Genomic DNA, 57,650 nt, shown 5'->3' with positions numbered 1-57,650 from the left:
ATTGGGTAACACATATTATGAGGCAACGACGCCATTTCAAAAAAACCTTCGGTAACAATATTTATGAGCCAATGCGCCGCCTGCCAGCGGACCAGACCCAACCTTGACATTCACCGAAATCATGTTAGATTGAAGCCGGGCCGGCAGTCGCGCAAACCAACTCGCCGTGTGCGCGTGCATGCCGTGCCCATCAACTCCGGCGCAGGAATCCGTTGATTGGCGCTGCGGCTCACCCCCCAGCAGCAACCCACTACCCAGGTCCGCCGTGGGCGGCCACATTCGCAGAGACCGTGCGCTGATTGCGTTGTCTGAATTCTTGAAAGGAGGAGCACCATGTCTGTCGCACGCGTAACCGAGATCACCTCCTCATCCCCCAAGGGATTCGAGGACGCCATTCAGATGGGCATCGATCGCGCCAACAAGACCCTGAAGAACCTGACCGGCGCGTGGGTGAAGGAACAGAAAGTGGTGATCAGCAACGGCAAGATCACCGACTACCGGGTGACCATGAAAGTCACGTTCATCCTGCAGGACTGAGGTTCGCTGGCTCGTGCTGACGGTTCCCGCAAAGCCGGGCGCTTCTGGCTGCACTGGCGCACGGTTCCGCTGCGGGCGGCAGAGTCTCCAGCCGCATTTCATACGCACGCAGAGCGCGGCAATCGGCAGTGTTTTCCAACGGATGGCCGGAGCCCGTGGGGCCGCCATCCGTTGACATTTTGGGTCGAGCCCGGCCGCGGGTCATTGACATTTTCTTGATCAGGGAGTTTCTACCATGTCCAAACTCGCGTTTCTTGACGAGGAACTGCAGGCTCTGCGTGAACAGGGCCAGTTCATCACTATTCGTACCATCGAAAGCGCGATGGGCGCCTGGATTCAGGTGGATGGCAAACGGGTGCTGAATCTGTGCGCCAACAATTATCTCGGCTTCGCCAATCATCCCAAGCTGAAAGAGGCGGCGATCAAGGCCATCGAAACCTACGGTGTCGGGCCCGCGGCGGTGCGCACCATTGCCGGCACGCAAAAGCTGCATCTCGAGCTGGAGGAAAAATTGGCGGCCTTCAAAGGCGTCGAAGCCGCGATTTCATTCCAATCCGGTTTCATCTCCAATCAGGCGGTGATCCCGACGCTCACCGGCGCCGGCGACGTGATTTTCTCCGACGAGCTGAATCATGCCAGCATCATCGACGGCACGCGCTTGTCCAAGGCCAAAGTCGTGCGCTACCGCCACAATGACGCCGCGGATCTCGAAGCCAAAATCAAAAACGAAACCGCGGTGCGCCGGCGGCTGATCATCACCGACGGCGTGTTCAGCATGGACGGCGACATCGCGCCGTTGCCCGACATCGTCGCGATCGCCGAGAAATACGACGCTCTCACCATGGTCGATGACGCCCACGGCGAAGGCGTGCTCGGCAACGCCGGCCGCGGCATCGCCGATCATTTCGGTTTGCCTGGCCGCGTGGATATCGAAATCGGCACGATGTCCAAGGCTTTTGGCGTGGTGGGCGGCTATGTTGCCGGCAAGAAAAAAATCGTCGATTTCCTGCGCCAGCGTGCCCGGCCCTTCCTGTTCTCCAGCGCGGTCACACCCGCGGACGTGGCAGCCTGCATTGCCGCGGTCGATATTCTCACCGCCTCGGACGAACTAGTGGCGAAACTGTGGAACAACACCAAGTACTTCAAGGGCAAGATGGCCGCTCTCGGTTTCAATCTCGGCGACAGTGTGACGCCCATCACCCCGGTGATGATCGGTGACACGGCCAAAGCGCAGGCGTTGAGCCGCCAGTTGTTTGAAGCCGGCATCTTCGCCATGGCCATCACCTTTCCCACCGTGCCCAAGGGCAGGGAGCGGCTGCGGCTGATGATGTCCGCCACGCATTCCACTGAAGATTTGAATTTCGCGGTCGGCGCCTTCGAGAAAGCCGGCCGAGAGTTGGGCCTGATCAAATAGCCCAGCACCCAACGGCAGCAACAACTCACCGCGGTGGCGGGCGATTGGCCCGGCACCATTTCCAAAAGGGAGTATTTCGCTTTGAGGCAAGATCGACTCGTGCGCGTCGGGCACAGTCCGGACCCCGACGATGCCTTCATGTTCTATGGCCTGGCCAGCGGCCGGGTAAAAATTCCCGGCGTGGTGATCGAACACGTGATGGCTGACATTCAAACCTTGAATGAGCGGGCATTGCAGGCTGAGCTGGAAGTCACGGCCATTTCCGCGCATGCGCTCGCTCACGTCGGCGGGAAATATTGGATCATGCGCACCGGCGCCAGCATGGGAGAGGGTTACGGTCCGATCATCGTGTCCCAGAAGCTGTCCCGTCCGGCGGAGCTGGTGGGCAAACGCATCGGCACGCCCGGCAAGTGGACCACCGCGAATCTGCTGCTCAAGATCTTCCATCCGGAAGTGCAAAACGTCGATATGCCGTTCGACCACATCATCGCGGCCGTGCAGGCCGGCGAGGTCGATGCCGGTTTGTTGATTCACGAAGGCCAGATCAATTATCAGCAATTCGGCCTGCACAAGCTGGTTGATTATGGCGAAATCTGGCGGGCGCATTCCGGCGGGTTGCCGCTGCCGCTCGGGCTGGATGTCGTGCGCAGAGATCTCGGCGAGGAGATGGCGCGGCGCCTGTCACAGGGACTGCGCGACAGCATTGCCTATGGCTACCAACATCAGGAGGAAGCGATTCCTTACGCGCTGCAATTCGGCCGGGGCATCGATGAGAAGCTGGGGGAGAAATTCGTGAAGATGTATGTGAATGAGGTGACCATCGACATGGGTGAGCGCGGCCAGCGGGCGCTGGCGCTGCTCTACGATCTGGCCGATCAGCGAAAACTCATTCCCACCAAGCCCGAGGTGGTGTTGTATTGACACCGCCGCTTGTCCGGCGATTCAATAGTTTGCCATCGAATGAGCTGCGCAAGGGCCAGCCTCGGCTGACCCGAGGCTGGCCCTGCCGGCGTGTCATTCTCGCTAGCATCATCCCTCGTGCTGGGCGCCACGTTCGCTCGCGCCGCAGTCCCGCAGCCGGAGAGGATGCTGAGGGCCTGGCCGCGACTATTTCCGAGCGGCCATTTTCTCTTCCGGCTCGACCGCAAACGGTGGAATCAACGGCTGCAATTCCTGCAGCAGGCGATCGCGATGCGCAAAGAAAGCCGCGCGCAAAGACGGCGCAATCGGGTCGGCGGCCGCCGGTTTCATGCGCAGCGGATCGATGGCGCGGCCGTTGAGATACATGGTGTAATGCAAATGCGGCGCGGTTGCCAGGCCGGTGGCGCCGACATAGCCGATCACCTGGCTCTGCGCCACGGCGTCTCCCACCTTGAGGCCTTCAGCAAAGCCCGACAAATGGCCGTAGAGCGAGGAGAAATGGTTCTTGTGACTGATCACCACGCGATTGCCATAGCCCCCCTCCCAACCCAGCGCTGCCACCGTGCCGTTCGCGGTGGCGACCACCGGCGTGCCGGTGGCAGCGGCGAAATCCACGCCCGTATGCGCGCGCACCTTGCGCAGGATCGGATGCATACGGCCGTACGAAAAGTGCGAGGAAATGCGGCGATAGTTCAACGGCGATTTCAAGAAAGTCTTTTGAAACGAGTTCCCGTGGCGGTCGAAATAACCGCCGCGGCCGCTGCTGTCGGGATCAAATAGAAAAGCCGCGTAGCTCGAGTCACGCTGTTCATAGCTGGCCGCCAGAATCCTGCCGTAGCGCACAAACTGACGCTCACCCTGATCTCTTTCCACAAACAGCTTTTCGTAGAGAATGCGAAAACGGTCGCCGCGCTGGGTGTCGATGAAGAAATCAATGTCCCATTGAAAAATGTCGGTGTACTGCAGCAGCAACTCCGGCGATTCCTGCTGCGCCACGACGGCCTCGTAGAGCGTGGAAGTGACTTCGCCCACGAGCAAGTTCACTTCGCGATGCAGGTGCAGGGAATCGGCTTCTCCGATGAATCTGTCGGAACTGTCGCGCTGCACGCGAATGACCAGCTCCGGCGAGGGCTGGTAGGCCAGCTCGTGCAACGTGCCCAGGGAATCGAGTTTGAGTTGCAGTGACCGGCCGGCGCGCAGGCGGCGGGGATCAAAGATCGAGCGTAACGCCTCGATGGTGGGAAGAATATCCTCCGGGCGGACGTAGCTCGTGCTGAGAATCTGCGCGAGTGTTTGGCCATGCGCAATGGTGTGATCGACAACCATATACGCCGGCGTGACCGGGGCCGTGGCCGTCGAATCAAAACCCGGATGCAGCGGGGGTGTTACTGCAGGTGGTGAATCAGAACTTTTGATGAAATAAACCGAAGCCGACAGCAAGATCATCAACAGCCAGCGCGCCGCCGGCGATGACCACTGCGGAGTGCTCCTCATGTTTCCTCCCTCACAGCTTTGCGATTGCAGACCTGCCTCCTTTGTTACTGCTCAGTCCAGTTGACCAATTCATCCCAAACCCGAGGCCGCGTTCCGGCGTTTCATGGCTGCCGCACCGTGTTCCGGCAGGCGCCGCCGCCCTCCGGCACAGAGGGCGCAGTGCGCTGTTCATTAGAACAAAGAATGGCACCGAGGAATCGGCATGGCCGCGGGTTTAGGCCTCATAGACTTTCAGAATCTCATAGAGTGTGCTGCGTTGCGCCGGCAAATAGCCCGACTCGCGAATGAGTTGGATCACTTCCTCCGTCGAAGTTTTGTTGACGAAATTGGCAGCGGCGTGGACGTTTTCCTCCACCAGCGTGCCGCCGAAATCATCGGCGCCGAAATGCAGGGCAATCTGACCGATCTTCTTGCCCTCGGAAAACCAGGACGCCTGAATGTGCGGAAAGTTGTCGAGATAAACGCGCGCGAACGCGATAATCTGCAGGTAGCGCGTCGGGGTGGCGTAAGTCGGAATGATCCTTTCGAGCGGCGTGTTGCCGGGCTTGAAGCTCCACGGGATGAAGGCGGTGAAGCCGCCGGTTTCATCCTGCAAGCGGCGAATGCTCTCGAGATGAGTAATGATATCCTCGTCGGTTTCGAGATGTCCGTACATCATTGTGGCCGTGGTTTTGTAGCCGAGCAGATGCGCCTCGCGCATGATGTCCAGCCACTCGGCGGGGCTGCCTTTCTTGTGGCTGATCTTTTTCCTGACCCGCTCGGAGAGAATCTCCGCGCCGCCGCCGGGAATGGTGTTCAAGCCCGCCAGTTTCAATTGCTGCAGCACTTCCCGCACGGTCAGGCCGGAGACTTCGGCCATGCCCTTGATTTCCGAGGTCGAGAAGAAATGGGGATGCACCTCCGGCACCTCCGCGCGCGTGCGCCGCACCAATTCGAGATAGTACTCAAACGGTAGGTTGGGATTCACGCCGCCCTGCAGCAGAATCGTGTTCACGCCCTTTTGCGCCGTCTCTTTGAATTTTTGGATCATCTCATCGACGGAGTAAGTGTAGCTGCCGGCTTCGCCTTCGTGGCGATAGAAGGCGCAAAAGATGCAGTCAACGTTGCAGACATTGGTGTAATTGGGATTGGTGTCCACCACAAAAGTCACCCACGGTTGGGGAATCTTACGGCGGCGGACGGTATCTGCGGCGGCGCCGAGCTCGAGCAGCTCGCCGTTTTTGAGAAGTTGCAGGCCTTCGTCAGGGGTGAGACGCTCGCCGGCAGTGGCTTTGTCGTATAGACGATGCAATTCCATGTTCAATTTGAGGATTGTAGATGTTCAGCCGGCTCGCCGTTCTGGCGGCCAGGTTTGAAATATCGCCTGTAACGGGAACCTCGAGGTGCTCTGCACCTCAATTGCACCTCAATACCCCTCCACCCCCTCGATCTTCTCCAACTCGGCAACGACATTGCCCAGGTTGAAGGCCTTGATATAAAGCTGGGTGGTGGTCATCACCGGAATCTTACGTTCATCATCGGTTAGATGGACGATGAGACGGCCCTTTTGGTTGTAAAGCCCCGGCGTTTTCAAATGGGGCTCCACCACCAGGCAGTTGAACTTGCCCGCCCGGACTTTGATCTTCTCGCGCCGGTATACCGCAATCTTGAGCGGCAGAATCTTGCCGTTGTCGTAGTTGTCGACGTACACCGTGTCGCCCGGCTCCAGCTTCTGCGTGCGAATATAGTAAAATGCCGAAATGATGTCCTGCACGAACAGCGGAATCGCCACGGTATCGCGCTTGCCGTTCTTGGTCGTGATGGCAAGTTGCGCCGCGAGATCGAAATCCACCACGCGTTCATCGCGAAAACTGCCCTCGCGCTGGTTCTTCTCATAGCGCCAACTGAAGATGCCGTCCACGTCGGTGAAGGAGCTGACCCGGTCTTCCACGCGATACAGCCGCGAGAAGAAGGAGTTGGTGTTCGCCTCGGACAAAAGGTGATAGCACGGCCGGCCGTTGACCGTCACCACTTCCGGCACCGACATGACTGCCGTGCCGGCGACAATGGGGCCATAGCGCACGATGAACGTGAGCTTCTCGCCGACCTCGAAAGCGCGGTTCACCACGACGCGCAAGGGCGCAACGCGATTGCTCGAATCCGGCTGGGCCGCGGGCCGGGGACTTTGCGCCCACAGCAGCGCGCCCGGCCAGCCCAGCGCCAGCATCAACAGGAGCACCGTTCGCAAGCGCGCCGGCACACTCCCGCAGCAGTTCCTGATCATGACAATTTCTCTTCAACCTTCCTGAGGGCTTCCGCCACGGGAATCGCCTGCATGCAGGCACACCCCTGCAGCCGCGAGTTCCGGCAGCGAAAGCATTCTTCCTGTTGCGACATCAACACGTCGGCGCGGCGGCCATATGGTCCCCAGCGCTCGGGCCGGCACGCAGTGATCGGCGGATAAAACGCGACCACCGGCGTTCCCACCATGCGCGCGAGATGCAAAGGTCCGGTGCTGTTGCTTACGAACACCGCTGCGCGCGCAGTCACGCCGGCGAGTTGTTTGAGAGTCAAACGGCCGGCCAAATCGATCGGTTTCTTCGCCGCCAATTGCTGAATGCGCTGCGTGAGTCCGCGTTCACTCTCGTGGCCGGTGAGCACCACTTGGCGCTGCTGCACCGCCACGAGCGAGTGGGCGAGGGCGGCAAAATGTTCCGGCGGCCATTCCCGCGCCGAGCCGCCGCTGCCCGGATGCAACACCACGAAACCGTCTTTCAGGCCCTGCGCGGCAAGCAGGCGCGTCACCTCGAGCTCGACTGCGGGATCAGGTCGATAATGAAACTCCACTGTGACGCCGGCCAGGCCGAGCGGCTCCAGCAGTTGCAGATTGTATTCCGCTTCGTGCCGCTGGGCGTGCTTGCGGTGCTGATACACGCGGCGGTTGTAGAGGAAACTGTACCAGCGATAGCCGGTGCCCACGCGCAGCGGAATCCCCGCCTGCAAAAAACTCCACGCCTGTTGCGGCCGGGGGAAAAGCGCCACCACTGCGTCAAAACCGCATTTCTTGAGCCGGCTTGCCAGAGCGCCTGTGCCCACTTCCTCCAGGCAAATGATGCCATCGACGTGCGGGTGCATCTCCAAAATGCCTGCAGTGTAGCGCCGCGCAAGGAAAAAAACTTCAAGCTCAGGAAACGTTTGTTTGAGCGCGGTGGCCGCCGGCGTCGCCAGAATCACGTCTCCCAAACGGTCGGTGCGCGCAAGCAGAATGCGCCGCAGCGAATTCACGTGGCCTCGCGCCGGTGGTTTTGCACAAGATTCACGATCGCCGGCATGATGCGGTCCAACTCCTCGGCGATGGTTGCCGCGCAATCGCGGTAAACCTCCCGGCCGTAGCCGATAGGATCGTCGATATCGGGATCTTCAGGCGCCTCATCGTTGGCAAAGCGCTTGAGCAGGAAGACATTCTCGCGATAGTTGGGATATTTGCGCTGCAAGTGCTCGACGTGCTCGCGCGCCATCGCCAGAATGAGATCGGCCTTGGCCACCCGTTCCGCGGAAAGCCCTTGCGAGCGATGGCCGCGCAACTCGCCGCCCATTTCTTCCACTACGCTGATCGCCGAGTCCGCCGCCGGCATGCCTGCGATGCCGAGCGTGCCCGCCGATCGAATTTCGACTTCATCCTGCAAGCGCGATGGCAGTTTGAGGCGAAGCAGCGCCTCAGCCATGGGGCTGCGGCAACTGTTGCCGCTGCAGACGAACAAGACGGTGAAGGGACGGTGCGCGCTCACGTTTGCATGGCTCCAATCGATTTGACGATGGCTTCCTGCGGCAGCGCGCCGGCGCGCAGCAGGCGCGGCGGCGTGACGGTGACATCCAAAATGGTCGAAGCCAGCGTGGTGCCGGCGGCGCCGGAATCGAGAAGCAGCGGCAACTCGCTGCCGAATTGCTGCACCACTTCTTCCGCGCTGGTGGCGCCCGGCTGGCCCGCGAGATTGGCGCTGGTGGAAATGATGGGCGCGTTGAGCATTTCACTGAGCAACCGCGGCAGGGCGCGCGCCGGCACGCGCACCGCCAGCGTCGAAGAGGAAGCAATGAGATTCTGCGGAACTTTTCTGGTTGCTTCGAAAACCAGGGTCAACGGGCCGGGCCAGAAATCATGCATCAGCTTTTCGGCGACCGGCGAAACGTATTTGACCCAGCCGGCGAGCATGCCGCGGTTACCGATGATCACCGGCAGCGCTTTCTCCGTCACCCGGCGTTTGAGCGCATAAATCTGATCGATGGCGCCGGGCAGCCGCGCATCGACACCCAGGCCGTACAGCGTATCGGTGAGATACGCGATAACCTGCCCCTCCCGCAGGGCATTCACCGCAAGCGTGATTTTTTCCGGCTCGGGATGATCGGCATTGATCTTGATCACGTTCATCGGCTCACCACCCTGTCTGCCCGAAACCCGGGCTTCATCATACCGGTCGTGCGGCAGCCTTCATCTTGCTTCGAGTTCACGCGCATTCATTTCCTCATCAATCTGCCCACTGCTGGCACACTTGACTGCACAGTGGGCCGCTCAGAGAGATTCGAGCAACCCCATACCAGCCTGCCCTTGGTTACACGAGGTGTTCGGGCACCAGCATTTCACCCACCCGCCTCAAAACCTCCTCAACCGAAATCTCCAGCATGCAGGCATGCGTGCCAATGGGGCAGCGCCGGCTGCCGTGCGCGCTGCACGGCCGGCACGAAAGATTGTTTTCAAGAACGGCATGGCCGGCGCCAAAGGGCGCGAAGCCAAAGGCCGGCACCGTGGGTCCGAAAATCGTCAGCACGCGGCAGCGCGTGGCCACGCCCAGATGTGTGGGCGCGCTGTCGTTGCTGACCAGCACCGCGCAGCGATCCAGCAAAGCGGCCGATTGCCGCAAGCTCAGCCGGCCGGCGAGATTGAAACAATGCGCGCCGGCTTGCGCTTCAATGCCGGCGCACAATTCCGCATCACTCTTGCCGCCCACGAGAAAAACGACGGCGTTGTGCTCCGCAATCAAAGCGCGGGCAAGCTGGGCGAAACGGTCTGCCGGCCAGCGCTTGGTCGCCCAAACCGATCCCGGCGCGAGCGCGCACCGCCGGCGTCCCGCCCCGCGGTCGCGGATCGTTTCTGTGACTACGGCGGCATCGGCGTCATCCCACACGACGCGGGGCGCAAGCGCCGCAGGCAGCGCGCGCAAGGGTCGCAACAAATCGAGATTGCGTTCGACTTCATGCACTTGGCGGTAGGGCACGCGCTGCGTGAACAGCAGGCTGCCGGCGCTGCGGGTAAATCCGATGCGCAGAGGAATTCTCGCCAGCCAAACCAGCAGGGCACTGCGCAGCGAGCGGTGCGGCACGATCGCCGCCGCATAATCTTCCCGCCGCAGGTCTTGCGCCAACTGCCACAGGGCCGCCAAACTGCGCTGGCCGCCGCGTTTGTCAAAGATCAAGACGCGCTGGATGCCGCAATGTCGTTCGAGTGCATTCGCCGCTGCCGGAATCACCATGAAATGAACTTCACAGGGCGCAAATACCTGATGTGCGGCCTCCACCAGCGGCGTCGCCAGAATCACGTCTCCAATGAACGCGGTCTGCACGATCAGAATTTTTCGGATCGGGCCGGTGGCCGGCGCAGCCATCTCAGGCACGGAAGTCATGCGCGCCTGGGGCCGGGTTCGAGCGCCCCGGCCGGCGGCGCGGTTTTCCAGCGCCGGTGCATCCAAAACCAATGATCGGGATGGCGGCGAATGAAACGTTCCAGCACGGCGCTCCAGCGTTCGGTTACGGCGCGAATCTTTGCATCTTCGCTCCACGACTCGGGCAGGTCATCAAAACGCAAGCACTCGCTGGCGATAAGGTGTCGGCCGCCGGCCTGGCGAATGGCGGCCACGAAAAGAATCGGCGCGCCGCTGCGCAACACGAAGGCGGCGGGGCCGCGCGCCGTCGAGGCCGGCCGGCCGAGAAAGTCGACGAAGAGGCCGCTCTGGCCCGCATCCTGATCGGCGAGCACCGCGACGAACTTTTTCTCGCGCAGCGCTTTGAGGATGCCCTTCAACGCGGAGCCGCGCGGAATGCTCGCCATGCCCAGCGACTCGCGCGTGCGGCGGATGAGGCGATCGGCGTAAGGGTTGTTTTGCGCCTGATACAGAAAGACCATCGGAAAGCGCCGCGCCACCATCGCGCCCATGTACTCCCAGTTGCCAAAGTGCCCGGTCATGCAAATCGCGCCGCGGCCCTCTGCCAGCGCCTGCTGCCAGAGCTGTTCATCTGCCGGGCTACGAAAGCGCACGAGTTCGTCCAGTTCGGCCGGGGAGAGCTTCGGCAGACGCAGATACTCCATCATCATCATGCCGAAGTTTTCGTAATTGCGCCGGCCGAGGGCCAGCACTTCCTCGCGTGCTTTTTGCGGGAAGGCTCGCTGCAGATTGTCCAACGCCACCCGGCGCCGAATGCGAAGAATCGAAAAGGTGAATCTTCCCAATCCCGCGCCCAGAGCAAGCAAGGCCGCTCTCGGCACGCTGGCTGCGATCAGCACCAGCAGCCGCAGCCCGAGATATTCCAATAAATGCTTTAGTTTTCGCATGAAGGCACAGGGTGCATCGAATTTTGCAGCGCAACTTAGCCAAAAAATGCCTGATTGTCAATTTGAAAGTCAGTATTCCCATCGGTTTGCCGGGCGCAGCCGCCGATCGACAAGGCGCACGCCTGAAATCGTTTTGCCGGCGGGCGCGAGCCGGCGTTTGCCTTGGAGAAATCTCGCACAGCCGGTGACCACGCGGGCGCTCATGCGGCCATGACCTTGATGATCCTCGTCACCGGACCATCCTCCGGCCCCGTTCCTTCCAATTCAAAACTGAGCACCACCAACGTGCCGCGTCGTGCCACGATGCGGGCGTTCTCAACGCCGCGAATGGTATGATCGGGATCGTAAAGCTCCAGTTCATATTCGCGGCCAGGCCAGCCTGCAACGGTGAGCAGCAAGCTCTGCCGCTCCCAACTCTCTTGTATCAGGCGAAAACCAGTGGACTCGGCGTTCACTGCCGGTTGCGGCACCGGCGGGACCACGCCGATGCCGCCGTGATGCGTGAACGTCAAAATCGCGCCTCCGTGCAGCTCGAAATCAAGCTCTGGAAAATCGCGAAAGCTGGTGATCTCCAAGCCTCCGAACCACCTGTCGCCCACCAGTCGCAAAAACATCACGCGCGTGCCCAGCGGCAGAATGGCTTGCACACGCAGCGTCATCGGCGCCAGGCTGTCGCTGCGGAAATAGTAACTGGTTTCTCGTTGACGCCGCCGCATGCGCAAATGCAGACGATGTTCGCCCACCCGAATGTTCTTCACTTCGACCGAGTCCCACTGCGGCGGAAATGCCGGCCGCAAGGTGACCCGCTTCTGCAGCGCGTCCACTTCCAAGCCCAGCATGCCTTCGAGCGCCGGCAGCAACACCATGGCTTCCGACCAGGCTTGATGGCTGCACACGCCGGCCGGCTGATAGCTCTCGCCGTGCAACACTTCCGCAACAGAGCCTGCCGCCCATTCGCGGTAGATCTGCAGGTTGTTCATGAGGTGCACAAAGCCTTGCGTGGGGCGATACGAGCGGTACTCCGCCAGCGCCAGCCAGCCGGTGAACAACGGCCAGACGCTGCCATAGTGATAGCCGGCGGGATTGTAGATCGGACTGTCGCGGCTCACCAGGCGCACGCCCCAGTCCGTGGAAAAACGCGGGCCGGCCAATTCCTGCAAACAGATTTCCGCGCGTTTCCCGGCGATCAACCCGAAATAGACGGCCACCGCCGGCATGATCGTTTTTTCTTCCACGAACGTGCCGTCGGCTCGTTTGGCAAAATTGTAGAACTGTGTTTGCTTGTTCCAAAATTTGGCCGCAAGGCAACGGGCGGTTCGCTGCCACTGCCGCCCCCACTTTTTCAGCAGGCGGCCTTGCCCCAGCGTCTGCGCGAGCCCGGCGGCTTCCTGCAACGCCATCGTCCAGCACGCATTGAGATAGAACTCCGCATGGGCGGGGAACAGGGCACCGCCTTCCACCCAGCCGTGGCCAACATTGGTGTTCTCGATGAATTGATCGCCATCACGATCGCTGGCGCGGCAAAACGCGAGGGCTTGCTGCACGCGCGGGAATTCCTGCTGCGCAAACTCGCGGTCGCCGCTGGCGCGCACATAGCGTCCCAGCAGAATGACGTAGAGCGGCGTGGCATCGGCGGCATCAAAGTGCGCCTGGCCGCTCATGGTCAATTCGTGAAAAATCTTGCCGTCGCCAGCCTGATGGCGCCCGAGCAGTTCGAGCGTGCGCTTCACTTTTTCGAAATCACCATACGCCAGCGCCGCGCAGCCGGTCCACACGCTGTCGCGGCCGAAATACCAGGCATAGCCCGGCCGGCCGCTGATTTCATGACCGCCCTGCCAGCCGCTGGCAGTGGTGGCGAAACCGGCCATGAAGCCGGCGCCCACGCCGGGCGTTTCAACGAAGAAGCGATCGGTCGCCGCCAGCGCCCAGCGCAAGCCTTCGTTGAAAATTGCCTCCGGCGTGCGCAGTTGCGTCGCTTCACGCAGCAGCTTTTTGAAATGCCGCGCCTGGCGATGAAGAGCACGCGCCGGCTGCTGCAACATCCGGCGATATGCCTGCCACGCCTCTTTTTTCCCCTGAGCGGTACCGGCAAATGCGACGGTCAACTCGTGCGTTCCCGGAGGAATCACATAGCGCAACCCGATCGCGACTTGCAAGAGCGCCGTCGGCGCGCCGTGCAGCCGGTCGGCGCTGGCCGTGATTTCCGCATACTGCCCGATCATCTGCTCTGCGACGGGCTGAGCGCCGCCGAAAAGGATGAACCTCGTGCCGGTTTCGTTGCGCACGCACGCCGCCGCCAGATCCTCCTCCCAGCTAAAAAGCAAATTGCCCGTGGCCTGTTCGGAGTAAGGCCACATCATGCGCAAATCACAAACCGCCGCAATGAAAACCTCGAGCTCTTCCTGCGCCTGCACGCCATAATGCAAACCAGCGGCAGGATCATGCAAATCGGCAAAGACATGCTCGGTGATGACGGCCGCGGCGAGACGGTATTCGCGCTGCAGCGATTCCGGCGTGGTCGTGACAACCGGCGTCAGAGTGTCACTCCCCTGCCATTCGCCTTTTCCGATTCTGAAGGCAGTGCGCACCTGTTTGAGGCCGCGAAACGGCGGGCACCAAATTTCATCGAGGCCGCCGCGTTCGCTGCCCAGCAACAGCATGCGGCGGCCGCCGAGATCGAAGAAATTGCCAGTGGCCGGCCGCCCAGCAAAGCCCAGCCCGCTCGCGGCAGCACGCCACTTTTCTTTTGGCTGAATCAAACCGGCTGGGGAAGAACGCGCGACTCTTTGGACCGCCGCCGGCGCAAGCGGCCAGTAGGTTCGTGCCGCTTCAGGCGACGGCGCCAGCAGATCTGCCAGACAGTTACGCACGAACTTTTCGAGAGGAATGCGATAGAGATTCTCGGCTTGATCAAAAAACAGAAAGGAGCCGATGGTGAGTACGCGACCGGCGCCAGCCTCGTATTCGGTGATCAAACGCCAGCGTTCGTCGAGGCGGATATAAGTCCGTCCCACCGCGGCAACCCTGCCCTGCTGCGGCGCAGCCGGCGCCTCGTAGAACGCGGCGGCAAAGGCACGACCGCGTGTTGGACTCCACGTGAACACGCCCTTTTGCAGTCCGGCAAAGATGGGATGCCCTTCGTAACTCGCAAAGCCGCGCCGATCGTGGTGGCCGGCGGCCCAGCAATCATGCGGCCATGCGCCTTTGGCGAGGTAATTCGGCGGCTGCGTTTCAAGGCCCAAATCACAAACAAAAGGCGTGGCGAGCAACGTCAGAAAGAGTGATCCGCCGGCAGCGAGCCATTGCCGCAGGGCGATCAATAATTCGGGATCGCGTGCTGCGGCCGGCAGCGCGAGGCTTGAATCAAAATGCCACCACAGCAAATCACAGTCTTGCAGCCGGCCGGGCGCACGCACCAAGTCCGGCAGCGCGAGTTTACTGCAGGCAATTTCCGTCTGCCGCGAGAGAAAATCCCAGGCAGCCTGCTCTTCGCGGGAGGGATTTTCGGGATCAGCCAGCAGATACGCAACGCGCTTCATTAGGGCTCCGTTTTCGGTCCTCTCGTCTTCGTAAGCAGTCATGCGGCTGGTGTCGTGTTCAAATCGCAATTTCAATCCGTTCGCCAATTTTGCTTTTCGCGTGCAGCCGGTCCTCGAGCCGGACTTTGAACGTCCGGCCGGCGCACTGCACTGCCAGGCGCACGCCCCGCACCAGCACGTTGTCGATTTCGAACCATTGCAAATCAAAAGGCAGTGGATCGATGGTCACGCCGGTGTCATGCGGCCGAATGCCGCAAACATACTTGATGATGAGATCATTCACCCAGGAATGCTGATAGTCATCGACGCCGCGATAGCAGGCCGCTTTGCCGGTATAAGGATGATAGTGCTCGAAGCAATTCGGGCGGCGGGGATCGCCGTCGTGGAACATCATCACAATGAACTTGCTGATGAACTCGACCGCCGCTTGTTGGATCTGCACCTCACCGCAGCGCAACGCCGTCTGCGCCAGGGCCTCCGCCAGGTGACTGTTGGCCATCGGCCACACCCGGCCATTCCAGGGGCATTTCATGCGCATGCCCTTCCATTCCGGCTCAGCGCAAAAGTGGGGATCATCGACGCTGGCAGCGGGCGCGGGAAAGGGCGTCCAAAACTCCTGCGGATTCAGCAAGTGCCTTTTCAGTCCGGATAAATGCTCCGCCGAAACCACATCAGTGAAATAGGGATAAAAGCAGACCGCGGCTTTCACGCCGGTGCGGCGGCGCGAGTGCGGATCCACGTCGAAAAACATTTCCTGTTCCGGATCCCACATCTCGCGCAGCATCGCCTGTTTGATTCTTTCGGCACCGGTCTGCCACTGACGCGCAGCATTCTCGTTTCCTAAAGTCTGCGCCAACACCGCCAGCGCTTGCTTGAGCTGATAAAGATACACCGTGGCTTCAATGCCCTTCAGGCGAAAGACCTCACCCCAGGCATCGCGATCGGCGTGGCGCTCCACCGCGAGATAGCGCGACATGAATTCCTGGCCGGTTTCATATTGATTGATGACGTCGTACAAGCCGCTGTCTTCTGGATCGCGCGTCTGGTCAAAATAGCGGGCATAGCGCTGCAATCCGGCGTAGCCGGCAGCCGCCAAATCATCAGAAGGATGCACGCGCAGCAACTCGCGCACGGCATTGCCCCAGTTGGCATGGTAAAACAGATGCGGGCGCTGCTGGTGCACATCGATATAGCCGGGAAAACTGCCGTCCGCCTGCTGGTTGTCGATGAAGGTGAGCAGGCTGCCGGCGGCCAGGGCAGGATCGTGGCGCCAGCGATTCTCCAGCATGTGGCACATCGCGCTGTAGGAAATTGGTGCGCGGAAGTATTCGATGCCTTCGCAAACAAATGGCCGGCGATAGTTTCCCTCCTGCACGGCAATGGTGTTCAAGCGCAGGCCGTACCAGCGATACCAGTAATAGCGGGAAAAATATTCATTCGAGCAGGCGAACGACGGGACCTCGGCAAAGTGGCGCCGCCAGCTCGTGCGGCTCGCCTTCACGGCTTTACCTTTCCCCAGCACTTGGGTGAGATTGCCGCGGGCCTGCTCCGGATCGGGCGCGGCCGCCAGACCCGCAGTAACTTCGGCTTCGCCCCCGGCGGGCAACGCCATCTCGACGTGCAACGCGGCGTAAACCAGTCCCTCACGTTCGGCCCCGCCGAGCTTGACGCAGTTGGGAAGCCGGCCTTCGCGAAAGCTTTCATAGAAGGGTGTAAAAAGCCAATGCGGCTGCAGCGCCGCGCGCTGGCTGAGCTGCAGTCCGTATGATTGCGGTTTCGTATCAAGACCCAGGGCCAGTGCCACCGGCAAGTGCGGCAGGTTGGCAGGCTCGAGATGCTTGCGGAAGGAGACGATACCGTTTTCCTGGCTGATCTCGGAAAGCCAGGTGGTTCGTTTCGAAGGATAATTCTCCTGCACGGTCCATAGAATCAGATGCAGCCGGCGTTTCCGGGCGGAGCGGTTGCGCAGTTGTACCCTGCAGACGGCCACGTCTTGCGGGAGAATCATTTTGCGCTCGCGCACGGACAACCCGTCTTCCCGCTTGCGCGACCACATCGCGTTGGTGGCGAAGTATCTCTGCGTCATCACCGCGGGCGACCAGCGCCGGCGGCGAAAGCGCAGCGCCAGCTCGTTGCCGTCCTCGTCCAGCAGTGTCCAGGTGAACAGCGGCTGAAAGGAATAGTTGAAATATTGCGCCTCATCCCACAGCCCGGGAAAATCGAGAAACAGTGGAAAGGGCGGCGCCCAGAGCAGGCGATTCCCGCCACCGAGGTACCACTTATCCGGGCGGGCGAGAAATTTGAGCGGCTGTGCAAAGTTCATAAGGACTCGATTTTGAAGATTGATTGGCCCAGAATTTTTGCTTGACAGATGCCATAATTTTCACTATTGATGCGCTGCGCCATACCGACCAGCCACCTGTGGCTACGAAGCAAAACCTTTTGAAAGGGGGAGAAACTCATGACAGAACTGGAAAAACTCGAGACCCTGGTTTATCACGGTTTCAAGGAAATCGACCGGCGATTCGTGGAGTCCAATCAGCAGTTTCAGGAACAGCTTACGAAGCTGGCCGAGAAACAGCAAGAAACAGCGCGGCAACTCCAGCAAACGAACGGTCTGGTATTCGAAAGCAGCGGGCAAGTGGGGCAGCTCAGTGAGCATATCCGGGTAGTCACGCAGAAATTTGAGATCACCGACCAGAAAATGCGCGAGATGGTCCGGCAATCTGAAATCACTGACCAGAAAATCCGGGAGCTCACGCAGCAGATCGACCGAGCCGACCGCCAGATTCTGGAGACTGATCGACTCGTCAAAGAAATGGCCCGGCGTTCCGAGGTGACCGACCAGAAGCTGCAAGACCTCATCAAACGCTTTGCCGGCCTGACCGATTCACTGGGCTTGTTCGCGGGAAGCTCGGTGCGCCCTGCGGTGGCGCGCGTTTTTCGCGAACGCGGCTTCCAACTGACCAATATTTCCGCTCGCAGCGTTGGTCGCCTGAACGGCGACGGCATGGAGTGGGACGTGCTCGGTTACGGCCCAACGCATGTTCTTGCCGTCGAGGTCAAACTCAAGCTCGAGCGCCGCGACGTGGACGAGACCCTGGAGCGGCTGCCGCGCTTTTTCGATTTCTTTCTGCGCTATCGCGGCCTCGTGCTGCATGGTGCGGTCGCCGGCATGAGCATCGATGAAGGCGTTGACCGCTACGCTTACAAGAGCGGCCTCTTCGTGCTCACCCAATCGGGCGAAAACATCGTGCTGTTGAACAGCGCGGATTTCGTTCCGCGCGCCTATACTTACTCTGCCACACAATCTTGAGGGGGCATGCTTCATTCGGTTCGAATCCGAATCTGCTGCCGGATGAACTCGCCCCACTCCCCCGCCGGCATCTGAATTGCAATCACACTGCCCTGCCGTTCGCCGCCCGCCACGCTGATGATCTTCCCGGCATTGACCACAGGCAGTTCATACCGCTCGCCGGCCAGCCCTTCCACCTCGGCGCTGAGCATGCCCTGCTCGCGATTGACTGCAATCACTTTCAAGCCCTGGTTGCGATCGCCGGTGTCGCTGGTGATCACCGGCGGCAACAACTCCACCGTGGGCACAAAGTTGACGATGACATTGGCGCTGTCGCGCAGCAGCAAGTTGATCACGGGTTGAATCGTTTGCGAGGACACCCGCTCGCTGAAAACGGCTGCCTGGCCGTCGATCGTGACGCTTTCAATCCGGCTGCCGAGGCCAAGCGCCGGCGCAAACTGCACGCTGCAGGGCACGGCATTGCGCGAGGCGACCAGGAGCCTGAGCTGTGATTCTCCTCTTTGCAAGTCAAAATCGCAGGCGGCCTCGCCGGCGCGGACGTTGCGAATCGTCACCCGGTTCCAATCCGCGGGAAAATGCGGGGCAAAGGTAATTTGCTTTCCCGGCGCATTTGCTGCCAGGCCGAGCAGGCCGCGCACCAGCGGCAACACCACGCCGGCGCTGCAAAAGCCCTGATGCGCCACCGCCTCCTGCGGCCAGATATTCTGCTCGCCGGAGAAGACTTCGGTCACGAAGCCGAGCGCATTATCGAACGTGTGACGCACACTCGTGAGCAAGGAGCTGTAACCCTGCAACGCAAAATGGTGCTGAAACTGCGCGGTTGCCACCCAACTGGTAAGAAAGGGCCAGACCGCGCCGTAGTTGTAGTTCAACGGCTCGAATAGCGGACTTTTGTTCGACAAGCTGCGCGCGCCCCAATCCGTAGTCAACTCGGCGGAGTTCAGTTTCAGCAGCGTGGCCGCGCTGTGCTCGGGGTCACCGAGCTGCCACATCAAGCCGACGGCGGGCCACGGCGTCACTTCTGCGACCTGCTCGCCACCGGCATTGAATGCGTAGGCGTAGTGCCGGCGCTGGCTGTCCCAAAATTTGTGACCGAAGGCTGCTTGCGCGCGCTCCGCCACGCGCGCGGCCGTGCGCGCAAAGTCCGGCTTGCCGGCAACCCGGGCGAGATCGGGCATCACCGTCGCGGCGCGCACCCAAACCGCGGCAAGATAGATGTCGGTTTCAATGTCCGTGAGCGAACCGAATTCCAGCGCGCCCAGGCCGGCTTTGCGATTGTCCATCAAACCGTCGCCGTTCGCATCCGTGGTCAGACACCATTCGAAGGCGCGCCGGAGGGAGGGCCAACTGCTTCTGAGGAATGTCGCATCCCCGCTCGCTTGATAATAGTCGTACATCGCGCAAAGGTAGAACGGCGTGGTGTCACCGTGCAGATAGCCGTACGGATAATCCTTGAACCAATTGACGTAGCCTTCAGCCTGTGACAGCTCGTGCGCCATCTTGCCGTCGTGGCGCTGCCATTTTTGCGTGAAGGCCAGCGCCTCCCGCACCGCGGCAAACGCGCCGTAGCTGTTCATGCTGAAGCTGTTGATGTAAGCATCGCCCCCGAAAAACCAGCCAAAGCCCGGCCGGCCGCTGCTGCCCGAAGCGCCGAGTCCCGCCACCAGACCCTTGCCCAGCTCAGGATGTTCCACGCGCAGATTGTCGAAAGCGACTTTCGCCCATTCGAAAGCGAGATTCAACTCCCGGTTCGGCGTGTCGATTTGCAGTGTGTTGGCGCGCAGCGAGCGAAAGTACTCGACATTTTGCCGATAGTACTGCTCGGGATTGGTCGCGAGTTTTTCGTAGATCGCCCGGATTTCCTCGCGCTTGCCCTTGCCGCCGGCCATGATCAGGGGAATGAATTTGCCCCGCACGGCCGCCGGATTGGGGATTTCGATCTTGAATTGATTGGGTTGATCGGACAGCATGTGTGCCGGCGTGTAGGAAATGCCGGAGGCCGCCGGCGAGCCGAGCCACGCATGATTCCGCCGCGAGGATTCCGAAATCAAATAAGCTTTCAGCGCGGCCTCCCAGCGGGCATATTGGCCGCCCAAGCCCGCCGGCCACATGGGCTGCAACACCGGCAGGAAGCTGCACACAATGGTGAGCGGCGCGGTGGTGTTCACTTCGAGCAAAATGATCGCGCCCGCCTCGGCTACCGGCGTGACGAAAATGGCACGCAGCGTGAATGATTGATAAGTGAAAGTGAGCGTGGTAGCTTCCGGCGTCACGGCGACGTTGCGCACCAGCTCGCTGGCGGCCACAGGCTGAGTCGAGCTGCCGAGCAGAAACGAGAATTCGAAATTGCGGAAGAGTTTGAGCGGATAAGCCCAGGCCTCGAACGTGCCGCTCTCCAAACCCAGAATCGCGAATTTGCTGCCGGCCTTGTCGAAGTAAGTGCCGGGACGGGCCGGACGACTTAGCTCAAGATCATTGGCCGGCAGCTTGAATGCCGGGATCAAGCCCTCCTGGGCCGTGACCTGGCCAACAATGAGAAGCGCGAACAGGAAAACTGCGACGCTGCCGGGTTTCTTCATATGAACTCCTGAGACTCGTGCGCTGTCATTCAAACTTGTTTGGCGGGTTCATTTGACCTGCGGATTACCCCTTCATTCCCGTCAGCGTGATGCCTTTCACAAAATAGCGCTGCGCGAAGAAGAAGACGAGCACGATGGGCAGCATCACGATCACCGCCGCCGCCATTTGATGCGTCCAATCGAGCGCGTAGATCGTACTGAACGCCGCGATGCCCAGCTCCACCGGCCGCATCTCGGTTTGATTGGTGACGATCAGCGGCCAGAGAAAATCCTTCCAACTGTTCATGAAAGCGAAAATGGCGAGCGTCGCGAGTGCCGGCGTGGAGAGCGGCAGAATGACGCGGGCATAGATAGCAAATTCACCGGCGCCATCTAGGCGCGCCGCCTCTTCCAACTCTTGGGGAATGGTCAGGAAAAATTGCCGCAACAGGAAAATGCCCCAGACGCTCGACAAGCCCGGCGTGATCAAGGCCGCGTAGGTGTTCATCCAGCCAACGGCAACGATGAGCAAAAAGGCCGGAATCAGCGTGACGATCGCCGGCACCATCATGGTGGCGAGATACAGGGCAAAGAGGCGGTCGCGCCACCTGAAGCGCAGGCGGGCAAAGGCGTAGGCCGCCATCGAGCAGAACAGCAATTGCCCGGCCACTGAAAAACTCGTGATGAGGATGGTGTTCAGAAAAAACCGGCCAAACGGCTGCAGCGCCATGGCCTCGGGATAGTTTTGCCAGCGCGGCGCGTGCGGCAACAGGCGCGGCGGATAATGAAACACCTCCGTGTCCGTCATCAGCGAGGTCGAGACCATCCACCAAAACGGTAGCAGCATGGAAATAGCGAGCGCGATCAAAACGGAGTAGCGCGCGAGCCGGAAGAGTTTTGCTTTCAGGGCGCTAAGCATAGTCCACCTGCTTTCCCAACAGCCGGAACTGCAGCCAAGTGGCGATCATGATGATCACGAACAAGACCATCGACATGGCCGAGGCATAGCCCATGCGCAGATTGGCCCAGGCGGCCTGATAGATGTGATGCACCACCACGTCGGTGCTGCGCGCCGGGCCGCCGCCGGTCATTACGTAGATGGCGGTGAATACTTGAAAGGAACCGATCAAGGAAGTCACCAGGATGAAGAAAGTCGTGGGCTGGAGCAGCGGCAGGGTGATGGTTCGAAAGCGCTGCCAGCCGGAAGCGCCGTCGATCATCGCGGCTTCGTAGTAGGTCGCCGGAATGCTCTGCAGGCCGGCAAGAAAAACCACCATTTGGTAGCCCAGCCCGAGCCAGATGCTCATCAGAACAATCGCCAGCATGGCGGTTTGCGGGGAATTGAGCCAGGGCGATTTCGGCAGCCCGGCGAGATCGAGCAGAAAATTGGCCAGGCCGATTTGCGGCTCGTAGAGCAGCCGCCACACCAGCGCGATCGCCACGAAAGAAGACACGCTCGGCAGAAAGAACAGCGTGCGCAACACATTGACCCCGGCCAGGCGGCGATTGAGCAGCACCGCCACACCCAGCGACACCGCCATGCCGAGCGGCACATTGAGCGAATAGAGCAGAGTGTTTTTCAGCGCGTTCCAAAACAGCGGATCACCGAACATCTCGACGTAGTTGCCGGCAGCGACGAAGGGCTTGTCCGGCACGATGATTTCCCAATCGTGCACGCTCAGGTAAACGGCAAAGACAATGGGAGTCAGCAGAAAGATCAGCAGATGCACGAACGAGGGGAGGAGAAAGAGAAAGCCCTTCCACGTCTGATCGCGTCGCCACGCCATGCCGGCGTTTCGGCGGCCGGCCACCATGCCGCCGATCGCCAGCGCGAGAGCCAGCGCCGCCAGCACCAACAAGAAACTCACGACTTCAGTGTTGCCCCGCAAGCCAGTGGCGCGGCCGGCGCTGCGGGCGCGGATTTGCCGCAGTTTCTCATCGATGCGCTGCGCCTGGCGGGCAAAGCTTTCGTCGATCGACTTGCCGCTGAAGAGAACCGCATCGAGGGCGTCTTCGAAAAGCGGCTCGATTTCGGAAAAGCGTTCAACGCGCGAACCCCAGTGCTGGCGCGCATAGGGCACTTCCGTGAAGAATACTTGCTCCAAGCCGAGCGTATCGGCCTGCACTTGTTCCAACGCCACCGCTGTCATCGCCGGCAGGCCGATCAGCATTTCACGGCGCAGCCGCGCCGCAAATTCACCGGAGAGAAAAAGCGCCAGCTCAACGGCCAGCTCAGGATGCGGTGTGGCAACCGGCACGCACCAGCCGGATTCATACATGACGTTGACTTTTTTGCCGTTCTCGGGCACCGGCAGCGCGGTCACCCCGAGACGCAATTGGCCGCTTGCGATATAAGGTTGGAAAGCCGGCAGCGACCAATGCCCGCTGATGCGCATGGCGGCGCGATTGCTGACGAAGAGCGATTGCAGCAGGCCGGAGGTGCGGACTTGCTCATGCGAACCCAAACTGGGCGCGACTTTGTGCTTGCGCTGCAGATCGATGATCCGCTGCAGCGCGGTCTTGGTGGGCGCGGAATCGAAATAACCGGTGGCGCGGCTGCCATCCGGTGCGAACACATCGCCGCCGTGCATCCACACCACCGGCATCCACATGTAGGTCATCTGCGGCCAGATCACGCCGAATTGATCGTTCTCGCCGTCGCCATCGGTATCGCGTGTCAGCCGCTGGGCGGCAGCGAGAAACTCGTGCCAATGCCACTGCGCCGGCGGATAAGGCACGCCTGCCTCATCAAACAGCCGTTTGTTGTAATAAAGCACGAGCGGGGTGAAATCCTTGGGCAGGGCATACAGTGCGGAATCGCGTTGGGCAATGGCGAGTACGTTGGGAAAGTAAACGCTGAGATCAAAGCCGCGGCGCCGCAGATACGGCATGAGATCGCGCACGACCCCCTTGTTGACGTAACTCGGGATGGCGCCGGAATCCAGCAGAAACACGTCCGGTGGTGAGCCGGCCACAATGCTGGTGAGAATCTTCTGATCGTAATTGGCCGGCACCGGCTCGAGCACGGCGCGCACGCCGGGATGCAACCGCTCGAACTCGCGCAGAATGCGGGACTCATATTCGATGTCGCGCTGCTGGCTCGACCAATTGCTCACGCGCAGCGTGAGGCCGGCCGCGGGCGCACCCGCAGATGCGGTTTCAATCGGTACGCAACAGAGCAGCACAACCAGCAGGCGCCACACTTGCATCCTCACAGCAATGGCAGGCAGAGTTTCGGTGAAGGCAGCAGCAGTGCAACCGCGACAGATGGTTGTGATTTTTTGCGCGAAGCGCAAGGGCTTTGTCATGCCCGGCCGGCTTGACTTTACCGGCACGGTTCGCTATTTTGCGCTCGACAATATTTGCGCAGCCGGTTACCAATGTGGAGATGATGCATGAATACTCTGCCGGGCCGTTCTCACCTTCACTCACTTCTGCCAGCCCTGTTGCAGAGCCCTCGCCCGAGCAAGCCAACCCGTGGGGTTGAGCCGTTGATGCGAGCCTGCCTGCTGGCCGGCGCCGTGGCATTGGCTGCCCTGAATGTTGCCGCAGCCCCGCCAACCGGCGCAGTCAAGGAGAAAACCGATGCCAAACTCACGGCGAAGCTGCAGGATTTGATCAAGGATTTCAAAGGCGAGGTGGGCATCTACGTGCGCCACCTGCCCTCCGGCCGCAGTGCCGCCATTCGCGCCGATGAACTCTTTCCCACCGCCAGTATGATCAAAGTGCCGATCCTGCTCACCGCATTTCAGAAGATGCACGACGGCGAGCTCGACTATCACGCGGACCAGGTCTATCGCGACTCGCTGCTCTACGCCGGCGAAGACATTCTGGGCTCCTTCAAGGACGGCGAGAAAATCAAACTCAGCAAAGTGATCATGCTGATGATCACCACCAGCGATAACACCGCGAGTCTGTGGTGCCAAAAGCTGGTCGGCACGGGAACCGCGATCAACCAGTGGCTGGCGGCCAACGGCTTGCAACAAACGCGGGTGAATTCGCGCACGCCTGGCCGCGAGGCCGATCGCGAGAAATTCGGCTGGGGGCAAACCACGCCGCGCGAGATGGCGGAGCTGCTGGTCATGATCCGGGAAGGCCGCGCCGTCAGCCCGGAGGCCAGCGAAGAGATGTACCGCACGCTCACGCGCATCTATTGGAACGGCGAGGCGTTGTCGCAGATTCCGCCCACGATGCAAGCTGCGTCGAAGCAGGGCGCGGTGAATAAATCGCGCTCGGAAGTCGTGCTGGTGAATGCGCCCGCGGGTGATTACGTATTCTGTGTGATCACCAAAAACCAGGAGGACGAAAGCTGGCAATATGACAACGCCGGTTTCGTTTTGATCCGCCGGCTCTCCCGCCTGCTGTGGGAATACTTCGAGCCCAAGTCAAAATGGCGGCCCGCGCCGGCTGCGCAGAAGTGGGCGAAATGAGCCGCTGCGCGCGCACGCGGCGCAGGCCGTGACTGTTTGCAAGGATGGTAACATGCCGTTGCTTCATCGCATTGCCCTGCCCACGCCCTTTCCCATCGGGCCGGTGAATGTTTATCTTGCCGAAGGTGAGAAGCTGACGTTGATCGACACCGGGCCCAAATACGCGGACGCGCGCGCGGCGCTGCAGGCGGGCCTGGCGGCACAAGGTTATTCCTTCGCCGACCTCGGCCAGATCATTCTCACCCACCATCATGTCGATCACCTCGGCCTGGCCGCGGAAATCCAAGCGCAAAGCGGCGCGCAAGTGTTTACCCATGCCGGCAATCTGCCCTGGCTCATGGACTTTGAAGGCACGCGCCAACGCCACGCGCGTTTCTACCGCGAATTTTGGCAAGCGGCCGGCGTGCCCGAGGCGATTATCACCGCCATGGTTCGCGTGAGTGAGGGCTTCTCACAATTCCGCGATCCATTCGTGCCGGCGCTGCCGCTGCAGGAGGGCGACCATCTCAACTTCGCCGGCTGCGATTGGCGCGTCCATCACACGCCCGGCCATGCCGGCGGCTTGATCTGCCTGTGGCACGCCGCAAGCCGGACGTTACTCTCCAACGATCATTTGCTCAAAGACACCTCTTCAAATCCCATTCTCGAGCCGCCCCTGCCGGGCGAAGACCGGCAGCCGCGGCGTTTGCTCGATTACCTGCGCGAGCTGCAGCGCATGGCGGCGCTCGAACCTGTCATCGCGTATGCCGGTCACGGTGAGGCCATCGCCAACGTCGACGAGCTCGTAGCCGGACGCCTGCGCTTCCACCGCCAGCGCGCCGAGACGATCTTTGACCTGCTCGGCACGCGCACGCTGAGCCTGTGGCAGCTCACGCAGGAGATTTTTCCAGCATTGGATAATGGCGCGGATTTCTTTCTGGGGATTTCCGAAGTGCAGGGCCATCTCGATTTGCTCGAGGAAGAGCAGCGCGTGGAGGCCGTCCGGCAGCAGGGCCGGATCTGCTGGCGCCGGAGGTAGGTTCACGCCAACCCGATCGTCACCGGCAGCAGCCGGCTGAAGCGAGCTTCCCCGCCGATTTCTCATTGTCTGCAGCCACCTCCCCGGCACGCAAGCGTTGTGCCTCGTGCACCGTTGCCTCGCACGATGTCTCCACCACCACTGTCATCCCGTAAGGATCTTGTGAAGATTCGGGCACGCTGCCGTGTCATTCACCTCAAAAGCTCACCGCCAAGACGCTGAGAACGCAGAGCAAGGCTTTTTGATGTGGCTACTCTGCGCTCTCCGCGGCTCCGCGGTGCAAGCGTTTGCTTTGTGGTCAAGAATCTTTCAGAATGCAATTCCATGTTTGAATAGGCAATCCGCCTCGTGTCATCCTGCTAGGATCCTGTGCAGACTTGCGCACCGTACCGAGTCATTCACGAGATTCGTCTGAATGACGCATCGCGAGACCGCATCCGCAGAATAGAGTAACAGACCACCTGTTTCTTCAGTATTGCATCGCCACATGAGGAAAGCAAAGACTTCCTGATCATTTATTGTCTTCGTTCAGCCAAGACGGGTGTCAAGTTTTTGTGTATGCGTCTTCGGGTTGTTGCGAGCGCTGGTGCCCTCTTCGGCTTTGGCTCGTTCGAGGTAGGTGTCTCGCTGTGAAATCGGAGTGGCGTTCGACAACCGGCAGGCATGGTGGGGAAAATGGGGAACCTCGGGCAGTCTTTTTCTCTCCCGCTCATTCGCCGTATTCCGCCTCCACCTGTTCAACCTGGGTGCTGAGCGCCGCCCATTCTTCCATGAAGGCCTCGAGCTGGCTGTCGACTTCGCGCTGCCGCCGCAATTTCTGCGGATAGATTTCGCGGTTGGCAATGATCGCCGGATCACACACCGCCTGCAGCAGCTCGGCTTTCTCCTTTTCCAAACCGGCAATTTCCGTTTCCAGCGCGGCCAGGCGCTGCTTCAACGGCCGCAGCTCGCGGGACTTCTGCTGAATCCGTTCGGCGCGCGCGCGGCGTTCATCCTTTTTGGTCTGATTCGCAGCGGCCAGCCGTGGCTGGCCATTCTCGCCGGAAGCAGCGGCCAGGCTTGCCGTCTCCGCGAGTTGCTGCTTGCGCCAGACAAAATCATCATAAGTGCCCGGGTAGAGGTTCAACTCGCCGTTGATCACTTCCACCACTTTGGTGGCGATGGCATTGATAAAGGCGCGATCGTGGGAGATGAACAGCAGCGTGCCTTCGTAGTCCGCCAGCGCGTCTTCCAACACCTGGCGCGAGAGAATGTCGAGATGATTGGTGGGCTCATCCATCACCAGCAAGTTGGCGGGCTGGCCCAGCATCTTGGCGAGCGCGACGCGCGCTTTTTCGCCGCCGGACAGCACGGCCACGGCTTTGAACACGTCATCACCGGAGAACAGAAACGCGCCCAGCAGCGTGCGGCGCTGCTCCGGCAGCAGGTGGCCGGTGACGCCCGCGATTTCCTCGTAGACCGTGGCCGCGGGATTCAGGCTCTCGAGCTGATGCTGGGCATAGTATTCCACCGTGACGTTGTGGCCGTAGCTGCGCTCGCCGTCCTCAATCGGCAAGACGCCGGCAACGATCTTGAGCAGCGTGGATTTGCCCGCGCCGTTGGGCCCGAGCAGCGCCACCTTTTCCCCGCGCGCGAGATGAAAGTCGAGTTTGCGGTACACGACTTTTTCGCCGTAGCGTTTCAGTACCCCGCGCAGCGTAATGACATCCACGCCCGAACGCTCCGGCTGCGGCAGGCGAAACTTCATGGCGCGCGGGGCTTCGGTTTCCACCTGCACGCGCTCGAGCTTTTCGAGCATCTTGATGCGGCTTTGCACCTGCCGCGCCTTGGTCGCCTTGTAGCGAAAGCGCTCGATGAACCGCTCGGTCTGCTCGATCTTCTTTTGCTGATTTTTGAATTGCGCCTCGAGCTGCTCGCGGCGCGCGGCCTTTTGCTCGGCGTAGGATTCGAAATCGCCGAGGTAGGTCACCAGTTGCCGGCTGCTGATCTCGATGATGCGCGCGGCAATGCGCTGCATGAAGACTTGATCGTGAGTGGTCAACACGATGGTGCCGGGGTAATCCAGCAGGAAGTCTTCCAGCCAGACGATGGCCTCCAAATCGAGGTGATTGGTCGGTTCGTCGAGCAGCAGCACTTCCGGCTTGCTCAGCAGCAGTTTCGCGAGCGCGACCCGCATCATCCAGCCGCCGGAAAAAGTATGCAGCGGCTGGCTGAATTGCGCCGGCGAGAAGCCGATGCCGCTCAGAATTTTCTTGGCTTCATGCTCGCGATCATAGCCGCCCAGGGCTTCGAAGCGTTGCCGCAATTCGCCGTAGCGCGCGATCAGGCCTGGCTCGTGATTGCTGGCCAGCGCGGCCTCCAGCTCGATCAGATTCTGCTCGAGCGCCTGCAGCTCCGGAAAACCGGCCAGCACTTCCGCCAGGATGCTGCGCTCGGGATTGTCCCACACCTCCTGCTTGAGATGGCCCAGCCGCGCGCCTTTCGCCAGCACAATGCTGCCGGCATCCGGCTGTTCTTCGCCGATCAGCAGGCGAAACAGCGTGGTTTTGCCGGAGCCGTTGGGCCCGACCAGGCCAACGCGCGTGTGCGGCGGGATATGCGCCGAAGCGTCCGCAAAAACAACTTGCGGTCCGAATTGTTTGTTCAAGTTGTGAATGTGTATCATGCCCGCAGATCACCGTGCTCGGGTGTGCTTGTGAATTTTGGCGGGCGCAATATACGCAGCGGGCAGGCAAAAAACAACGTCGCGCCGCAAGTTGCGGCGTCAGCAGGCGAACCAGCAATGTTGATGGTGGAGGAAAAAGAGGCGGGAAGTCTCGCGCAGCCGGCCGGCAAATTACAACGTTAGGTACACACTCCTCGTTTAAAAACCGGGTTGACCCCGACGGGGTCGCATGCAATAGCCCACGGGCAGCGCCCTGGGAACCGATAGGATTTGTCGCATTTAGCCCTGCAGAGGCGGCATTCCTGACGTGGTTCTATGGCGCCCCATGGGGCTTGGTGATTTCTCCTGATCACGGTTTTCTCAGGGCGTTGCCCTTCGCTTTTACCTTTTGCCCCTTTGGGCTATTTGTCTGTGCGGTAGAATTCGACCTAACGTTGTATTACTAAGTTGCCGACGGGCTTCTCACGCGAGCCCGGCAAGGATTGTGTTGACTTGACTTGCCTGTGTGCTCAATACAAATTGGGATTTTTTTCGGCATGTAATGCTGGTGCACTGTTACGTCAACTTGCAGCAACACTCGCTCGAAGCGCCATGCAGACGAATCTTGAAAAGAACTCGGCAATATGGAGTATTACTCTGGAAAGACTATCACGACCGCGAAGATGTTGTGGCGCAAGTTGCCAGCTTGCCTTCGTTTGCAGGCTGGAAGCCTGTGTTCTTCCAATGGGGAAAAGATCATTCAGGAAGAGGAGTGAAGAGCGTTAGCCACGGATCGACACGGATGAAGCCCAAACACGAAATCCGTGAGAATCCGTGTTCATCCGTGGCTTGGTCTTTCGTGTAAACTCGTTGCAAGAAAGCAAAAAATTGCGGTACACAAACCTGAAAGCACACAAAACAGTCTTTGTGGCCGCTCAGTTTTGTGTCCTGTTTGGTTCCGGCTTGCCCGAGCTATGCTCAAGTCTTCACTGAATCCTAGCTGTATGACAGCGGAGGTGCCGTGCGCTTCAAGGTAACAGTGCACCGGGCCGTGCGGAAAGAGAATCTCCCCGGGTGATCCCATGCCGGGTGCGCGCGAGGCGTTGTGAAATCGGCTGCTCGACTAGGCGGGCGAATGCAGCGCGCGTGTGCGCATCGCCTTCATGAACTCCGGCGCGCGGTACCGGCTGACGGTCACTTCACTCTGAAAGCCGTCTTTCATGCGAAGTTGGCAACGGCCGTCAGGCAGATGGGTGACTTTCTCAATTTGCTGCAGGTTGACGATGGCAGAGCGGTGCACGCGAAAAAACGAGGCCGGGTTGAGCCAAGCATAAAGTTCTTCCATGCCAAAGTCCAGGGCGTGATGCCGGTTCTCCGTGTAGGCATAAACCAGACGGTGCTTGGTGCCGATCCAAACGATCTTGGCGACGGGCAGGAAGAACTGTTTTCCCAGGCGATAGATGGGCAGCCGGTCGCGCCACTGCGGGTAGAGTGCCGGACTGAAATCATGATCAACAGGGGAATTTTGCGGCGCACGAGTCTGCGTCGAGATCATAGAAGGCTCCTCGTCATGGTCTTGTAAATTGACGTTCACCGGCAAAGACAGGGGCAAAGCGCAAAACGTTCAAAAGCGAGTTGGGGGAAATGTTGCGAGCTGTGATTGCCGGCCCCGCCGGTTGCGGCACGCGCCACCGGCCAACTTTTGCCTGGCATTATTCGGAAAATGGATTAATTTGCTGCACTCGCTGCTTTTTTCCGCCAGCAAATGATGCAATTCACCAACACCGGACTTCTCCACGGGAGCTTTCACGATGTCCACGCTCAAAACACTGCGAGGTGCCGGCTCAGCGCCGGAGGCCATCCCGCTGCCGATTCGAAAACTGCTGGTCCCGGAACTGGAGCGGCTGGCGTTTGATGTCTATCAGACCTCCCGCATGTATCTGGCCTGCCATGTTTCGAGCAACCACCCGGAAGAAAGCCGGCACTGGCCGAACTCGTGTCTGGAGACAGGCTGGGAGCACTACTATTCCGATGACTACGTCGAATCCAACTGGCACAGCGTCGCGGATTCGCCCCTCGTTCCGCTGCAGCATCTTTCCCTCCATCCCGCCACTTGCGCCTTGCATTACGGCACCGCTGCCTTCGAAGGCACCAAGGCTTATCTTTCCGCCCGAGGCCGCGTCGTGCTTTTCCGCATTCGCGATAATGCCCGACGCTTGCAGAAAACCGCCAGCAGAGTCCTGCTGCCGAAGGTGCCGGTGGAGATGTTTGCGGAAGCAGTGGCAAGCACGGTACTGGCCAATCGCGAAGTCATCCCGCCCTATCGGCCGGCGAACTGGGCGTGGCCGACGCGCAATCCGCTGTGTCTGTATGTGCGGCCGCTGCTGATCGGCCATGGCCCGCAGCTCGGCGTGCGACCGGCCAAAGATCATTTGTTTCTGGTCTATTGCTCGCCGGTGCGCGCTTACTATCCGGTGGAAGGTATGAATGTTTTGATCACCCAGCATTTCCATCGGGCCGCACCAGGCGGCACCGGCGACGTGAAGATTGCGGGCAATTATGTTTCCGGTTTGCTGCCCGCGCAACTGGCGCGCCACGGCTGCGATTGGGCCGGCGGCAAGCCCGTCAAGGTCAGCGATCAGCCTTTTCATGACGTGCTCTATCTCGACGCCCAGCACAGCCAATTCGTCGAGGAGTTTTCCGGCGCCAACCTGCTGGCGGTGACTGCCGGCGGCACGCTCGTCAGTCCGCAATCCGAAAACATTCTTTCCGGCATCACGCGCGATTCGGTGCTGACGCTGGCGCGCGATCTCGGCATTCCAGTGGAACACCGGCCGCTGCCCGTCAGCGAAATCATGAGTCCCAAGCAGATTGCCGAAGTTTTCTGCACCGGCAATGCCGCGGTGATTACACCGATCGTTTCGCTGCACTATCAGGGCAACACGCGCAAGCTGGCAATCGAGGAATATAAAATCACCCGCCGATTGTGGGAGCGGCTGGCGGAAGTGCAACTGCAGACCGGCGCGGATCCGCACGGCTGGGTTCAAGAAATCGGGTGAGGCGATTTCAAGTTGTGACGATGATCCGCCTGCACTTCGGCACCGGCGTGGCCGGATCTCCTGCGCGCGGAAGAACTTTTCAACCATGTCTGCAACAACTATGACCACGACTTTCTTTCAGCGCATGCGCCAGCATGCGGATTGGGCCAACCAACGCGCGCTGACCATGCTGCAGCAGTTGCCGGAGGCAGCGCCGCGGCTCGGGCGTCTCGCCGGGCATCTTCTGACCACCGAGCAAATCTATCTCGAACGCATGCGCGGCAGGAATCCCTGGCCGCAGGATTTCTGGCCCGAGCTCGAAGCGGCTGCGCTGCCGCCGCTGGCGCGCGCCAATCAGACTGGCTATGCGGAATTTCTGGCGGAGCAGGCTGCTGCCGATTTCGATCATGTCGTGAGCTATCGCAACAGCCGCGGCGCAGTGCAGCACACTTCCACGGCGGATTTGTTCCTGCACGTGGCGATGCACGGATCGTATCATCGCGGCCAGCTTGCTTTGGCAGTGCGCCAAACCGGCAGTGAACCGGTCAACACGGATTTCATCACCTTTGCGCGCGAGGGCCACGAGCCGGCTGCCGGCAGTCCCCCCGGCAAAAAATATCTTACTCGGCTCTTTCACTATGTGCGCTGGGCGAACAACAATGTGCTGCAGCTTTTGCAGATGGCGCCGGCCGCGCCCACGGTTCTGCGCTTTTTGGCGCATTTGCTGGCAGCCGAGCAGGTGTGGCTGACACGCCTGCGGGGGGAGGACAGTGCCGGCCTGGCGATTTGGCCCGATCTGGCGTTGCCGGCCTGCATGCGATTGCTCGAAGCCAACGCCGCAGGTTATCAAAGCTATTTGGAGGAATCGGCTGAGGAGAGCCTGGCGGCGATTATCACCTACCGCAACAGCAAGGGGATGGAATTTCACTCGGTGGCCGCCGACATTCTCGCGCAGGTGGTGCTGCACGGCGCCTATCACCGCGGCCAGATTGCGTGGGAGTTGCGACGCGCCGGCGACGAGCCGGTGAATACCGATTATGTGGTCTTTGTGAGGGAGGCGGGATGAACCAATCAGAAAGGAAAGAGAGATGAATCGCCCAAGAAACGAACTGGGACGATGGATTGCTTTGGGTGCTGCCCTGGGCGCCGGCATGGGCGTCGTCATGCACAACATCGGCGTGGGCGTGGGAATAGGCATCGCACTCGGCGCTTTGATCGGATTCCTGCGCAGCCGGCGATGATTGGAACCCTCTTTTGAGGCTAAAGTAGAGCCTCCAAACACGACTCTCTCTGTCTGTTCTGTCTTCTCCAGATGACCTTCTCGGGTTGCAGCTCGGCCGCGTTGGGAGTTATCGCACAAAACTCAACTTAATTACTCTGCTAATCTTCTCTCGCCCATTCGCCTCCGCCACCATACGCAAGAAGTATTCACCGCTGGTAACGGTGACGCCTGCGTCAGTTTTCCCTTCCCAACTCAAGCTGTGAATGCCTGCCTGATAAACCCGCGCCGGCCATGTGCGCACGCGGCGGCCAAGCATGTCAAAAATTTCCAAACGAACGGAAGCGGCTGCGGGCAAACCGAAACGAATCGTGGTGGCAGGATTAAACGGATTCGGATAGTTCTGATAGAGAACGAATTCCCGTGGAATGTCTGAAGCCGGCGCGTCCGCCACCGCGGTGGCACCGGGGAAAAAGAAGGCCAGCACGCGCTGCATCAGCTCGCCGCGCGCCGTGGCCGCGGAAATCGTTTCGAAAGGAAAGCCGAGATAAACCAGCTTGCCCGGCTGCGTGCCGTTCGGAAACACACCTTCGAACTGCACGCCCGCGATCTGGCCGTTGCCGTAGCGCAGGCAAGCCGTGCTGCCAGCGACGGGGGCAATGGCATCAGGATAGTCTTCAATATAGGGCAGACTGCCGTAGGTGAAATTCAATCCTGCAAAGATACCGCCGGCCTCGCCGGTCACGGTCGTGTTATTGGCATCATCCGCGACATAGTCGGCCCTGAGATAATCGCGCAAAAACGCTTCATCGCCGGCCGTGCCGCGCGCCGCCGTGTCCAAATCCCACGCCACTTCCGAACCCGAGACAAAGAGTTTGCCGCCGTTTTGCAGATAGGCCTTGACCCGCGCCTGTTCCGTGTCGTTGAAGGTTTCATCGGTAGTGGATTCATCTCCGAGCAGCCAAAACACTGCCTGGTAGTCTGCGAGTTTGATCGCGCCGGAGATGATTTCCTCATTCGCGCAGCTTTCAAAGGCAAAGCCGGCCGCTGCAATCGCATCGCCGTGATGAAAAACGAAATAGTGCCACGGCTGCGACCAACTGCCGGAATTGCCAAAGCGGTCAAAGCCATCGACGATCAAAATGCGCTCCGGCCGCGGCGAAGACGCCAAGCCATAAACATCGGAATAGGGACTTTCATTCGGCGGCGCGGTGGTGTCAACGGCCGTCAGGCGGTAATACGCGTCATGGGCAGGCATTGCCAGGCTGGCGGAGGTGACATTCCGCGGCAGAGTGGTTTCATCAAGCGCGAGCTGCCAGGCATTGACATTCTCAGCAGAGGCATAGAGGCGGTAACCACGCAAATCAACCTCGCTGTTGGCAAGCCAGCGCGCCACAGGCGTCGCCGGTTTCGAAATTGACAGCAAAAGGGGACGCGCGGGCGCGAGCAAATCCTTTTTTGAAATCTGCACCGGCACGTAGGCATTGCCGGCATTGCCATACGTGTCTTCGGCGAAGACGTGCAGCATGTAATTGCCGGGCGGCAGGGTTTCCGTGTCCCAGTAAGCACGGCCGTTGGCGGTGTTGCTGACGTAGTACACATGCATGCTGGTGGAAGAATAGGACGGATGAAACGTGTAGTGCACGTCGCCGGAAGGCTTGCGATCAAATTGGAAACGCACGCCGTTGGTGGGCGGCAGGTAAACGACCGAATCGCGATTGGCAGTAAGAATGCGATAGCCGACTTTGTAGGCGCCGTTGTTGAGCACGGAACTCGAGCTGCCGGGCGGGCCGTTGCGTTCGGAGAGGTGGGCCACGATATCCACGCGGCTGCTGACGTTGCCGCCGGTGAATTCCGAGTTGGTGCCGGTGAGAAAGAGCTTGACGAAATTGATCACCGGCGCCCAGGTGTCAACGTAGGGCGCCAGGCCCGTGCTTATGCGCAGGGCGTTTACTTCGCTGCCCACCTGTCCCTCGGTCAAGTGTACATGCCCCAGGCCGTCGAGAATGGTGCCGAGCACGGTCTCGGATTTAAACACGGAATCGCCGAGGCTCAACGCCGGGTTGGGCGCGATATGAACATAAGCAAAACGGCCCACGCGCACATAGGCACTGCTGCCGGTGGGATCGATGGCAGTGACGATGCCGTCGGCGCAGGGATAGACCGGCGAGCGGTCTTCCTTGGGAATATCTGTGCCGTTGTGATAGTGCGGCGCCGGCGCGGTGTCGCGATATTCACAAAAGGTGCCGGTGATGACATGCGTTTCTTGAAACGGCGTCACCGGCCACGGAAACTGCGCGCCGGCGGTGAGGGGATAGAGCAGCAAGAGCAGAACAAGCAGTTTTGGCATCATGGCAATGACTCGCGCAGGCTTGCAGTGAAAGGGGCGTGAAAACGGCGGCAGCGGCACGCTGTGGTCTTATTGTCTGATTGCACGCTTCCCCGGCGTCCGCACCACACTCACGACGGTGTAGCGCTGCACCAGACCGTCCGCCGCCAGCAGCAGCCGCTGCCCCGCCGCGGAAAAGGCCAGCGCGGGATTCACCAAATCACTTGACAGGCGCATGCTGGTATGTTGCCGGCCGGCGGTGAATTTGATCAAGCGCCCGCGTTCGAAAACGAAGCGGTCGTTCTTGAAAGTGCTCACCGCCGCCAGGGCAAAGAAGTGGTCGCGGCCCGCCGGGTCCATGGCAATATCGACGAACATCTCTTGGCGACCGGTCAGTGAACTCTGCCAGATGGTGCTGAGGCCCGGCAGCTTGAGCAGGCGAACCTGGCGGCGATCCATCACGAACAATCGCTCGCCGTTCTCGGAAAACCGGGCCTGGCGAAAAAGTCCGGCGGTTGTGGCCTGCTGCACGCCCTCGCGATCGAACAACACCATCGCAGACTCCACCGCACCTGTGGCACTATCCACCTGATAGCGGCTCGCAACGATCCATTCACCGTTGCGCGACACCTCCAAGCCGCCGGCGGTGCCCGCAGGCAGCTCGCGGCGCCAGCGTTCCTGGCCATCATGCGAAAAACAGATCAACACCGGCTGTCCCGGCCGCTGGCCGTTCGAAACTTCGCGCTGACTGAGCACGACAAAGCTCTGCTCGCCCGCCGCCACGAACAGCGGCCGCTCATTCGCGTACGCGGCTTCATCAAAAAGCGGCTGAACGCGTGGCGCCGCACCGTTGCCCGCGAGAAACGTCACGTGCGCCGTGGCCGGCTGGGCGACCACCACGGCCGTGCCCTGCTTGCTCAAACAAACTTGCGGCAGGGGATCGTCTTCATGCCGCTGCAAGGTGTGACGGCCAAGGGCGAGGCCATGTTGATCGAACCACGTCAGCACCAGCGTGTCGGGCGCTGCCATTTCCAAAACCGCCAGTGTTTCGCCATTTGCGCTCAACGCGTGCTTCAGGAAGCGGCCCGGCTGCGTGAGCAGGCTGCTGCCGTGTTGATTCTGCCAGGTCAAACTGCCGGCCGCGCGCCAGGCAACGGTTTCACCGGCGCGATCGATCATGGGCGTACCCGCCACCTGCCGGGATTCATTCTGCAGGCGCAGCGTGAAATTCGTCTGGCCCTGCGCCAACACCACTGACAAAAGCAGAGAGACAAAACTGCAACGGATGAAGGTCATGGCGGTCACTCCTTTCCCGGTGGCCACAGACTCATGCCGATATCGGTGCGGTAGTAGCTGCTCAGGCATTTGATCTTGCGGATGTTTTCATAGGCGAGTTCGATGGCGGCCGGCAACGTCGCCGCGAGCGCAACAATGTCGGCGATGCGATGGCCGGTCATCACCAGCCCGCCGGTGGCATCTTCCGCCACTTCGTTCCACCAGATATCACAGGTGGGTTTCTCCAGCAGCCGCACGGGCAGGCGCGGGCCTTGCATGCTGATGTAAGGATAGCCGTAACCCGCCAACGTCAGATTGCAGCCGAATTGCAGGGAATCGTGAAATCGCGGCGTGACCGGCTGATTGCGCGCCGTGGCCGCGATCACTTCCAGGGGATTCGCCAGCAGGCGCAAAATCATCTGCGTCGAGGTCACGCCCATGCGCACATTGTATTCCAGCACGTGCCAGCGGCCATCGCGCAGCGCCGCGGTGACTTGCACCGGGCCGTGAAAACCGGTTGCGCGCAACCACGGCAACAAGGGGTGCAGCAACTCCGCCGCCAGGCCGTAGCGATCGTGCGGATCCTTTTCCGCCAGCCCGCCAAGTGGCGCGCCGGCGACGATGCCCATATTGCCGTCAAACGCGCGTTTGTATTCCTGATTCGTCACCAGCGAGTGAATTTCACCGTGGCTCACCACGGCAATGTGGCCGGCCTCCGCGCGCCCCATGTATTCCTGCAAAAAAACGCCTTCCGCGTAATCCAGGCGCTCCAGCCAATGCCGGGTGTCCTCGACGCTTTCGCAAACAATGGTGTGAATGGGGCTGGTGGGCGAGCACAAGGGATTCTTGATGACGTAGGGTCGCGGATCCTGCTGGAGGATTGCTTCGGCCTCCAGCCGGTTGCGGGCAACATAAGAAACCGGAAAGGGAATGCCGAACTGCAGGCAGAGCTGGCGCGCCCAATCCCGCTCGCGTTCGAGGCGCATGGCCTCGCCCGCCGGCGAGAAGATGGGAATCGCGAGCGACAGCAACTCTTCCGTCCAGGGCTGCTGCAGCCAGTCGATCGACATCGGAATCAACAAATCGACTTTCTTGTCGCGCACGAAGCGCACCGGGCTGGGGAAGTAGGAGGCGGGATAGACTTCGCCTTCGAGCGAGGGGCCGTAATGGCCGTAGCTGCGCGTCAAATAGCAGCTCACGCGGGCGCCGTTTTCGCGCAAGATGCGCATGACGGCATGCGCAAAAGCGCCGACGCCGAGCAGCAGGACATGTGGAGAGGTGGACATTGTGACGGAACAGGGGTAAAGTGTTTCAACGACGGCCGGGCCGTCGTTTTATGCATTCGTTCAGCGATGGCTGGGCCATCGCTTCTTGTATCCGCTCCGCGATGGCTGGGCCATCGCGTTCGAAGGTTGCGCAACACCCACTAACGAGAATTTGGTCCGCGCCTTCGAACTCGCGCCCTCGAAAGTCAAGGCCAAACCTTGACTGAACACCCCGCGCTTCTTGTATCCGTTCCGCGATGGCTGGGCCATCGCATTCGGAGGTTGTGCAAAACTCCTCAATGATGATTCAGTCCACGCTTTCAGTTTCACACTCTCGCAAGTCAAGGCCGAGCCTTGACTGAACCTTACCGAAACCTCACGCCGGCCAATTCTGCATGAACTCTACAAGCTGGTCGACCGCCGGACTCTGCGCCGTGCGCACATAGAAACCCGACGTCGCGACACCGGTCAACAAACACGAAGCCAGCGGCAATTGCAGCAGCGCGCCCAGGCAAAAGCCGGCATTGAAATGATCACCGCCGCCGGTGGAGATCAACGGTTTCGGCGTGAACGGGCCGGTGACCCGGGCAAACTCATCTTCGGTGGCCGCCACGGCATATTCCCGTGGATGCACCACCACCGTGCCGATACCCAGCTTGGCCCGCATCTCGACCGCAATTTTTTCCACGGCTTCCGGCGTTTGATATTTCACGTGAATGCCGAGCACCTCGGCCAGCTCGTAGCTCTCCTTCTCGTTCACGCCGAGAATGACGTGAAAATACTGTTCGAAGCGCGAGAGCAGGTGTAGCGCAGCGTGAATGTCTTCAGTGAGGCGTTTGGCGGGATCGGCGAGGTCAAAGAACACCAGCGGCCGGTGCGTCAAGTGCGGGCAGAGATCCTTCAAAAAATGCTGCCAGATGTCCGACAAGTAGGGAATCATGGTCCAATTCACCAAACCGAGCAGGCTGGATTCCTGCAGGTAGCGCAGCAGTTGTTCCTGCCCGACGCGCGCGACCAGATTCTCCCAGGTAATGTCATTGAGCGAGGCGATCTTGCCCAGCATGAGTTTGCCGTCTTCGAATTCGATGGCATCGGTGTGGCCGGGTTCGGCAATGGAAATTACGTGTGCCCGCCGGGTCAGCTCCTGAAACACCGGATGGACGTTGGGATAACCGAGATTGCCGATGTAGGTCACCGCCACCCCGAAAGCGGCCAGGGCATTGGCCATGATCGGGCCGTTGCCGCCGAGCTTCATTTGCTGCACCACCAGTTCGAGATTGGTGCTCTTGCCGGCGGCCTCGGCGACGCGATCGGCCAGGGTGGCGATACTGGGAAGGGGGGAGTAGCGGTCCAGCGCTTCGCGTTTGTCAACAATGCGGACGATCTCGTCGACGAAGCCATCGAACCCGAGCAGTGCCCGGTGCGTCGCGGGCTGCGCTTTACGGGCTTGCAGCGCGCTTGCGGTGTGCTGGTGCAGCACGTCATTCTCTGCCATGGCAGCATGATCCTTTGACTGAAGAGTTGTGCGGCAACGGGCCGGGCGAGTCGCAGAGACTCATTCCGATCGTGGTAAAATGGGCGTTGCTGCGGTTTTTGAATTCAGCGCCGGGCTTCACTCCCGGCTGCGGGTGGTGCGGCGCGGCTTGCGGGCCGGCATGCCGTTCTTCTTGCGGGGCGTTTCGCTCGTTTCGTCTTCGTCATCCTCCGCGAAAGCGACTTGCACGCGCGACCGCCGGCTTTTCTTCCAGCCGACTTCTTCGGCGGAGCCGGTGCGTACATAGGCGCGGCGGCCATTGGCCGGTGCCGGCCCCGCACTGACCGTGCGGGCTTCGCGCCGGCCTTCCCGCAAAATCTTGCCGAGAAACGCGCCGGTGTAAGAGTCGGCAACCTGCGCCACCTGCTCCGGCGTGCCGGTGGCAACCACGCGGCCGCCGTTATCGCCCCCCTCCGGTCCGAGATCGATGAGGTAGTCCGCGGTCTTGATCACATCGAGATTATGCTCGATCACGATCACGCTGTTGCCCATGTCCACCAGACGGTTCAACACGTTGAGCAGCATTTTGACATCTTCAAAATGCAAACCGGTGGTGGGTTCATCAAGAATGTAGATGGTGCGGCCGGTGGCCACCCGCGAAAGCTCGGTGGCCAGCTTGACACGCTGGGCCTCCCCGCCGGAGAGCGTCGTGGCTTGCTGGCCGAGATGAATGTAACCGAGGCCGACGTCGTGCAGCGTCTGCAGCCGCCGTTTCAACGTCGGAATGTGTTGGAAGAAATCCAGCGCCTCCTCCACCGTCATGTCCAGCACCTCGGCGATGGATTTGCCCTTGTACTTAATTTCGAGCGTCTCGCGGTTATAACGCTTGCCCTTGCAAGCTTCGCAGGTGACGTAGACGTCCGGCAGAAAGTGCATCTCGATTTTGATGATGCCGTCGCCCTCGCAGTTCTCGCAACGCCCGCCCTTGACATTGAAGCTGAAGCGGCCGGGCTTGTAGCCGCGAATCTTGGCCTCCTGGGTCTGCGTGAAGAGATCGCGAATCTCGGTGAACAATCCCGTGTAAGTGGCGGGATTGCTGCGCGGCGTGCGGCCGATGGGCGACTGATCGATGTCGATGACCTTGTCAAGATGCTGCAGGCCGCGGATGCCGCGGAACGGCAGCGGCTGCTGCTTGGCCTGATTCAACTCGCGCGCCAGCACGCGATACAGCGTTTCATTGATCAACGTCGATTTCCCCGAGCCGGAAACGCCGGTCACGCAGGTCAACAGCCCCAGCGGAAATTCGACTTCAACGTTTTTGAGATTGTTGCCCTGCGCGCCCGTCAGTTCCAAAAATGCGCCGTTGCCGGGCCGGCGCTGCAAGGGAACGGCGATGTATTTGCGGCCGGAGAGATAATCGCCGGTGAGCGAGCGGGTGTCCTGCGCGATCGCCGCGGGCGGGCCGGCCGCCACCACCCGGCCGCCTTCCTTGCCCGCGCCCGGGCCCAAGTCAATCACCCAGTCCGCCGACTCGATGGTTTCATGATCATGTTCCACCACGATGACGGTGTTGCCGAGATTGCGCAGCCGCACCAGGGTGTCGATCAGCTTGCGGTTGTCCCGTTGATGCAGACCGATGGACGGTTCATCGAGAATGTAGAGCACGCCCACGAGTTGCGAGCCGATCTGGGTGGCGAGGCGGATGCGTTGCGCTTCGCCGCCGGAGAGTGAACCGGCGTCGCGATGCAGCGTGAGATAGTCCAAACCGACATTGACGAGAAAGCCCAGGCGTTCGCGCACTTCCTTGAGAATTTGATGGGCAATCTTCTGCTCGCGCGCGCTCAGCTCGAGGCGGTTGAAGAATTCATTGGCGGCGCGCACCGTCATGCGGGTGACAGCGAAGATGTTGTGCTGCCGGATCTTGACCGCCAGCGCCTCGGGCCGCAGCCGCGCGCCGTTGCAGGCCGCGCAGGGCTTCTTGTTCATGAAACCCTCGATCCACGTGCGGATGTATTGCGAATCCGTCTGCACGTAGCGGCGCTGCAGATTCGGAATGATGCCTTCGAATTTGCCGGTGAATTGCGCCTGCATGCGGCCGTTGCCGCTGGCATAGCTGAATTTCAGCTCGCGGTCGCCGGAACCGTAGAGCACCACCCGCTGCTGCGCTTTTTTGAGCTGGCCCCAGGCCGTATCGAGCGAGAAATCGTAGGCGCGGCTCACCGCTTTGAGCTGTTCCCAATACCAGCCTTCCTGGTTGTCGCCCCACACCTCCAACGCGCCGTCGCGGATCGAAAGGCTGGGGTTGGTCACGACCATGTCGGGATCGACCTCCATGGTGGTGCCCAAGCCGTTGCAAGTCGGGCAGGCGCCGTGCGGCGCATTGAACGAGAACAGCCGCGGCGCCAGCTCTTCGACGGAAATGCCGCATTCGGCGCAGGCAAAATGCTCGGAGAACAGAATCTCGCGCTGGTTCATCACCTCGATCAACACCAGCCCGTTGGCGAGATGCAACGCCGTCTCCAGCGAATCCGTCAGCCGCGTCTTGATGCCGGACTCGTTGAGCAGCCGGTCCACGACGATTTCGATGTTGTGCTTCTTGTTCTTGTCGAGCTTGATCTCGCCGGCCAGATCTTTCACTTCGCCGTCGACGCGCACGCGCACGTAGCCTTCGCGCCGGGCAGTGTCGAAGATTTCGCGGTATTCGCCTTTGCGGCCGCGCACCACCGGCGCCAGCACCTGAAACTTGGTGCCGGCCGGCAGCGCCAAAATGGCGTCGACCATTTGCTGCACCGTCTGGCGCTCGATGACCTTGCCGCAATTGTAGCAATGCGGCACGCCGATGCGCGCGAACAGAAGGCGCAGATAGTCATAGATTTCGGTGACCGTACCCACCGTCGAGCGCGGATTGCGGCTGCTGCTCTTTTGTTCGATGGAGATGGCGGGCGACAGGCCTTCGATGTAATCGAGGTCGGGCTTTTCCATCAAGCCCAGGAATTGGCGGGCGTAGGCCGAGAGCGATTCGACGTAGCGGCGCTGGCCCTCGGCATAGATGGTATCAAAAGCGAGCGAGGATTTCCCCGAACCGGACAGTCCGGTGATCACCACCAGTTTGTTGCGGGGAATTTCAACGTCGATGTTTTTGAGGTTGTGCTCCCGCGCTCCCTTGACGACAAGGTACTCTTTTTCAGCCATGATGATTGTGAGAATGATTGCGGTCGGCTCGTGCCATGCGGTTGTCGCAACGCCTGGCTTCCGGCCACTTCCGGCAGGCACGAGACCGGGCTTGCCGTTTTTTTGCGGAATGAACCGGGCACGCTGCGCGTGAACTCAAACAGGCGTCAAATATAGAAAAAAAAACTGGGAATGCAAGCAGGGGATTCCGCGCGTTGCCGCGGCGCCATCGCCAGGCGGCCCAACCGCAAACCAAGAAAATTGCGGGGAGAAAACGGAGCTAACCGAATGTCGGGTTTGGAAAATATTCTCCCGCCATGTCAGCGCGGTTTTCTCGGTGTTGCAAGTGTTTGCCTTGCAACGAATGAACTTGCAATGAATGAAGGAGACGAGCAGGCCGGCCGTGACCGGGGAGCAGCACCATTTCTTGCACAGGGTGGCAGGTTCAATCACCCCATCACTGCAGTCGCAGGCGCGGGAAGAATCGTCTTGACATTCTCGAATCGTTTGTTCATATTTGCCCGTTCAAAATTCAGCGCGCTCGCACGAACACCCGTGACAGTCGTAAGAATTCACGAGTCTGGACCATCCCCTAAACGCGAGGGGACGGAGGATGAGGGTTAGTTGCGTGATTCCCATTACGAGGCTGCACCACGACGGTTTGATGTGCTTGACTGCCTGCTGCCCACCCCGGCGGCCGCGCCCAGCGACACCCTGCCTCCACTCGAACACAACCTGTCTGTCTTATCTCCATCGGCATTCAATACCTCACACGCACCAACGATCTAATGTCCGAGTCATTTTTGCGCCCGCCGATCGGCGCGGCTGACGCCATTGCCATGCGGCGCGGCGAAATGGCTCGCCGGATCAACCGGATCAGAAAGGAGGCGATGCCCGCAAGCTTGCAACCCGTGCTGCACCGACTGCCATTTTAAACAACCGTTCAATTCATTAATCGCTTAGGGAGGTTGTTTATGCAACGGAAGTTCGTCGTTCTGATCTTGACGGTTTTTCTCTGCGGTTTGGGGCTGCTCGCCGCGCACGACGCCAAGCAGAAAGCCCCGCAGGCGAACGCCACCCCGATCAAGCTCATGTCGAAGAAAGACATGGACCGGTTTCAAATGAAACCGATCAAGATCGATGAGGCCGCCGCCAACTTCTCCGCCAAGTCAAACCGCCATCAAACCAATGCCGCCCAGGATGTGATCTTCTTCGATGATTTCGAAGGCGGCAAAGCCCCCTGGCAAGCAGGCGCAAGCTGGGGCATCCGCACGCAAGCCTCCGGCCATGCCGACGAGGATCGCAGCGATTGGGAAGTCAACAAGACCAATTTTCGCAGCGCCTCCACCAGTTGGCACGAGACCACGGTGACGGCACTCAGCACCGACATGCTGATGTCGCCGCCATTCACCATCCCCACCCAGACCGCCGCAGGCGACCCGATTGCGCGTCTGACCCTCGACTTTTGGCTCGATTGGGACGCGGCGTTGTCGGCCAACCGGCTGTACGTCTATCTTGGTCTTGACGATGCCCTGTGGGCCTTCAGCACCACCGATCCCGGCGCCGGCACCAGCAGTTGGGTGATGGAAAATCCCGGCGTGCCCCCGTACGACGTGTTCAGCCGGCAATACCTGACCACGCCTGAAATCGATCTCACTGGCGCTGCGACTCCGATTACGCTGAGCTTCATGTACAAATCGGTGTCGGAAATCGATTTCGATTACAACAAAGTCGACGTGTTCACGAAGGATGACAACTTCGTGAGCTATCGCTCGGTCGCTTCTTTTGATGGGCCGAATGGCAGCCCGGGTGGCGGCACCTCAACCTGGAAAACCCATACGGTCAATCTCGACGCCTATGCCGGCAAGATCATCAAGATTCGTTTTGGTGAATTTGGCGATTTCGGGTTCGTGGAAGCTGGCGCCATTTTCGCGTTGGATGACATCACGCTGACGGCCGGCGCCAACACCGTGTTCTCGGACAACGGCGGCGAGAGCGGCTCCTCCACGATGGAGGCCGAGGGCTTTGCGGCCGGCACCAATGTGGCCGCTTATGCCGGCGCTGCCAATCCCAACCCCAACTGGGTGAATGTCGTGGTGCCTGGCAATGTGTTGCTGACCGGCGCCGACGGCGTCCTGCAGCCGGGCGACAATGTCCGCATTGGCATCTTGTTCGGCTATGATCCCACTGGTGCGACCACAACGCCGGCGCCGGTGGGCCGCGGCATGTACATCGACGATGTCAACCTCACTGGGCAGACCATCCAAGATGACGTTGCCGCCCTCAATGTCGATATTCCCTTCCCAATCAAGATCGGCGATGCCGTTGCCTTCACCTTGAACGTCACCAATTCCGGCTCGAATCCGCAAAGCAACCTGCAATGGCAGGGCACCATTCTGAATGCGGCCGGCCAGCAAGTTGGCTCCGTGGTGGGCCGCCGGACTGACGCCCTTGCCCCGGGTGCCACCGCTGGTATCGCCTCGGTGAATACCTGGACGCCCAACGCTCCCGGCGTCTATCGCATCCGCGCCTTCACCCGCCTGGCCAATGACGAAGATCGCTCGAATGACACCACCGCGGTAGCCACCGACGATCCCGACGGCTTTGGCGATGCGCGCTATTCGCCGTTTGTGGTGCATGACGGACGCGTCCTGTTCTCCTCGGCGTTGTGGAACGCGCCCGCCAGCCCGACGCCCTCGCAATTGCTGTCCCGCGGCTTCCAAGTCAATTCCACCCGTTCTGATCCCGGCGTGGTGACTTGGCAAACCACGGCCTCCGCGTTGGTGCCGGCAGTCAACCTGGGCGGCGCGGCTTACAAAGGCGCCTATGTGCAGTTCGATTCGCTCGGCCGGCCCCAGGATGAAGATTTGATCATCCCCAACCTCGATTTCAGCGCGATTACCTCCACCGCCTGGCTGACCTACAAGTCCATCGGCGTCGGCGGCTTCGGCTACACCCGCTTCTCGGTGAGCGTCAGCAACAACGGCGGCGCTTCTTGGAATGACGTGCCTGGCACCGAGCGCGTGCGCGGTGTGGATCCGCAAACCGGTCAAAACTTTGGCGGCCCGGCTTTCTTCACGGCCAACCTCAGACCGGCGGTGCTGGACATCACCCGCTGGGCAGCCGGTTACTCCAACGTCTGGATTCGTTTCCGCTATCAAGGCATCAATGATGCCGACTGGACGTTGTGGAATATCGCGGTCAGCGGCAAGGGCATCCAGGCGGCAACGCTTTCCAGCGTGACCGACATCCCCAACGATCAAGGCAAGCAAGTGCGCTTGACCTGGACCCGCTCGCCCAATGACGGCGGCATCGCCGGTGTGCCGATTACGCACTACGGCGTGTGGCGCAAGCTCGGCAGCGGCGCCGGTGAAAAACCCGCCGGCAACGTGGTCCAAGTTGCCGATCGCCTCAGCATGATCAGCCTCGACGTGACGGCACTGCAGGCGGGCACCCGTTTCTATGATGTTGCCTCGGCCACTTCGTGGGATTTCATCGGAACCGTCCTGGCGCATTCCGATCCGGACTACAACTATGTTGCGCCGACGCTGGCTGACGGTGCGCAAACCTGCTTTGTGGTTTCCGCGCATACCGCCAACCCCCTGGTCTTCGCCAACTCCAACGAAGCCTGCGGCACCTCCACCGATGACCTGCCGCCGAATGCTCCGGCGTTGAGCGGCCAGGCGGAAAGCGGGCGCGTGCAACTGAGCTGGACCGAGCCGGACAATGAAGAACCGGCCTCCTACTCCGTCTATCGCCGCTTGCAGAGCGCTTCCACCTTCGGCGAGGCGATCGCCACGGTGACGGCGCGCGAATATCAGGACACCAACATCGAGAAGAACACCGCTTACGTCTATGCCGTCAAAGCCAAAGACTATGGCGACAACGTCAGCGTCTTCTCGAATGAAGTGCCGGTGGTGACCACCAGCGTGGCCGGCCGGCCGAACGAGGTGTTGCCGACGGAATACGCGCTGGGCAACAACTACCCGAACCCGTTCAACCCGCAAACCACCATCGATTTCGCCCTGCCGGAACGCGGCAGAGTCGTGCTCACGATTCTGAACTCGCTCGGCCAGGAAATCGAACGGCTGGTGGACGCCGACATGCAAGCCGGCTTCCACAAAGTCGTGTGGGAAGCGAAGAGCCACACCTCCGGCGTTTACTTCTATCGCCTGACCATCAACGGCTACACCCAGATGAAAAAGATGGTCTTGATGAAGTAACCCTGCCGTAATGCCCTCGGGCATTGCAAGCCGATCGAAAATCCCGCGCTCCGGCTTCTGGGGCGCGGGATTTTTTTCTGCGTTTTCTCGTCGCCGGCAGGAAAAAAAAAGCCGTTGCCCTCACGTGAGGGCAACGGCTTTTGCGTTTGGCGCTCTGGCGCGGGCCGCGAGCGATTCACAACATGATGCGCATCGTGGTGCCCTCGCCCAGCCGCGATTCCTTGACAAACAACCGGCCGCGATGATATTCTTCGACAATGCGCTTGGCCAGGCTCAGGCCCAGGCCCCAGCCGCGTTTTTTGGTGCTGAAGCCCGGCCGGAAGATGTTCTTGCGGTCGGCGGGATCGATGCCTTTGCCGTTGTCGGTGATGTCGATGATCGCGCGCTGCCGCCGGTTGGCCGCGGCCCGCAGATCGATAGTGATCTCGCCGTGATCATTCTCAATGGCGTCGATCGCATTCTTGATCAAATTCTCCAGCACCCATTCCAGCAGGTCGCGATTCAACGGAATGGCCGGCAGCTCCTCCTTGTGCACTTCCAGGCGGACGGCGCGCCGCATCTGCGGCAGGCGGTTGCGAAAATAACGCACCACTTCGTCGACAATCACGCCCAGGTCTTGCTCCTTGAGATCGGTGCTGGAGCCGATCTGCGAAAAGCGCGAGGCCACCTTGTTCAGCCGCTCGACGTCGCGCTCCATCTCCCTGATGGTCTCGCGCGCGCCGTTTTGCGCGAGCTGGCTCTTGAGCAGCTCAATCCAACCCAGCAATGAGGAAATCGGCGTGCCGAGCTGGTGCGCGGTTTCCTTGGACATGCCCACCCAGATAAATTGCTGCTCCCCGCGGCGAATGCTGTTGAAACCGAGAAAGCCCACCAGAATGAACAAACTCACCACGCTGATGGCGAGATAGGGCAGGCGCTGCAATTGTTGAATGAGACGGGAGTCGCCATAGTAGAGATAGTTGAGCGTGTCGACCTTGCCGGAGACCGGATTCTGGTAGGTGATGGGCACCGGATCGACTTCACGCCGCATCGCCGCCATGATCTCCCGCACTTGTCGCTGCGCGGGCTCGGAGTAGAGCGAATCCTGCGGCACCTCGATGCCCTCCCAACCGATCGGCTCGCCTTCGGGCGTAGCCAGGATGATGGGAAAATCCGTGCGGTTGATGATGACGTCGAAGATGAAGTTCAGATCGCTGTCGCCGGGATCGTTGACGGCGCGCGCATGCAGTTGCGCATAGAACAGAATCACGTTGCGCGCTTCCTGCCGCAGCCCTTTCACCAGGTTTTGCGTGTGCCAAAGCAGGGTGATGATGATGGCGACGGCGGCGACGAACAGCAAACCTTTGATGCGGCCAACGATGCGATAAGGGGCGATCATGTGAAGTCGTGTCCCGCCAAGAAATTCAACTGCGTTGCGAATGGCAGCCGGCGCGCGGTTACTTTGAAAAGTTCAGCCAGCCTGACTGTCATCCGGCAAGGATCCTGTGAAGACTTGCGCGCGGCGCCGAGTATCTCACCGGATTCCTTCTGAATGACACTCGGAATCAAAGATGAGAATCAAAGCCACAGAGAACTTGGCCGTAAGACGCGCAAAGTCAGAATAGAATTCTGTAAGATTCTTGACCACAAAGCAAACGCTTGCGCCGTGAAGAGCGCGGAGTTTCAAAATCAAGAGAGTCCTTCTCCGCGTTCTTCGCCGTGAGCTTTTTAGGTGAATGGCAGGGGAGTGTACCCAAATTTTCACAAGATCCTTACTGGATGACAGTGGTGGTGGATGCCTCGTGCGAGACAACAGTGTACGAATCGGGCTTGTTGCTGCCCGCGGGCTTCAGGTTTCAGCTTGTCTGAAATCTGGCGTACATTGTTACCCTGAAAAATATATCCACACCCTGAATGTCATTCTGAAAGAATCTTGTGAAAATTCGCTCCTGGCCGCATGCTTCACAAGATTCCATCTGAATGACGGACAAAATAGTCACAAGAACTAAGGTGCCAGTGCACGAGTGTCCATCCGAGAGCGTTCCGACCCCGGCTGGGCCGAGGTTTCCAAAACTTCCAGTGGCGTGGAAACTCTGAGGATTTTGATGCATCGGCCAGGCCGTTGCAGGAACATTTTCTCAAGAGTCCGCGGGCGCGGCGATCAGAGCTTGCATGAGCGCATGCACGTGGCCGTTGCTCGCGACGATATTGCCGCTCTCCCAAAAATTCTCCTCGGGAGTGAAGCCGCTGATGCTGCCGCCGGCTTCTTCGACCAACAGGGTGCCCGCGGCAAAATCCCACGGGTTCAAATCATACTCCCAGAAACCATCGAACACGCCGGCCGCCACCAGGGCCAGATCGAGGCTGGCGGAGCCCATGCGGCGCAAGTCTCGCACCTGCGCGAAAAAGCTGTGAAACATGCGCAGATAGGAACCGGCCAGATGCTTCGCGCGAAAGGGAAAACCGGTGGCAATCAAACACTCCTGCAAACGCTGACTCGAGGAAACCCGCAAGCGCTCGCCGTTGCGAAAGGCGCCGCCACCGCGCACGGCAGTGAATTGCTCCTGGCGCAACGGGTCGAACACGACGCCAGCGACGATTTCACCCTGGCGGCGCGCGGCAATCGACACCGCAAAACAAGGCACCCCGTGAATGAAATTCGTGGTGCCGTCGAGCGGATCGATGATCCACTCCACCTCACCGCCGCCGCCCGAGGTGCCGCCCTCCTCCGCCAGCATTTTGTGTTGGGGAAAATGGCGGCGCAGGTGTGCCACAATCGCCTGCTCGCTCTGCCGGTCGACTTCGGTGACAAAATCGAACTCGGCTTTGTGATCGACCTGCAAAGCCGGCCGGTCGCGCCAGCGGGCCAGCAGGATGCGGCCGGCCAGCTCGGCAGCTTCACCGGCGACAGCGAGAAGTTTTTCGTTACTCGTTATCATCACGCAACGCTTATAGATGTCTGTCACCTTGATTCGTGGATGTGATCTCTCGATATAGTATTACTCCGGAAAAACATCACAACCGCGAAGATTTTCGCGAACCGCTAATTCACGCGAATGTACGCAAATTTTTATTCGCGTTGATTAGCGTTAATTCGCGGTTGACAGATTTGGTTGCGGCAAGTTGCCGCGCTGCGTCATTCAGACGAATCTTTTACCATGCTTGGCACTGTTCCCAACGCTTCACAGGATCCTTGCTGGATGACAATGATAGTGGATTTACTTTTCAAGGTAACAGTGCACTAGTCCCAACCAAATTCATTTGCAATGCCGCGCGATCAGGGTTGACCAAAACGCGGAAAGGAGTCCTGATACTTGAATCTTCCAATCGAGGCTTTTTGATCTTGTGTGTTGCCTGCCACTCTCCGGCTCCCGGCAGGTCAGAAAACTGGGCGAAGCCGGTTGCGCCGATGCAAGCAAACACAATCTGCGCGCCTCGGGGTCAGCCGCCGAACCCGTTTCCTGATGGTGAAACTACTGCTCTGGCATCTTGGAATGACAAGACTGCGGTGCTGATTGCTGTCTCGCCCGTGCTAGGCCAGCTCCACCACCGTCACGCCGACGTCACCCTCGCCAAACTGGCCCAGCCGGCTACTCTTCACGTGCGGCAGCGTCTTGAGATGATTGGCAATGCTTTGGCGCAGCGCGCCCGTGCCCTTGCCGTGAATCAGCCGGACTTCGTTCCAGCCCGCCAACAAGGCATCATCGAGAAACTTGTCCACCATGGCGAGTGCCTCGTCCACGCGCATGCCGCGCAGATCGATTTCCGCATGGCGGGCAGCCTCCTGCACGCTCGCTTTCGGCAGTGCCGCGGGTTCGGTTTTCCTGCCGGCCCTCACCGCGCGCAAATCACCCACCGGCACGCGCGCCCGCAAAGCGCCCGCGGCCACCAGCACTTTGCCGGAGGAATCCGGCAGTTCCAACACCGTCGCGAGCGCGCCCTGCTTCAGCCATTTCACCGGCATGCCGATTTCGAATTTTGCGATCCCGGTTTCATCCGTTGCCGGCGGCGGTGGCTCCTCGAGCTGGTTCTCGCGCGCGAGGCGCTCGCGCAGCGCAGCCAGATTTTCCCTGCCCGCTTTGATCGCCTCCCGTGCCGCATTGGTTTCGCGAATCTCCCGCACCGCGTTTTCGATGATGGCGTTGGCGTTTTGCAGCAGCGCTTCGGCTTCGGCATGCGCCTTCTTTTTGATCTCCTGCACCTGCGCCCGCAGACTCTGCTCGCGTTCCTCATACAGCTTCTGCAGGCCGCGTAAGCGGGTTTCCTCCACCTGCAGCTTTTCATTGAGCTGCTGCTGTTGCGCCAGTTTGTTTTGCAGCTCGTTGAGCAGTTCTTCGACGTTGACTTTTTCCACGCCCACCAGGGTGCGCGCCGCTGCAATCACCGGCGCGGCCATGCCCATGCGCTCGGCAATCTCGAACGCGTAACTCGCGCCCGGCAGGCCGGCGCGGAATTGATACGTGGGCGTCAGCGTCTCACGGTCGAAGGCCATCGAGCCGTTGCTCACGCCCGGCTCCTCTTGGGCAAAGGTCTTCAACGCGCCGTGATGGGTGGTGACGATGGTCAAGCAGCCGCGGCGGTTGAGTTCGCGCAGAACCGCGACCGACAGCGCGGCGCCGGCCTCCGGATCGGTGCCCGCGCCGATTTCGTCGATCAGCACGAGATCACCGCTGCCGGCGCGCCGCAGAATTTCAACCAAATGCTTGACGTGCGAAGTGAAAGTGGAAAGATCGTCTTCGATCGACTGCCGGTCGCCGATGTCGACAAAGACGTTCTCGCACAGCGGCACGGCGCTGTCCGGCGAGGCGGGAATGTGCAGGCCGCAGCGCGCCAGCAAGGCCAACAGACCCACGGTTTTCAGCGCCACGGTTTTGCCGCCGGCATTCGGCCCGCTGATCAGCAGCGTGCGCACCGGCAGCGCCGCCTCTGCGGGAAATCCCAGCTCCAAATCCAGCGGCACGACCTTGCGGCGATCTTCATTTTTCAACAAGAGCAGCGGATGGCAGGCATTGATCAATTTCAGTTTGGCCTCGGCCAGCATCTGCGGGGCGCTGGCCGCGAGCTGGCGCGCGGCCTGGGCCTTGGCGTGCATCACGTCAATGGCGATCATGCCCTCGTGATTGGCGAGCAGCGCCGGCAGAACCTGGCGCAGGCGCTCGGTCAACATCTGCAGAATGCGCTCGACTTCATCGCGTTCCGCGCTGTACAACTCGCGCACGCGGTTGTTGATTTCCACCGATTCCATCGGCTCGACGAACACCGTGCGGCCGCTGGCAGAGTGATCGTGTACCAGGCCCGGGACGTGGCGGCGGTGCTCCTCTTTCAACATCAGCACCAGGCGGCCTTCGCGCAGGGTGATCATCTGCTCGCGCAGCATGTCCTGCGCCGCCAGCTTGCGGGCGATGCGTTCGAGCCGGTCGCGCACCTCGGAGAGCGCGCGGGAAATTTCGCGGCGCACGCGCGCCAACACCGGACTGGCGGAGTCCTTCACCGTGCCCTCGGTGAAATTGAGCGCACTCTCCAGCGCGCGTTCGTGTTCCTGCAGGCTGGTGAGCAACAGCGCCGTGCGCAACAATTCGGGGTATTTTTCCCGGCGCGCCAGCAGATAATGGCGCACGCGCCGGGCGGTGGCCGAGAAGCGCGCGAGATCGATGAGCTGTTGAATCTCGAGGGTGCGGCCCTGAATGCGCAAATGCTGCAGCGTCGCGCTCAGGTCGGGCAGGGAAGCAATCGGAAACGTATCATCGAATTCGAGCAGACTGCGCATCTCCGTGACTTCCGCGAGGCGCGCCTGCACGCTGGGCAAATCGGGCAACGGCTGCAGATGCAGAATGGCCTCGGCGCCGGCGGACGACAGCGCGGCCGCGGCCACTTGTTTGAGCACTTTGGGAAGCTCCAGGGCGGCAGCCGCAGCAGGAAAATAGTCTGGGGGTGAAGCACTCATTGCGTCAGTAGTCGCTCATCTTGGGAGGAGGCGGCTTGCCGGGCAATTCGTCCAGCAAGCGCGCGCTGATGGGATCAAGCTCACCAATGCGCTTGTAAGCGGCCTGCAGGGCCTCGCGAAAGCCGGGTGGACCGGGAATGAGCTTGCGCACATAGTCATAGTTCAGCGGCAGGATGATCTTGGTGCGCGCCATGAGCAGGCTGCGTGCCTGCGTGCCCTGCACCACGTGGGGAATCGGCAGCAGCACGAACCCCAGCATGAGCAGGCTGGCCATCAACACGCCGCGATAGAGCCCCAGCCCGGTGCCGGTGATGCGGTTGAACTTCTCGTTCACCGTCATTGCGACCATGGTTTTGATCCATTTCACGAAGAAGAGGTAGGCCAGGGCCAGCAGCGCAAACACGAACACGAAGCCGAGCAGCACGCTCATGTTGGGGGGGAGTTGCACGACGTAGCTGAAGAATTGCGCGAAGTATGGCAGCGCGATCAGGGTAAGCGTGAGGCAAAAGAAGAAACCGAACAAATCCAGCAGGCTTTCATAAAGGCCGCTCTTGAAGCCGCGCCAGGTGAAGTAGGCGAGCACACCCAGAATGAAGAAATCGGCGAAATTGATGATGATTTGCACGGGGTTCCTCACGCACCGGCGGCCGGGGCGAACAGCCCGCCGGCACCAAAAAGAAAAAGTGAACAAAGCGGCTCGTCGGCCGGTTGGATGGCCTCATACCTCGGTGGACGCCGGGCCGGCCAAGCACCGCCGGAGGCCCCAGGAATAGACGAGTCCCACTTGATTCACTTCGCAGAGATGATGAAAGCGCGGTCTCCGGTTTCAGGAGAGCCGTTCCCGCACGAGTTGCTGCAGCAGCTTGCCGTCGGCGCGGCCTTTGGCCAGCGGCATGATTTTCCCCATGACTTTGCCGAGATCCTTGAGATCCTTGGCGCCGCTCTCCTGAATCGCGGTTTCGATGAGAGCGGTGATTTCTGCAGGGCTCAGAGCTTGCGGTAGATAGGCGGCAATGATGTCCAGTTCCGCGGTCTCGTTCGCCACCAGGTCGGTGCGCCCGGCTTTGGTATAGGCGTCGATGGATTCCCGGCGGCGCTTGGCGGCGCTGTTCAAGACTTCCAATTCTTCCTCAGGCTCGAGCGGCCGCATCTTGGCGATCTGCGTGTCCTTGAGTTGCGACCGCAACAGGCGGATGGTTTCCACCCGGCGCTTGTCGCCGCTTTTCATGGCCTGCTTGAGATCTTCGCTGAGTTTCTCCAGCAACGTCATCGCTGTCTCCTGCAGCCGGCTGCGCCGCTCCACTGCGGCTCCCAGGCTCGGTGGGCCGGTGGAGGCAACCGGCTCGCTATCTGCTTTCCAGCGTCGCCAGGCGTCGGGCCTTGCGGCGCGCGATTTTCATTTTGCGCTTCTTCTTCTCGCTGGGCTTTTCGAAGTGCCGGCGCTTCTTCAGCTCCGACATCAAGCCGGCTTTCTCACATGCTTTGGTAAAACGGCGCAGGGCCTTTTCAAAACTTTCGCCTTCACGGACTTTGACAGCAGGCATATGCTTGAACAGCCTCCTCGGGTGGAAATGAAACGAGAGACGGATGGGATTTAAAAAACGGGGGAAAGGTATCATTCACCAGCTTGAAAAACAAGTGTTTTCTCGGAAAATCTCGCGGTTACACGGTCAAAGCTGGCCGTACGCCGCGAAAACCTTGATGGCCGCCGACAACCCCGCGGTCTCCGCGCGCAGGCGCCGCGGCCCCAGGCTCAGCAGCTTGCAGCCGGTTTCCTGCGCCAGGGTGACCTCCTCCTCCGCAAAACCGCCCTCCGGGCCGACCAGCAACAGCACCCTCCGCGGCATGGCCTGCGCTGCCAGGTCCCGCGAAATGTCGCTCGCGGTGGGATGCGCCAGGAGGGCCAGATCGAATTCTGAGAGGCGTTTAGCCAGATCAACGAAGTGGGTGGGTTCGTTCACCGTCGGCCAGACAGAACGGCAGGATTGCTTCATCGCCGCCAGTGTGAGCCGCCGCCAGCGCTCAGTTTTGCCTGAGCCGGGTTGCACTTCGCTGTGTTCGGAGAGCAGCGGGATGAATGCCGAAACCCCGATTTCCGTCGCTTTTTCCACCACCCAATCGAAGCGCGCGCCCTTGGGAACCGCTTGCGCCAGGGTGAGATGCACCGCCGGCTCGCCGAGGTTTTGTGTGAGCGTGTGAATTTTAATGCGCGTTACCGCACGATCACTGAAAAGGATTTCACCGTCGACCGCGGCGTTGCCCGCGCCGTCAACCACCGTGACGCGATCGCCGATTTTGTGATGCAACACGCGGGTGAGGTGATGATGCTCGTCGCCGGTCAGCTCGACAAATTCGGCGGTGAAATTTTCAGGAGGGGCGTAAAAGAATTCGTGGCGTGGCATTAAAACGCCACCCCCACATCCACCAGGCCCTCCAGCTTGCCGTCTTCGTTGAAGGCCCCTTCGAGGCGCAGCACGTTGAGATAGGGCATGTGAATGTGCAGGCCGGCGCCGAAACCGCCGCGGCCGCGGTCGAGATCAAAACCGCCGGCGTGATTCCAGATGACGCCATAGTCGGCAAACAGGCCGGCGCTCACGCCGAACTTGAGTGTTCGCATGTAGCGGCCGATGAGTGAGTCTTGAAACAGGCGGGTTTGTTCGAGGCGGTGATAGCGCAGGGGAATGAGGGGCACGCGCAGTTCCACGCTGGTGAGGGCGAGATTTTCGCCGTGGAGCTGGCGGTAGAAATGTCCGCGAATGCGGTGGCGGAAGCCAAAATTGACGAGATCATCCAGCGGCACACGGCGGGAGGAAAGATCGGCCATGCCGCGGGCGGCGAGGGCAACGCCCTGGTAGATCTTGCGGTAGCGCCGTACGTCCACGCCGTAGCGCCAGTAACGCTGCGCCGCCGGCGTGAAACCCACGCGCTTGGCCCAGAGATTCACATAGCTGCCGCCGCGCGGATATTCATAGAAGTCGCGGGCATCATAGAGATAAGAGGCGATCACACTGGCGCGGTTGTCCTCGCCGCTGAGATCGAGAAGCTCATTGTTGCGGGGATTGCGCACCTGTTGCGGATCAAAGCGCAAGCTGGAATAGCCAAAGCCCAGGCTGAAGAAGTTGAACAGCCCGAAACGTCTACCCAGCGTGAACATGCCGCCCCAGCGCTTTTCGTTGACCTCCTGCCGCGCGGTGGTCAGAAAGCGATTGCGCACCGTTTGGGTGTAGAAGTTCCAGCGGCCGAACAAATTGGCGTGGTTGAACATCCAGGGGTTGCCGTAGTCGAGCTGCAAGGCCGGATTGTAACCCGCCCAGCCTGAAACCGCGAGCGTCTCGCGCCGGCCGCGGAAATTGTAATGCAGCAAGCCGGCGCCATAGGAAAGCTTGCCCCAATCGCGGTCATTCATGAAAAAAATGGGGTAGGGATAAATGTACCAAGCTTCCTCGAGGGAAATCACGAGCTGCACGCCGTCTGCCACGGGAACGCCTGCAATGTCGACGCGGCTGAACAGGCGCAGATTCAACAGCCGCATGCGATCGGCCTCCACCACGGCGGGATCGAAGGGCGTGCCGACTTGCGATTTGATTTCGCGCAGAATGATGTGAGGCTTGGTTTGGCGGTTGCCGGTGATGACCACGGAGGTGATGAGGGGGGGAGTCGCCACGGAATCAGCCGGAAACTCCGGCTCCTGCGCCGATGCCAGCGAATGCCACAGCAGCACCGCCGCCAGCGGCAAAACCGCCTGTCGGGCAATCCGGCCGAAGCCGTGGCGGCAGCCAGAGCGGAGTCGATTCACGGTCGGCATCAAAACTTGTCGAGAATGCGAAAGAGAACACGCCAGTCATCGTAGCCGCGATCCAGGCGTTTGGCAATGTCGACGCGCAGCACGTTTTCCGCGACGAAGATCGAAACGCCGGCGTCATTGCGAAAATCTTTGAGTTTAATCTTGCCGAAATCGAACAAGCCGGCGTCGGGATTGCCCGGCTCCGCGAACCAGGCCAGGCCGGTTTCGGCAAACACGCCCACCGAAACGCCTTCCCAGATGGGAATAAAATCAAGCGGCACGTGGTGCAGCCAGTTCTGTCCGATGATGTAGTTGGCGGTGAGGTAAAGCGCGCGGTCGCCGATGAATTCTTTTTCGCGATAGCCGCGCAAGTTGCCGAGGCCGCCCAGCGGCAGCAGGTGTTGAAACGCGTGGCTGCCGGTGCGCGCGCCGGCCAGCAGCTTGATCTGGAACTTCTGGTCGCTGAAGGTCGGTTGAAACCGCTTCACCGTGACGAACCAGCCGGTGGTGGAAAAATCGCCGAAAGTCTGTTCAAGTTGGAAATCGGCATACCAGCCGTAGATCGGAAAGATGGGATTGTCACGCCAGTCAAAGGCGGTGACGAGCAGCAGGGATTGTTCGTTGCCGGGCACCACCGGAAACGGCGTGCGGCTGTTGGCGGCATAGACTTTGTCCCCGCCGAACAGGCTCCAGTTGCTGTTGCGCCGCACCGGTTCATAGGAGTAGCCGGAGAATTCCAGACGCAGGGTGTGCGCCTGCAGCAGGCGGTAATCGACGAAGCTGCGCACGCCTTTGCGGCTGAAATAATCCATGAAGTCTTCGTGCAGGAAGATCCCGGCCAGTGAGTTTTCCCACTCGCCCACCAGCCAGTCGTCGTTGGTATCGATGCGATTGAAATAATCGGCGCCGAAGGTGAGCTGATCGGGCAGCGACAGCCGGTGTGAGAAGCCGGCATTGCCGCGCCAGCGCTTGCCTTCTTCATTCTTGAAGCCGTAGCCCAAATCACCGAACAGCGTCAGCCCGCTGATTTGGCGCGGGCGATATTTGGCGCCGAGGTTGAGATACAACCCTTCCACGCGATTGAAATGGGTATTGGTGTAGAAGATGACCTGGCGGGCCTGCTGGCCGAGGAAGAAATCTTCGCGCGCCCGCTCGATTTTGAATTGCGCCGCTGCCGGCAAAGCGGGGAGGCAAGCCAAGAGCAACAAGAGTCCACACAACTTCCGCGGTATCAAGTAACGTCTCCTGCACAAGTGAAGTTTTATGAGCCACAAAGGCACGAAGACGCGCCGCGTTCTACGCCAGTCCAAATTGCGTGCGCCGGGTCTTGGTGCCTTGGGAGCCTAAACAATGCTGTCGGTTGGTTAAAATCGCGCGCAAGGTAGCAAACAGGGTGGGAAGATGCAAGGTTTCTTTTGGCTGCGCATTGGCTCATAAATATTGTTACCGAAGGTTTTTTTGAAATGGCGTCGTTGCCTCATAATATGTGTTACCCAAT

General features: G+C 60.3%; 39 protein-coding genes. 10 read left to right on the top strand and 29 right to left on the bottom strand.

Annotated elements, in window-relative coordinates; genetic code table 11:
• Positions 1–333 precede the first annotated feature (333 nt).
• The 3 genes from L6R21_26320 (at position 334) to L6R21_26310 (ending at position 2,872) form a co-directional block, all read left to right on the top strand.
• Positions 334–537: a dodecin family protein gene (locus L6R21_26320; protein MCK6562722.1), complete on the top strand. Its 204-nt coding sequence runs from the start codon at positions 334–336 to the stop codon at positions 535–537.
• Positions 538–772: 235 nt separating this feature from the next.
• Positions 773–1,951 carry a glycine C-acetyltransferase gene (locus tag L6R21_26315; GenBank protein MCK6562721.1) on the top strand — a complete coding sequence of 393 codons (1,179 nt, stop codon included), beginning with the start codon at positions 773–775 and terminating at the stop codon, positions 1,949–1,951.
• A gap of 81 nt (positions 1,952–2,032) precedes the next feature.
• The gene (locus L6R21_26310) at positions 2,033–2,872 is read left to right on the top strand and encodes an ABC transporter substrate-binding protein (protein MCK6562720.1); all 840 of its coding nucleotides are present in this window, start codon (positions 2,033–2,035) and stop codon (positions 2,870–2,872) included.
• A 186-nt stretch (positions 2,873–3,058) separates the two neighbouring features.
• Here L6R21_26310 and L6R21_26305 read toward each other — a convergent pair whose 3' ends face one another.
• The 10 genes from L6R21_26305 to L6R21_26260 all read right to left on the bottom strand — a co-directional run bounded on the left by L6R21_26305 (position 3,059) and on the right by L6R21_26260 (position 16,808).
• The gene (locus tag L6R21_26305) at positions 3,059–4,366 is read right to left on the bottom strand and encodes a M23 family metallopeptidase (GenBank protein MCK6562719.1); all 1,308 of its coding nucleotides are present in this window, start codon (positions 4,364–4,366) and stop codon (positions 3,059–3,061) included.
• 214 nt (positions 4,367–4,580) lie between these two features.
• The gene (gene mqnC / locus L6R21_26300; protein ID MCK6562718.1) at positions 4,581–5,663 is read right to left on the bottom strand and encodes a dehypoxanthine futalosine cyclase; all 1,083 of its coding nucleotides are present in this window, start codon (positions 5,661–5,663) and stop codon (positions 4,581–4,583) included.
• A gap of 108 nt (positions 5,664–5,771) precedes the next feature.
• A complete protein-coding gene (locus tag L6R21_26295) occupies positions 5,772–6,629 on the bottom strand; it encodes a DUF3108 domain-containing protein (protein MCK6562717.1) in 858 nt (285 codons plus the stop codon).
• Positions 6,626–7,630, bottom strand: a complete 1,005-nt coding sequence (locus L6R21_26290; protein MCK6562716.1) for a glycosyltransferase family 9 protein — start codon at positions 7,628–7,630, stop codon at positions 6,626–6,628. The genes L6R21_26295 and L6R21_26290 overlap by 4 nt, the downstream gene beginning before the upstream one ends.
• Positions 7,627–8,133 carry a low molecular weight protein arginine phosphatase gene (locus tag L6R21_26285; GenBank protein MCK6562715.1) on the bottom strand — a complete coding sequence of 169 codons (507 nt, stop codon included), beginning with the start codon at positions 8,131–8,133 and terminating at the stop codon, positions 7,627–7,629. Before L6R21_26285 ends, L6R21_26290 begins: the two co-directional genes overlap by 4 nt.
• A complete protein-coding gene (locus tag L6R21_26280; protein ID MCK6562714.1) occupies positions 8,130–8,771 on the bottom strand; it encodes a threonylcarbamoyl-AMP synthase in 642 nt (213 codons plus the stop codon). Before L6R21_26280 ends, L6R21_26285 begins: the two co-directional genes overlap by 4 nt.
• Positions 8,772–8,952: 181 nt before the next feature.
• Positions 8,953–10,020 carry a lipopolysaccharide heptosyltransferase II gene (gene waaF, locus L6R21_26275; protein MCK6562713.1) on the bottom strand — a complete coding sequence of 356 codons (1,068 nt, stop codon included), beginning with the start codon at positions 10,018–10,020 and terminating at the stop codon, positions 8,953–8,955.
• Entirely contained in the window at positions 10,017–10,946 is a 930-nt protein-coding gene (locus L6R21_26270; GenBank protein MCK6562712.1) for a lysophospholipid acyltransferase family protein, read from the bottom strand. Before L6R21_26270 ends, waaF begins: the two co-directional genes overlap by 4 nt.
• Positions 10,947–11,146: 200 nt before the next feature.
• The gene (locus tag L6R21_26265) at positions 11,147–14,485 is read right to left on the bottom strand and encodes a hypothetical protein (GenBank protein MCK6562711.1); all 3,339 of its coding nucleotides are present in this window, start codon (positions 14,483–14,485) and stop codon (positions 11,147–11,149) included.
• Positions 14,486–14,543: 58 nt separating this feature from the next.
• Positions 14,544–16,808, bottom strand: a complete 2,265-nt coding sequence (locus tag L6R21_26260) for a hypothetical protein (GenBank protein MCK6562710.1) — start codon at positions 16,806–16,808, stop codon at positions 14,544–14,546.
• 138 nt (positions 16,809–16,946) lie between these two features.
• Between L6R21_26260 and L6R21_26255 the strand changes: the two genes are divergently transcribed.
• Entirely contained in the window at positions 16,947–17,801 is an 855-nt protein-coding gene (locus L6R21_26255; protein MCK6562709.1) for a hypothetical protein, read from the top strand.
• An 11-nt stretch (positions 17,802–17,812) separates the two neighbouring features.
• Here L6R21_26255 and L6R21_26250 read toward each other — a convergent pair whose 3' ends face one another.
• The 3 genes from L6R21_26250 to L6R21_26240 form a co-directional block, all read right to left on the bottom strand.
• Positions 17,813–20,380, bottom strand: a complete 2,568-nt coding sequence (locus L6R21_26250; protein ID MCK6562708.1) for a hypothetical protein — start codon at positions 20,378–20,380, stop codon at positions 17,813–17,815.
• A gap of 64 nt (positions 20,381–20,444) precedes the next feature.
• Entirely contained in the window at positions 20,445–21,278 is an 834-nt protein-coding gene (locus L6R21_26245; protein ID MCK6562707.1) for a carbohydrate ABC transporter permease, read from the bottom strand.
• A complete protein-coding gene (locus L6R21_26240; protein ID MCK6562706.1) occupies positions 21,271–23,667 on the bottom strand; it encodes an extracellular solute-binding protein in 2,397 nt (798 codons plus the stop codon). Before L6R21_26240 ends, L6R21_26245 begins: the two co-directional genes overlap by 8 nt.
• Positions 23,668–23,853: 186 nt before the next feature.
• On the opposite strand from L6R21_26240, the gene L6R21_26235 reads away from it, so the two are divergent.
• Both L6R21_26235 and L6R21_26230 read left to right on the top strand, forming a co-directional pair.
• Positions 23,854–24,789, top strand: a complete 936-nt coding sequence (locus L6R21_26235; protein ID MCK6562705.1) for a class A beta-lactamase-related serine hydrolase — start codon at positions 23,854–23,856, stop codon at positions 24,787–24,789.
• 52 nt (positions 24,790–24,841) lie between these two features.
• Positions 24,842–25,807 (top strand): MBL fold metallo-hydrolase, encoded by a 966-nt coding sequence (locus tag L6R21_26230; GenBank protein ID MCK6562704.1) that lies wholly within the window; start codon positions 24,842–24,844, stop codon positions 25,805–25,807.
• 709 nt (positions 25,808–26,516) lie between these two features.
• Here the strand turns inward: L6R21_26230 and L6R21_26225 are convergent.
• Positions 26,517–28,472: an ABC-F family ATP-binding cassette domain-containing protein gene (locus tag L6R21_26225; GenBank protein ID MCK6562703.1), complete on the bottom strand. Its 1,956-nt coding sequence runs from the start codon at positions 28,470–28,472 to the stop codon at positions 26,517–26,519.
• Between the two features lie 1,102 nt (positions 28,473–29,574).
• A complete protein-coding gene (locus tag L6R21_26220) occupies positions 29,575–30,006 on the bottom strand; it encodes a LytTR family transcriptional regulator (GenBank protein ID MCK6562702.1) in 432 nt (143 codons plus the stop codon).
• A gap of 256 nt (positions 30,007–30,262) precedes the next feature.
• Here L6R21_26220 and ilvE point away from each other — a divergent pair, with 256 nt between their 5' ends.
• The 3 genes from ilvE to L6R21_26205 all read left to right on the top strand — a co-directional run bounded on the left by ilvE (position 30,263) and on the right by L6R21_26205 (position 32,730).
• Positions 30,263–31,510: a branched-chain-amino-acid transaminase gene (gene ilvE / locus L6R21_26215; GenBank protein ID MCK6562701.1), complete on the top strand. Its 1,248-nt coding sequence runs from the start codon at positions 30,263–30,265 to the stop codon at positions 31,508–31,510.
• 85 nt (positions 31,511–31,595) lie between these two features.
• Entirely contained in the window at positions 31,596–32,555 is a 960-nt protein-coding gene (locus L6R21_26210; GenBank protein ID MCK6562700.1) for a hypothetical protein, read from the top strand.
• Between the two features lie 22 nt (positions 32,556–32,577).
• Positions 32,578–32,730, top strand: a complete 153-nt coding sequence (locus tag L6R21_26205) for a complement resistance protein TraT (protein MCK6562699.1) — start codon at positions 32,578–32,580, stop codon at positions 32,728–32,730.
• Between the two features lie 108 nt (positions 32,731–32,838).
• On the opposite strand, the gene L6R21_26200 is transcribed toward L6R21_26205, so the two are convergent.
• From L6R21_26200 to uvrA, 5 genes are all read right to left on the bottom strand, one after another.
• A complete protein-coding gene (locus L6R21_26200) occupies positions 32,839–35,061 on the bottom strand; it encodes a T9SS type A sorting domain-containing protein (protein ID MCK6562698.1) in 2,223 nt (740 codons plus the stop codon).
• 66 nt (positions 35,062–35,127) lie between these two features.
• A complete protein-coding gene (locus L6R21_26195) occupies positions 35,128–36,333 on the bottom strand; it encodes a hypothetical protein (protein ID MCK6562697.1) in 1,206 nt (401 codons plus the stop codon).
• A 5-nt stretch (positions 36,334–36,338) separates the two neighbouring features.
• The gene (locus L6R21_26190) at positions 36,339–37,598 is read right to left on the bottom strand and encodes a phosphoribosylamine--glycine ligase (GenBank protein MCK6562696.1); all 1,260 of its coding nucleotides are present in this window, start codon (positions 37,596–37,598) and stop codon (positions 36,339–36,341) included.
• Between the two features lie 355 nt (positions 37,599–37,953).
• Entirely contained in the window at positions 37,954–39,072 is a 1,119-nt protein-coding gene (locus L6R21_26185; GenBank protein MCK6562695.1) for a carbohydrate kinase family protein, read from the bottom strand.
• Positions 39,073–39,189: 117 nt separating this feature from the next.
• The gene (uvrA, locus tag L6R21_26180; protein MCK6562694.1) at positions 39,190–42,243 is read right to left on the bottom strand and encodes an excinuclease ABC subunit UvrA; all 3,054 of its coding nucleotides are present in this window, start codon (positions 42,241–42,243) and stop codon (positions 39,190–39,192) included.
• Positions 42,244–43,196: 953 nt separating this feature from the next.
• Between uvrA and L6R21_26175 the strand changes: the two genes are divergently transcribed.
• Complete coding sequence (locus L6R21_26175) at positions 43,197–46,445, top strand: T9SS type A sorting domain-containing protein (protein MCK6562693.1); 3,249 nt, start codon at positions 43,197–43,199, stop codon at positions 46,443–46,445.
• A gap of 175 nt (positions 46,446–46,620) precedes the next feature.
• On the opposite strand, the gene L6R21_26170 is transcribed toward L6R21_26175, so the two are convergent.
• The 9 genes from L6R21_26170 to L6R21_26130 all read right to left on the bottom strand — a co-directional run bounded on the left by L6R21_26170 (position 46,621) and on the right by L6R21_26130 (position 57,351).
• Positions 46,621–47,823 (bottom strand): ATP-binding protein, encoded by a 1,203-nt coding sequence (locus L6R21_26170; protein MCK6562692.1) that lies wholly within the window; start codon positions 47,821–47,823, stop codon positions 46,621–46,623.
• Between the two features lie 739 nt (positions 47,824–48,562).
• Positions 48,563–49,390, bottom strand: coding sequence for an inositol monophosphatase (locus tag L6R21_26165; protein MCK6562691.1), 828 nt, complete (start codon positions 49,388–49,390; stop codon positions 48,563–48,565).
• A gap of 566 nt (positions 49,391–49,956) precedes the next feature.
• A complete protein-coding gene (locus L6R21_26160) occupies positions 49,957–52,368 on the bottom strand; it encodes an endonuclease MutS2 (protein ID MCK6562690.1) in 2,412 nt (803 codons plus the stop codon).
• A 4-nt stretch (positions 52,369–52,372) separates the two neighbouring features.
• Positions 52,373–52,993 carry a CvpA family protein gene (locus L6R21_26155; protein MCK6562689.1) on the bottom strand — a complete coding sequence of 207 codons (621 nt, stop codon included), beginning with the start codon at positions 52,991–52,993 and terminating at the stop codon, positions 52,373–52,375.
• Between the two features lie 201 nt (positions 52,994–53,194).
• The gene (locus L6R21_26150; protein ID MCK6562688.1) at positions 53,195–53,638 is read right to left on the bottom strand and encodes a GatB/YqeY domain-containing protein; all 444 of its coding nucleotides are present in this window, start codon (positions 53,636–53,638) and stop codon (positions 53,195–53,197) included.
• A gap of 76 nt (positions 53,639–53,714) precedes the next feature.
• Positions 53,715–53,912 carry a 30S ribosomal protein S21 gene (rpsU, locus tag L6R21_26145; GenBank protein MCK6562687.1) on the bottom strand — a complete coding sequence of 66 codons (198 nt, stop codon included), beginning with the start codon at positions 53,910–53,912 and terminating at the stop codon, positions 53,715–53,717.
• A gap of 126 nt (positions 53,913–54,038) precedes the next feature.
• The gene (locus tag L6R21_26140) at positions 54,039–54,770 is read right to left on the bottom strand and encodes a 16S rRNA (uracil(1498)-N(3))-methyltransferase (protein MCK6562686.1); all 732 of its coding nucleotides are present in this window, start codon (positions 54,768–54,770) and stop codon (positions 54,039–54,041) included.
• A complete protein-coding gene (locus tag L6R21_26135; GenBank protein MCK6562685.1) occupies positions 54,770–56,164 on the bottom strand; it encodes a BamA/TamA family outer membrane protein in 1,395 nt (464 codons plus the stop codon). Before L6R21_26135 ends, L6R21_26140 begins: the two co-directional genes overlap by 1 nt.
• 8 nt (positions 56,165–56,172) lie before the next feature.
• Positions 56,173–57,351: a BamA/TamA family outer membrane protein gene (locus L6R21_26130; protein MCK6562684.1), complete on the bottom strand. Its 1,179-nt coding sequence runs from the start codon at positions 57,349–57,351 to the stop codon at positions 56,173–56,175.
• Positions 57,352–57,650: the final 299 nt, after the last annotated feature.

The sequence above is a fragment of the bacterium genome, assembly GCA_023150945.1.
Classification (GTDB): domain Bacteria; phylum Zhuqueibacterota; class Zhuqueibacteria; order Zhuqueibacterales; family Zhuqueibacteraceae; genus Coneutiohabitans.
This window is presented reverse-complemented; position numbering and strand designations above follow the sequence as displayed.

Coding starts and splice junctions, on each gene's coding strand:
- L6R21_26320 (MCK6562722.1), top strand. CDS start 334: ATGTCTGTCGCACGCGTAACCGAGATCACCTCCTCATCCCCCAAGGGA.
- L6R21_26315 (MCK6562721.1), top strand. CDS start 773: ATGTCCAAACTCGCGTTTCTTGACGAGGAACTGCAGGCTCTGCGTGAA.
- L6R21_26305 (MCK6562719.1), bottom strand. CDS start 4,366: ATGAGGAGCACTCCGCAGTGGTCATCGCCGGCGGCGCGCTGGCTGTTG.
- mqnC (MCK6562718.1), bottom strand. CDS start 5,663: ATGGAATTGCATCGTCTATACGACAAAGCCACTGCCGGCGAGCGTCTC.
- L6R21_26295 (MCK6562717.1), bottom strand. CDS start 6,629: ATGATCAGGAACTGCTGCGGGAGTGTGCCGGCGCGCTTGCGAACGGTG.
- L6R21_26280 (MCK6562714.1), bottom strand. CDS start 8,771: ATGAACGTGATCAAGATCAATGCCGATCATCCCGAGCCGGAAAAAATC.
- waaF (MCK6562713.1), bottom strand. CDS start 10,020: ATGACTTCCGTGCCTGAGATGGCTGCGCCGGCCACCGGCCCGATCCGA.
- L6R21_26270 (MCK6562712.1), bottom strand. CDS start 10,946: ATGCGAAAACTAAAGCATTTATTGGAATATCTCGGGCTGCGGCTGCTG.
- L6R21_26265 (MCK6562711.1), bottom strand. CDS start 14,485: ATGAAGCGCGTTGCGTATCTGCTGGCTGATCCCGAAAATCCCTCCCGC.
- L6R21_26260 (MCK6562710.1), bottom strand. CDS start 16,808: ATGAACTTTGCACAGCCGCTCAAATTTCTCGCCCGCCCGGATAAGTGG.
- L6R21_26255 (MCK6562709.1), top strand. CDS start 16,947: ATGACAGAACTGGAAAAACTCGAGACCCTGGTTTATCACGGTTTCAAG.
- L6R21_26250 (MCK6562708.1), bottom strand. CDS start 20,380: ATGAAGAAACCCGGCAGCGTCGCAGTTTTCCTGTTCGCGCTTCTCATT.
- L6R21_26245 (MCK6562707.1), bottom strand. CDS start 21,278: ATGCTTAGCGCCCTGAAAGCAAAACTCTTCCGGCTCGCGCGCTACTCC.
- L6R21_26240 (MCK6562706.1), bottom strand. CDS start 23,667: ATGACAAAGCCCTTGCGCTTCGCGCAAAAAATCACAACCATCTGTCGC.
- L6R21_26235 (MCK6562705.1), top strand. CDS start 23,854: ATGCGAGCCTGCCTGCTGGCCGGCGCCGTGGCATTGGCTGCCCTGAAT.
- L6R21_26230 (MCK6562704.1), top strand. CDS start 24,842: ATGCCGTTGCTTCATCGCATTGCCCTGCCCACGCCCTTTCCCATCGGG.
- L6R21_26225 (MCK6562703.1), bottom strand. CDS start 28,472: ATGATACACATTCACAACTTGAACAAACAATTCGGACCGCAAGTTGTT.
- L6R21_26220 (MCK6562702.1), bottom strand. CDS start 30,006: ATGATCTCGACGCAGACTCGTGCGCCGCAAAATTCCCCTGTTGATCAT.
- ilvE (MCK6562701.1), top strand. CDS start 30,263: ATGTCCACGCTCAAAACACTGCGAGGTGCCGGCTCAGCGCCGGAGGCC.
- L6R21_26210 (MCK6562700.1), top strand. CDS start 31,596: ATGTCTGCAACAACTATGACCACGACTTTCTTTCAGCGCATGCGCCAG.
- L6R21_26205 (MCK6562699.1), top strand. CDS start 32,578: ATGAATCGCCCAAGAAACGAACTGGGACGATGGATTGCTTTGGGTGCT.
- L6R21_26200 (MCK6562698.1), bottom strand. CDS start 35,061: ATGATGCCAAAACTGCTTGTTCTGCTCTTGCTGCTCTATCCCCTCACC.
- L6R21_26195 (MCK6562697.1), bottom strand. CDS start 36,333: ATGACCTTCATCCGTTGCAGTTTTGTCTCTCTGCTTTTGTCAGTGGTG.
- L6R21_26190 (MCK6562696.1), bottom strand. CDS start 37,598: ATGTCCACCTCTCCACATGTCCTGCTGCTCGGCGTCGGCGCTTTTGCG.
- L6R21_26185 (MCK6562695.1), bottom strand. CDS start 39,072: ATGGCAGAGAATGACGTGCTGCACCAGCACACCGCAAGCGCGCTGCAA.
- uvrA (MCK6562694.1), bottom strand. CDS start 42,243: ATGGCTGAAAAAGAGTACCTTGTCGTCAAGGGAGCGCGGGAGCACAAC.
- L6R21_26175 (MCK6562693.1), top strand. CDS start 43,197: ATGCAACGGAAGTTCGTCGTTCTGATCTTGACGGTTTTTCTCTGCGGT.
- L6R21_26170 (MCK6562692.1), bottom strand. CDS start 47,823: ATGATCGCCCCTTATCGCATCGTTGGCCGCATCAAAGGTTTGCTGTTC.
- L6R21_26160 (MCK6562690.1), bottom strand. CDS start 52,368: ATGAGTGCTTCACCCCCAGACTATTTTCCTGCTGCGGCTGCCGCCCTG.
- L6R21_26150 (MCK6562688.1), bottom strand. CDS start 53,638: ATGACGTTGCTGGAGAAACTCAGCGAAGATCTCAAGCAGGCCATGAAA.
- rpsU (MCK6562687.1), bottom strand. CDS start 53,912: ATGCCTGCTGTCAAAGTCCGTGAAGGCGAAAGTTTTGAAAAGGCCCTG.
- L6R21_26140 (MCK6562686.1), bottom strand. CDS start 54,770: ATGCCACGCCACGAATTCTTTTACGCCCCTCCTGAAAATTTCACCGCC.